General features: G+C 65.8%; 55 protein-coding genes, 1 tRNA gene and 1 pseudogene (1 of these 57 only partly in view). 24 read left to right on the plus strand and 33 right to left on the minus strand.

Translation table 11 applies throughout. The features are described from left to right. Positions 1–158: 158 nt before the first annotated feature. The 3 genes from Q4543_RS14205 to Q4543_RS14215 form a co-directional block, all read right to left on the minus strand. The gene (locus Q4543_RS14205) at positions 159–1166 is read right to left on the minus strand and encodes a hypothetical protein (protein ID WP_303439128.1); all 1008 of its coding nucleotides are present in this window, start codon (positions 1164–1166) and stop codon (positions 159–161) included. Positions 1167–1536: 370 nt separating this feature from the next. Beyond that, positions 1537–1611, minus strand: a tRNA-Asn gene (locus tag Q4543_RS14210). A 74-nt stretch (positions 1612–1685) separates the two neighbouring features. Beyond that, entirely contained in the window at positions 1686–2606 is a 921-nt protein-coding gene (locus Q4543_RS14215) for an MBL fold metallo-hydrolase (RefSeq protein ID WP_303439130.1), read from the minus strand. A 43-nt stretch (positions 2607–2649) separates the two neighbouring features. Between Q4543_RS14215 and Q4543_RS14220 the strand changes: the two genes are divergently transcribed. Further along, positions 2650–3921, plus strand: a complete 1272-nt coding sequence (locus tag Q4543_RS14220; protein WP_303439132.1) for an ATP-binding protein — start codon at positions 2650–2652, stop codon at positions 3919–3921. A gap of 203 nt (positions 3922–4124) precedes the next feature. Here Q4543_RS14220 and Q4543_RS14225 read toward each other — a convergent pair whose 3' ends face one another. Next, positions 4125–4439 carry a DUF1476 domain-containing protein gene (locus tag Q4543_RS14225; protein WP_216005543.1) on the minus strand — a complete coding sequence of 105 codons (315 nt, stop codon included), beginning with the start codon at positions 4437–4439 and terminating at the stop codon, positions 4125–4127. A 161-nt stretch (positions 4440–4600) separates the two neighbouring features. On the opposite strand from Q4543_RS14225, the gene purC reads away from it, so the two are divergent. From purC to Q4543_RS14250, 5 genes are all read left to right on the plus strand, one after another. After that, positions 4601–5362, plus strand: a complete 762-nt coding sequence (gene purC, locus Q4543_RS14230; protein WP_216005544.1) for a phosphoribosylaminoimidazolesuccinocarboxamide synthase — start codon at positions 4601–4603, stop codon at positions 5360–5362. Between the two features lie 86 nt (positions 5363–5448). Further along, on the plus strand, positions 5449–5679 hold the full coding sequence (purS, locus tag Q4543_RS14235; RefSeq protein WP_216005545.1) for a phosphoribosylformylglycinamidine synthase subunit PurS: 231 nt from the start codon (positions 5449–5451) through the stop codon (positions 5677–5679). 352 nt (positions 5680–6031) lie between these two features. Then, positions 6032–6700 carry a phosphoribosylformylglycinamidine synthase subunit PurQ gene (gene purQ, locus Q4543_RS14240; protein WP_303439137.1) on the plus strand — a complete coding sequence of 223 codons (669 nt, stop codon included), beginning with the start codon at positions 6032–6034 and terminating at the stop codon, positions 6698–6700. 37 nt (positions 6701–6737) lie between these two features. Then, positions 6738–8504, plus strand: a complete 1767-nt coding sequence (locus Q4543_RS14245; RefSeq protein ID WP_216005547.1) for an ATP-binding protein — start codon at positions 6738–6740, stop codon at positions 8502–8504. Positions 8505–8544: 40 nt separating this feature from the next. Further along, positions 8545–9879, plus strand: coding sequence for a sigma-54 dependent transcriptional regulator (locus Q4543_RS14250; protein WP_216005548.1), 1335 nt, complete (start codon positions 8545–8547; stop codon positions 9877–9879). 176 nt (positions 9880–10055) lie between these two features. On the opposite strand, the gene Q4543_RS14255 is transcribed toward Q4543_RS14250, so the two are convergent. Together Q4543_RS14255 and mazG are read right to left on the minus strand one after the other, a co-directional pair. Beyond that, complete coding sequence (locus Q4543_RS14255; RefSeq protein ID WP_216005549.1) at positions 10056–11057, minus strand: Fe(3+) ABC transporter substrate-binding protein; 1002 nt, start codon at positions 11055–11057, stop codon at positions 10056–10058. An 82-nt stretch (positions 11058–11139) separates the two neighbouring features. After that, entirely contained in the window at positions 11140–11952 is an 813-nt protein-coding gene (mazG, locus tag Q4543_RS14260) for a nucleoside triphosphate pyrophosphohydrolase (protein ID WP_303439143.1), read from the minus strand. Positions 11953–12015: 63 nt separating this feature from the next. On the opposite strand from mazG, the gene Q4543_RS14265 reads away from it, so the two are divergent. From Q4543_RS14265 to Q4543_RS14290, 6 genes are all read left to right on the plus strand, one after another. Beyond that, entirely contained in the window at positions 12016–13176 is a 1161-nt protein-coding gene (locus Q4543_RS14265; protein WP_216005551.1) for a M20 aminoacylase family protein, read from the plus strand. A gap of 39 nt (positions 13177–13215) precedes the next feature. After that, the gene (speB, locus tag Q4543_RS14270) at positions 13216–14184 is read left to right on the plus strand and encodes an agmatinase (protein ID WP_303439147.1); all 969 of its coding nucleotides are present in this window, start codon (positions 13216–13218) and stop codon (positions 14182–14184) included. 107 nt (positions 14185–14291) lie between these two features. Further along, positions 14292–14702, plus strand: a complete 411-nt coding sequence (locus tag Q4543_RS14275) for a DUF1499 domain-containing protein (RefSeq protein ID WP_303439149.1) — start codon at positions 14292–14294, stop codon at positions 14700–14702. 44 nt (positions 14703–14746) lie between these two features. Next, a complete protein-coding gene (gene prfA, locus Q4543_RS14280) occupies positions 14747–15796 on the plus strand; it encodes a peptide chain release factor 1 (RefSeq protein ID WP_303439151.1) in 1050 nt (349 codons plus the stop codon). Then, entirely contained in the window at positions 15793–16665 is an 873-nt protein-coding gene (gene prmC / locus Q4543_RS14285; RefSeq protein ID WP_303439154.1) for a peptide chain release factor N(5)-glutamine methyltransferase, read from the plus strand. The genes prfA and prmC overlap by 4 nt, the downstream gene beginning before the upstream one ends. Before the next feature lie 203 nt (positions 16666–16868). Further along, positions 16869–17546, plus strand: a complete 678-nt coding sequence (locus Q4543_RS14290) for a DUF4167 domain-containing protein (RefSeq protein ID WP_303439156.1) — start codon at positions 16869–16871, stop codon at positions 17544–17546. Between the two features lie 99 nt (positions 17547–17645). Here Q4543_RS14290 and rsmA read toward each other — a convergent pair whose 3' ends face one another. Genes rsmA through lptF form a run of 6 tightly spaced genes read right to left on the minus strand, consistent with a single transcriptional unit; the run spans position 17646 to position 25088 of the window. Continuing rightward, entirely contained in the window at positions 17646–18482 is an 837-nt protein-coding gene (rsmA, locus tag Q4543_RS14295) for a 16S rRNA (adenine(1518)-N(6)/adenine(1519)-N(6))-dimethyltransferase RsmA (protein ID WP_303439158.1), read from the minus strand. A 28-nt stretch (positions 18483–18510) separates the two neighbouring features. Further along, positions 18511–19485 carry a 4-hydroxythreonine-4-phosphate dehydrogenase PdxA gene (gene pdxA / locus Q4543_RS14300; RefSeq protein ID WP_303439160.1) on the minus strand — a complete coding sequence of 325 codons (975 nt, stop codon included), beginning with the start codon at positions 19483–19485 and terminating at the stop codon, positions 18511–18513. Next, entirely contained in the window at positions 19482–20726 is a 1245-nt protein-coding gene (locus Q4543_RS14305; protein WP_303439162.1) for a peptidylprolyl isomerase, read from the minus strand. The genes pdxA and Q4543_RS14305 overlap by 4 nt, the downstream gene beginning before the upstream one ends. Next, entirely contained in the window at positions 20717–22894 is a 2178-nt protein-coding gene (locus Q4543_RS14310; RefSeq protein ID WP_303439164.1) for an LPS-assembly protein LptD, read from the minus strand. Before Q4543_RS14310 ends, Q4543_RS14305 begins: the two co-directional genes overlap by 10 nt. After that, positions 22891–23985 carry an LPS export ABC transporter permease LptG gene (gene lptG, locus Q4543_RS14315; protein WP_303439166.1) on the minus strand — a complete coding sequence of 365 codons (1095 nt, stop codon included), beginning with the start codon at positions 23983–23985 and terminating at the stop codon, positions 22891–22893. Before lptG ends, Q4543_RS14310 begins: the two co-directional genes overlap by 4 nt. Beyond that, entirely contained in the window at positions 23982–25088 is a 1107-nt protein-coding gene (gene lptF / locus Q4543_RS14320) for an LPS export ABC transporter permease LptF (protein ID WP_303439168.1), read from the minus strand. Before lptF ends, lptG begins: the two co-directional genes overlap by 4 nt. 150 nt (positions 25089–25238) lie before the next feature. On the opposite strand from lptF, the gene Q4543_RS14325 reads away from it, so the two are divergent. From Q4543_RS14325 to Q4543_RS14335, 3 genes are all read left to right on the plus strand, one after another. Next, the gene (locus Q4543_RS14325) at positions 25239–26747 is read left to right on the plus strand and encodes a leucyl aminopeptidase (RefSeq protein WP_303439170.1); all 1509 of its coding nucleotides are present in this window, start codon (positions 25239–25241) and stop codon (positions 26745–26747) included. 37 nt (positions 26748–26784) lie between these two features. Next, positions 26785–27243: a DNA polymerase III subunit chi gene (locus Q4543_RS14330; RefSeq protein WP_216005564.1), complete on the plus strand. Its 459-nt coding sequence runs from the start codon at positions 26785–26787 to the stop codon at positions 27241–27243. Positions 27244–27385: 142 nt separating this feature from the next. After that, positions 27386–29611: a molybdopterin-dependent oxidoreductase gene (locus Q4543_RS14335; protein WP_303439172.1), complete on the plus strand. Its 2226-nt coding sequence runs from the start codon at positions 27386–27388 to the stop codon at positions 29609–29611. A gap of 5 nt (positions 29612–29616) precedes the next feature. On the opposite strand, the gene Q4543_RS14340 is transcribed toward Q4543_RS14335, so the two are convergent. The 7 genes and pseudogenes from Q4543_RS14340 to Q4543_RS14370 form a co-directional block, all read right to left on the minus strand. After that, positions 29617–30129, minus strand: a complete 513-nt coding sequence (locus tag Q4543_RS14340) for a hypothetical protein (RefSeq protein ID WP_303439174.1) — start codon at positions 30127–30129, stop codon at positions 29617–29619. Further along, a complete protein-coding gene (locus Q4543_RS14345) occupies positions 30126–30446 on the minus strand; it encodes a sugar phosphate isomerase/epimerase (RefSeq protein ID WP_303439177.1) in 321 nt (106 codons plus the stop codon). The genes Q4543_RS14340 and Q4543_RS14345 overlap by 4 nt, the downstream gene beginning before the upstream one ends. Continuing rightward, a complete protein-coding gene (locus Q4543_RS14350) occupies positions 30443–30712 on the minus strand; it encodes a hypothetical protein (protein ID WP_303439179.1) in 270 nt (89 codons plus the stop codon). Before Q4543_RS14350 ends, Q4543_RS14345 begins: the two co-directional genes overlap by 4 nt. 18 nt (positions 30713–30730) lie before the next feature. Beyond that, positions 30731–31099, minus strand: a pseudogene (locus Q4543_RS14355) (carbohydrate ABC transporter permease); the annotation flags it as partial. Positions 31100–31120: 21 nt separating this feature from the next. Beyond that, positions 31121–31405, minus strand: coding sequence for a hypothetical protein (locus Q4543_RS14360; protein WP_303439181.1), 285 nt, complete (start codon positions 31403–31405; stop codon positions 31121–31123). After that, a complete protein-coding gene (locus Q4543_RS14365; RefSeq protein WP_303439183.1) occupies positions 31405–31707 on the minus strand; it encodes a hypothetical protein in 303 nt (100 codons plus the stop codon). Before Q4543_RS14365 ends, Q4543_RS14360 begins: the two co-directional genes overlap by 1 nt. A gap of 127 nt (positions 31708–31834) precedes the next feature. After that, complete coding sequence (locus Q4543_RS14370) at positions 31835–32377, minus strand: extracellular solute-binding protein (RefSeq protein WP_303439185.1); 543 nt, start codon at positions 32375–32377, stop codon at positions 31835–31837. 206 nt (positions 32378–32583) lie between these two features. On the opposite strand from Q4543_RS14370, the gene Q4543_RS14375 reads away from it, so the two are divergent. From Q4543_RS14375 to Q4543_RS14390, 4 genes are all read left to right on the plus strand, one after another. Beyond that, complete coding sequence (locus tag Q4543_RS14375; RefSeq protein WP_303439227.1) at positions 32584–32736, plus strand: hypothetical protein; 153 nt, start codon at positions 32584–32586, stop codon at positions 32734–32736. A gap of 50 nt (positions 32737–32786) precedes the next feature. Further along, positions 32787–33215 (plus strand): hypothetical protein, encoded by a 429-nt coding sequence (locus Q4543_RS14380; RefSeq protein WP_303439229.1) that lies wholly within the window; start codon positions 32787–32789, stop codon positions 33213–33215. A gap of 66 nt (positions 33216–33281) precedes the next feature. Then, positions 33282–34469 carry a DNA repair exonuclease gene (locus Q4543_RS14385; RefSeq protein ID WP_303439186.1) on the plus strand — a complete coding sequence of 396 codons (1188 nt, stop codon included), beginning with the start codon at positions 33282–33284 and terminating at the stop codon, positions 34467–34469. After that, positions 34466–37834, plus strand: a complete 3369-nt coding sequence (locus Q4543_RS14390; RefSeq protein WP_303439188.1) for an AAA family ATPase — start codon at positions 34466–34468, stop codon at positions 37832–37834. Before Q4543_RS14385 ends, Q4543_RS14390 begins: the two co-directional genes overlap by 4 nt. Here Q4543_RS14390 and Q4543_RS14395 read toward each other — a convergent pair. Beyond that, positions 37831–38841, minus strand: a complete 1011-nt coding sequence (locus Q4543_RS14395; RefSeq protein ID WP_303439190.1) for a substrate-binding domain-containing protein — start codon at positions 38839–38841, stop codon at positions 37831–37833. The genes Q4543_RS14390 and Q4543_RS14395 overlap by 4 nt on opposite strands. Before the next feature lie 369 nt (positions 38842–39210). Here Q4543_RS14395 and Q4543_RS14400 point away from each other — a divergent pair, with 369 nt between their 5' ends. The 3 genes from Q4543_RS14400 to Q4543_RS14410 are packed head-to-tail and all read left to right on the plus strand — an operon-like array spanning position 39211 to position 41787. Next, positions 39211–40017, plus strand: coding sequence for an ABC transporter permease (locus tag Q4543_RS14400; protein WP_303439192.1), 807 nt, complete (start codon positions 39211–39213; stop codon positions 40015–40017). Next, the gene (locus Q4543_RS14405; RefSeq protein WP_303439193.1) at positions 40017–40802 is read left to right on the plus strand and encodes an ABC transporter ATP-binding protein; all 786 of its coding nucleotides are present in this window, start codon (positions 40017–40019) and stop codon (positions 40800–40802) included. Before Q4543_RS14400 ends, Q4543_RS14405 begins: the two co-directional genes overlap by 1 nt. Positions 40803–40812: 10 nt before the next feature. Continuing rightward, entirely contained in the window at positions 40813–41787 is a 975-nt protein-coding gene (locus Q4543_RS14410) for an ABC transporter substrate-binding protein (protein WP_303439195.1), read from the plus strand. On the opposite strand, the gene Q4543_RS14415 is transcribed toward Q4543_RS14410, so the two are convergent. From Q4543_RS14415 to Q4543_RS14465, 11 genes are all read right to left on the minus strand, one after another. Continuing rightward, positions 41788–42432, minus strand: a complete 645-nt coding sequence (locus tag Q4543_RS14415) for an aspartate/glutamate racemase family protein (protein ID WP_303439197.1) — start codon at positions 42430–42432, stop codon at positions 41788–41790. Then, the gene (locus Q4543_RS14420; RefSeq protein WP_303439199.1) at positions 42432–43268 is read right to left on the minus strand and encodes an ABC transporter permease; all 837 of its coding nucleotides are present in this window, start codon (positions 43266–43268) and stop codon (positions 42432–42434) included. Before Q4543_RS14420 ends, Q4543_RS14415 begins: the two co-directional genes overlap by 1 nt. A 3-nt stretch (positions 43269–43271) precedes the next feature. Beyond that, positions 43272–44126 carry an ABC transporter permease gene (locus Q4543_RS14425; protein ID WP_216005573.1) on the minus strand — a complete coding sequence of 285 codons (855 nt, stop codon included), beginning with the start codon at positions 44124–44126 and terminating at the stop codon, positions 43272–43274. A 152-nt stretch (positions 44127–44278) separates the two neighbouring features. Then, positions 44279–44773, minus strand: a complete 495-nt coding sequence (locus Q4543_RS14430) for a murein L,D-transpeptidase family protein (RefSeq protein WP_216003140.1) — start codon at positions 44771–44773, stop codon at positions 44279–44281. 79 nt (positions 44774–44852) lie between these two features. Then, positions 44853–46067, minus strand: coding sequence for a class I SAM-dependent RNA methyltransferase (locus Q4543_RS14435; protein WP_303439202.1), 1215 nt, complete (start codon positions 46065–46067; stop codon positions 44853–44855). A gap of 39 nt (positions 46068–46106) precedes the next feature. Next, on the minus strand, positions 46107–47942 hold the full coding sequence (locus tag Q4543_RS14440) for an ABC transporter ATP-binding protein (protein ID WP_303439204.1): 1836 nt from the start codon (positions 47940–47942) through the stop codon (positions 46107–46109). Then, positions 47939–49804: an ABC transporter ATP-binding protein gene (locus Q4543_RS14445; RefSeq protein WP_303439205.1), complete on the minus strand. Its 1866-nt coding sequence runs from the start codon at positions 49802–49804 to the stop codon at positions 47939–47941. The genes Q4543_RS14440 and Q4543_RS14445 overlap by 4 nt, the downstream gene beginning before the upstream one ends. A gap of 42 nt (positions 49805–49846) precedes the next feature. After that, positions 49847–50425, minus strand: coding sequence for a LysE family translocator (locus Q4543_RS14450; protein ID WP_303439207.1), 579 nt, complete (start codon positions 50423–50425; stop codon positions 49847–49849). Further along, on the minus strand, positions 50422–51549 hold the full coding sequence (locus Q4543_RS14455) for a CCA tRNA nucleotidyltransferase (RefSeq protein ID WP_303439208.1): 1128 nt from the start codon (positions 51547–51549) through the stop codon (positions 50422–50424). Before Q4543_RS14455 ends, Q4543_RS14450 begins: the two co-directional genes overlap by 4 nt. Further along, positions 51546–52148 carry a CoA pyrophosphatase gene (locus Q4543_RS14460; protein WP_303439210.1) on the minus strand — a complete coding sequence of 201 codons (603 nt, stop codon included), beginning with the start codon at positions 52146–52148 and terminating at the stop codon, positions 51546–51548. Before Q4543_RS14460 ends, Q4543_RS14455 begins: the two co-directional genes overlap by 4 nt. After that, a complete protein-coding gene (locus Q4543_RS14465) occupies positions 52145–53122 on the minus strand; it encodes an Hsp33 family molecular chaperone HslO (protein ID WP_216003146.1) in 978 nt (325 codons plus the stop codon). The genes Q4543_RS14460 and Q4543_RS14465 overlap by 4 nt, the downstream gene beginning before the upstream one ends. A gap of 76 nt (positions 53123–53198) precedes the next feature. On the opposite strand from Q4543_RS14465, the gene Q4543_RS14470 reads away from it, so the two are divergent. Further along, positions 53199–53636: an NUDIX hydrolase gene (locus tag Q4543_RS14470; RefSeq protein WP_303439212.1), complete on the plus strand. Its 438-nt coding sequence runs from the start codon at positions 53199–53201 to the stop codon at positions 53634–53636. On the opposite strand, the gene Q4543_RS14475 is transcribed toward Q4543_RS14470, so the two are convergent. Beyond that, positions 53624–54889: a PP2C family protein-serine/threonine phosphatase gene (locus Q4543_RS14475; RefSeq protein WP_303439214.1), complete on the minus strand. Its 1266-nt coding sequence runs from the start codon at positions 54887–54889 to the stop codon at positions 53624–53626. The genes Q4543_RS14470 and Q4543_RS14475 overlap by 13 nt on opposite strands. Before the next feature lie 144 nt (positions 54890–55033). Here Q4543_RS14475 and Q4543_RS14480 point away from each other — a divergent pair, with 144 nt between their 5' ends. Continuing rightward, a complete protein-coding gene (locus Q4543_RS14480) occupies positions 55034–55366 on the plus strand; it encodes an Hpt domain-containing protein (RefSeq protein WP_303439216.1) in 333 nt (110 codons plus the stop codon). Here Q4543_RS14480 and ilvA read toward each other — a convergent pair. Beyond that, positions 55363–55875, minus strand: partial view of a threonine ammonia-lyase IlvA gene (gene ilvA / locus Q4543_RS14485; protein ID WP_303439218.1) — the final stretch only. It continues 714 nt past the right edge of the window; the window shows 513 of its 1227 coding nt (coding positions 715–1227); the start codon falls outside the window, past its right edge; it ends in the stop codon at positions 55363–55365. The genes Q4543_RS14480 and ilvA overlap by 4 nt on opposite strands.

Here is a 55875-nt window from a genome sequence, read left to right on the forward strand (position 1 = left end):
TGAACTTGCCGCCCTGATCGAACGGCGTGGCAAGCCGGGCATGATTGTCAGCGACAACGGCACCGAACTGACCAGTCGTCCAGAGCGGCCTTCTCCCGGTCGGCTTCGGTTGCATTGCCCTGCAGGGCAAGCAGCCTCAGCGCCCGCTTTTCAAGGCGTTACTCTTCGGCTTCAAGGTCCTCGACCAGTGCTTTGAAGCCGAATTCCGCGACGAACTTCTTCCCCTTGGAATGCTGAAAGGGCTGCTGGGGCAGAATTTTCAGCGCGTCGCGGATGTCATCCCGATTTACGTCTTCGAACGGGACATCTTCGACGAACTCCACCCAGAACTTTTCTGCGACGTTCGCCTTGCTGCCGCTGCCGGACTTCCATTTCTTGCCGGCTTCCTCATCTCCGGTCTGCTCGACCGAGAAGTCGTCGCCGTATCCGGCGATCTTGAGTTCCTTCATGAGCCTGATCCCCTCGAGAAGCGTGATGCCTCGTGGCTTCGCTCTGAGGACCTCCCGCGTTTCGGGCGAGAGATCCCGGAGGTTGATGTTTTCCAGGAGCGGGGGACGCAGCTTGAACCGGAACGCGGTTTCTTCATCGTCGCCCGCAACAACCGACGTCGAGGTCCCGGATGTCGGCGCAGGTGCTTCCGCCGTTGCTGTAGGAGCGTCGGCTTGCGCCGACGGGGGGATGGTCGGCGCCTGAAGTGGGGCAGCTGTCTTGGTTTCGGCCGGCGCGGTGGCTGCCGGCTTAGTCGGCACTGCGATGGAACTCGCGGTCGATGCGACAGCTGCCGGGACGGTCCGGGCCTGAACTGTCATTAGTGCGGAAACCGTGGGCACAACGGCAGCATCCGAAACAGATCTCTCAGCCATCACAGAGCGGAAGGCGGGCGTCGGTTCATCATACAGGCCGGTCTCGCGGCACTCCCGCTCACGGGAGACGTCGAGCAGGACCTTCAGGGCTTCATGTGCGAGCGCGCGCCATTCGGTGGTGCTGTCGTCGAGCGCGAGCGCGCGCCGCAGCACCGCCTGGGTGGCCCGCTCGGCCGCGGCAGCTGCATTGGCGGCCTCTTCCGAGCGTGGGTCGGCCATTGCGCGGGATTCCTCGTGCAGGGCGATCTGGCAGCGCGCCAGTTCTGTCAGCAGGGTCAGGCTGTCTGCGCCGAGGTGGGCCATGCGTCTCTCCGCCATCATGGCGAAACCCCGGTCCGTGAGCGTCGTCAGGGCGCGAACGAGGGGTCTCGCTTCGGAGAGGACGTCGGTTCGCAGCGAGAGGCAGAGCGCAGAACTTTGATCAAGGTTCGATATCTCAACAGTTCTCGCCGGGATACGGCGGCGGAAAGCATAGCCCGAGGGGCGTTTTCGAGGTGGGGGGTATGTGCGAATCCGGCCACGCGGCTGCCTCCGAAAACTTCCAGGGCATCCTCGGAGTCGCGCCCGTGCACGGGTCTGTGCCCGACTTTGTGTACTGGTTTGTGTATCAGAAACGCAAAAACTACTCCCGAGGGAGTGGTTTTTTTGCCAAATCAGTCTCTTGCGAGATTTTTGGCTCCGGCGGTAGGGATCGAACCTACGACCAATTGATTAACAGTCAACTGCTCTACCGCTGAGCTACGCCGGAACTTGTGAGGGGGCGTATAGCAACCGCGACTGACGGGGTCCAGAGGCTTTCAGCAGTTTTTTCCATTTTTCTCGTCACGCCGCGGTGGCTCCATAAAAATAAGCGTTTTCAGACAGCTCTCCGGCAAACGTCACTTGCTGGCGAAGCGACAGATCGACGAGGTGGGCAAAAACGTTGCGCGTTGCTGCGGGCAGCAGGGCCGGGGACAGCCCTGTGTAGATTCGAGCCGTGATCGATGCTGCGCTGCCGCCGCAATGGGTGAGGGCGTCAAGGATCTGGCCTTCGCGCGCGCGTCGGTGGTTTGCCAGAAAGCCGATGCGCTCGGATGGCGCGGGCACCGGCGCTCCGTGCCCGGCGTGCAGCACCGACCAGTCGCGCGCGGTGAGCTTGTCCAGCGAGGACAGGAAGGCCGCGATGTCTCCATCCGGGGGGGATACCAGCGAGGTTGCCCATCCCATGACAAGATCGCCGGAAAACAGCGTGCCGTCCCAGGCAAAGCACAGGTGATTGCCAAAATGCCCCGGCGTGTGCAGCGCTTCGAGCGCCCAGCCGTCGCCCGACAGGGTGGCGCCGTCGGCAAGCACCTCATCCGGCGCGAAGGCGGCATCGACGCCTTCGCCGCCGCCAGCGAGGCCGCTCGCGGCAAGGCGCTGCATGATCGGCGATCGGCCCGCCAGCGCATCGCCAAAGGCGCAGACCGGGGCGCCGGTGGCCTGCGCCAGCGCGCGCGCCAGCGGCGAATGGTCAAGATGGGCATGGGTCACCAGCACTGCTGCAACCCGCGCGCCGCCGATCGCCGCCAGCAGGGCATCAAGATGTTCGGCGTTGTCCGGCCCCGGATCGATCACCGCGACCTCGTCTTCGCCGAGGATATAGCTGTTGGTGCCGCGAAAGGTCATGGGCGAGGGATTCGGCGCAAGGATTCGCCGCAGACCGGGCGCGAGCCAGTCGGCCTTTCCGGGAACGGGATTGAATTCGGCTTGCGGGTCCTGCATCGGTCGGGCTTTCTGTCATCGGTCCGGCGCAAAGGGTACACGGATGTTCGACTGGCTCAAATCCTATATGCCGCGCGGTCTTTACGGGCGGGCGGCGCTGATCCTGTTGCTGCCGGTGGTGACGCTGCAACTGGTGGTCTCGGTGGTGTTCGTGCAGCGCCACTTCGAGGGCGTCTCGTCACAGATGAGCCGCGAGCTAGCGCGCGAAATCCGCCTCGTGCTGGTGGAGCCCGAGCTTGCGGCGCGGCTTGAGCTCGAGGTCAGCGACGTCGCGGCGATGCCGGAGGGGGATGAGCGGCGCTGGTATGATTTCTCGGGGCTGGTGGTGGCCCGCACGCTGCGCGACGCGGTGCCGGGGGTCGACCGCATCCTGCTGCCCGATGATTTCACCGTGACGCTGTATTTGCGCGAGGGGGATCGCATCGTCAAGATCGGGTTTCCGCGCCGCAGGGCGTCCCCAACCAATGCGCACCAGCTGTTCGTGAACATGATGGTGTTCGGCGTTGTCATGACGCTGATCGCGTTCCTGTATCTGCGCAACCAGTTGCGGCCGATCACGCGTCTGGCGGCAGCAGCCGAGGCCTTTGGGCGCGGGCGCAGCGTGCCCTATTCGCCCGCCGGGGCGGTCGAGGTGCGGGCGGCGGGCAGCGCCTTTCTAGACATGCGCAACCGGATCGAGCGTCATATAGAGCAGCGCACCCTGATGCTGTCGGGGGTCAGTCACGACCTGCGCACGCCGCTGACGCGGCTGCGGCTTGGCATTTCAATGCTTGACGACGAGGATCGCGAGCCGCTGGAACGCGACGTCGAAGACATGCAGGGGCTGATCGACGCCTTTCTCGATTTTGCCCGTGGCGACAGCCAGTCCGGCGAGGCCGAGCCGGTCGATCCGGCGGAGTTCCTACGCCACATCGTCGAGGATGCGCAAAGGGCAGGGCGCGCCGTGGTGCTGCGCGAGGTCGAGGGGAGCGGAGAGGTCATGCTCAAACCCGGCGCCATGCGCCGCGCGCTTGAAAACCTCGTGGGCAACGCGGTGCGCCATGGCACGCGTTGCGAGGTGTCTGTGGCGCTTACCGAGCGCAGCCTGCGCTTTCGGGTTGAGGACAACGGCCCGGGCATCGCGCCCGAACAGCGCGGCGATGCGCTGCGCCCCTTCGTGCGGCTCGATCCGGCGCGCAATCAGGACAAGGGCTCTGGCGTGGGGCTGGGGCTGGCCATCGCGGCGGATGTGGCGCGCGCACATGGCGGTATCTTGCGGCTGGGGAAAAGCGATGCGCTTGGGGGGCTGCGGGCGGACATCGTCATCGCACGCTAGGGGCGCATGGTGAGGTTGCTCCGGCGGCAACCCGCGCGTCACCTGACACCCCGCCGAGGCTAGATCATGGCGCCTGCGATGCCCAAACCAATCGCCACGAGCGCAGGAGGCGGTTCGGAGCATTGGCGCCCGCCTGTCTCTGGCACTGACCTTGGCGGTCGTTCCAAGCGGTTCAAAGCCGCCGGAAGGACCGTGCGGGGCGATCAGCTCTCTAGCAGGATCTGACCGCGCGCCTCGACCAGCAGTTCGGCGCGGCGCTGGCGGATCTCTTCGGCGTTGGCCTTGCCACCAAGGTCGGCAACCAGCTTGCGCACCACGTCTTCATGGCCGGCTTCTTCGAAATCGGCCTTGACGACCTCGCGCGCGTAGGCATCGGCATCGGTGCCCTGCTTGCCGAGCAGCTCTGCGGCCCAGAGCCCGAGCAGCTTGTTGCAACGCGCCTCGGCGCGGAAGTTCAGGTCTGCATCGTGAACGAAACGGGCCTCGAATGCGGCTTCGCGATCGTCGAATGTGGTCATGTCGGTCTCTCTCCCCAATCGTTATCAAACGATATAAGGTTTATTGCACAGGGGTGTGTATGCGCAACTGAAACCGTTCGCTTGCGACCGGGCGAGGCATGATTTATAGGGCCTCGAGGACGCAACGTGTTTTCGCTGCCGGTCCCCCTGAAAGGAGTCCCATGGCACGCCGCAAGAAGATCTACGAAGGCAAGGCAAAGATCCTTTATGAAGGCCCCGAGCCGGGGACCATCGTTCAGTATTTCAAGGACGACGCAACCGCTTTCAACGCCCAGAAAAAGGACGTGATTGAAGGCAAGGGTGTGCTGAACAACCGCCTGTCTGAATTTTTCATGACCGGGCTGAACAACATCGGCGTGCCGACCCACTTCCTCAAGCGCCTGAATATGCGCGAACAGTTGGTGCGCGCCTGCGAGATCATTCCGCTCGAGATCATCGTGCGCAACTTTGCCGCTGGCTCGCTTGCCTCGCGGCTGGGTCTCGAAGAAGGCACGCCGCTGCCCCGTCCGATCGTGGAATACTGCTACAAGGACGACAAGCTGGGCGACCCGCTGGTCACCGAAGAGCACATCGCCGCCTTTGGCTGGGCCAGCCAGCAGGATATGGACGACATTCTCAGCCTGTCGCTGCGGGTGAACGATTACCTGTCCGGGCTGATGTATGGCGTCGGCATCAAGCTGGTGGATTTCAAGATCGAAATCGGCCGCGTCTATGATGGCGATTTCCAGCGGCTGATCGTGGCAGACGAGATCTCGCCCGATTCGATGCGCCTGTGGGACATCGAAACCGGCAAGAAGCTCGACAAGGATGTGTTCCGCCGCGATCTGGGCTCGCTGACCGATGCCTATACCGAAGTGGCGCAGCGCCTTGGCGTGATGCCGCGTCAGGCAACCCATGTCAGCAAGCCCACGCTGATCAACTGATCAAGGCGGCGCCCCTGGCGGGCGTCACCTGCAATTTCTGGAAAGATGAAAGGCATGTGCCTTTCGCAAGCGATGGAGAGAGTGCCATGAAGGCTCGGGTTCACGTGATGCTCAAGGATGGCGTTCTCGATCCGCAGGGCGAGGCAGTGCGTCATGCGCTGCTGGGTCTGGGGTTCGACAAGGTTGGCGGTGTGCGTCAGGGCAAGGTGATCGAACTCGATCTGGCCGAGGGCACGACCGAGGCCGATGTCACCGAAATGTGCGAAAAGCTGCTCGCCAACACGGTGATCGAAAGCTATGCCATCGAACTGGCCTGAGACGCTGACGTCTTCGGAAGAGACAGTGGAATGACCGGCTCTGAGCGCCCCGAATGGTTTCTTTCGGGGCGTTTTGGCATGGCATGAGCGACCTGGCCTTCTGGCGCCGCGCTGGCCCCGGGGCGTGGGCGCGTGTCTGGGCCATGCGCTGGCCGGGATTTCGCGCGCAGCGAAATGCCCGGCGCAAGACGGCGGCGAGCGGATTGATGTTCGTGGCAAAGACGGCTAAGGGATCGCAAGGCCGCACAGGACGCCGCGCCGCGTTCCCGGCCTGCGCAGGTTTCGCGGCGGTGGGTCGCGCGCCGCGTTCAGAACAGCAACCGGGCCGCCTGTCGGCCAGTGGAGACCGCCCATGAAAGCTGCCGTCATTGTCTTCCCCGGGTCCAACTGCGACCGCGATCTAGCGATCGGATTCCGCCAGGCGGGGCTCGATGTTCAGATGGTGTGGCACAAGGACACGGCGCTGCCGCAAGGCATCGACATCGTGGGCATTCCGGGCGGGTTCTCGTTCGGCGATTACCTGCGCTGCGGCGCCATCGCGGCAAACTCGCCGATCTGTCAGGAAGTCAAGGCGCATGCCGAGCGCGGCGGATATGTCTTTGGCGTGTGCAACGGCTTTCAGGTGCTGACCGAAACCCGCATTCTGCCGGGCGCCTTGCTGCGCAACGCCGGGCTGAAATACATCTGCCGCACCGTCGGGCTGTCGGTTGCGGAAAGCCAGTCGGTGTTTACCCGCGCCTACGAGGCCGGCGAACAGATTCAGGTTCCGATCGCCCATCACGATGGCAATTACACCGCCGATGCCAAGACGCTGGATCTGCTGGAAGGCGAGGGGCGCGTTGCCTTCCGCTACACCGACAATCCGAACGGGTCGGATCGCGACATCGCGGGCATCCTGTCGGAAAACCGCCGGGTGCTGGGGATGATGCCGCATCCCGAACGGGCCTGCGATCCGCTGCAGGGCAACACCGATGGTGCGCGCCTTTTCGCCCATCTGACCACCGAGCTTGCCAGCGCATGACTTGAGGCCGCCGCCCGCGCAGCGTAATCTGCGCGGCATGGCCAACAGGACACGGGATCAGATCTTGCGACCACGACGACAGGGCCCGCTTGGCTGGCGGGTACGGATTGCGCTTGTCGTTCTGGTGGTTTTCGCTGTGGCGACGATCTGGGTCACCAACCTGACGCTGACCGACCGGTTCACCGAATCCACCCGCAACCGGTCCGAATTGCGGCTGGCGCTGTATTCCGGCAACCTGTTGTCGGAACTGCGCCGCAACGCCATCGTGCCGCAGCTTCTGGCGCGGGATCCGGCGCTGATCGGGGCGCTCAATTCCTCTGATTTCAGCCAGTCCACCCAGAGGCTGATCTCGTATATCGACGAGATCGGCGCGGCATCGCTGATGCTGCTTGACCGCGACGGGCGCACGGTGGCCGCGACCGATCGCAACCGGCTGGGCGAACAGCACCGCAATCTGCCGCATTTTGTCGATGCGCTGCGCTCGAACACCACGGTGTTCACCACGCAGGCGCGCGAGGCGGGGGGCTACAGCTTTACCTACAGCCGCCGCGTCGAAAGCATGAACAGCACCGTCGGGGTGATCGTCGTCGAGGTGGATCTTGCCAAGTTCGAACGCGCCTGGGCGGGGATTTCCGACGCGGTGGCGGTGCTCGACAGCTCTGGCACCATCGTGCTGGCGACCGAACCGCGCTGGCGCGGCCGCACCATGGACGAGGCGCTGGAACGTCAATCCCCCGAAAGCGCCATCGAGCGCGCCATAAAGGCCACCGCCGACTGGACGGCGCTGCCGCCCGACGCCTATCTGCGCGGCGAAGCGGTGATGCGCGTCGACGGGCGCATCCCGTTCCGTGGCTGGACCATGTCGACCTTCACCACCTATTCGTCGGTGCGCGAGCGGGTCAACGCGGTGCTTGCGCTGGAAATCATGGGCTTTGCGCTGCTGGCGGCGTTGGCGTTTTACGCGCTCAGCCGCCGCACGGCGCTGCGCATGGCGCTGTTCCAGCGTGAATCGCTTGAACTGCGTCGCCTGAACGCGCGGCTTCAACGGGAAATCGCCGAGCGCGAGAAGGTGCAGCAAAGCCTCGCCTCGGCAGAGCAGACGCTGGAACAAAGCTCCAAGCTGGCCGCGCTTGGCGAGATGTCGGCGGCTGTCAGCCATGAGCTGAACCAGCCGCTGGCGGCGATGAAGACCTATCTGGCGGGGGCGCGGCTGCTGCTGCGTCGCAACCGCCCTGACGAGGCGATGACCGCCTTTCACCGCATCGACGATCTGATCGAACGCATGGGGGCGATCACCCGGCAGCTGAAATCCTATGCCCGCAAGGGGCAGGATGGGCTGACCCCGGTCGATATGGCCGGGGCGCTGGCCTCGGCGATGTCGATGATGGAACCGCAGCTCAAGGCGCGCCGGATGCGGATCTCGAAGATCCTGCCGGTGGAATCCGTGCGGGTCATGGGCGATCAGATGCGCATCGAACAGGTTCTGGTCAACCTCTTGCGCAATGCCATCGACGCCACCAAATCCGAAGCACAGCCCGAGATCGAGATCATTCTTGCGGGCGGCGAAACGGCGGTGCTCTCGGTGCGCGACAATGGACACGGGATCGAGGATTTCGACAAGCTCTTCGAACCCTTCTACACCACGAAACAACCCGGCGACGGCACCGGCCTTGGCCTTGCGATCAGCTCGGGGATCGTCGCGGATCTGGGCGGCCGGCTCACGGCGCGGAACGGATCCGAAGGCGGTGCGGTTTTCGAAATGCAACTTCCCATCCTGAACGACGGGGCCCAGGCGGCGGAATGACCCGCCCCCCGCAACAGGCAGAGAAAGGCGACGACGCAGAATGACCAAGGCCATGAAGATTGCCATCGTCGATGACGAAAAGGACATGCGACAGTCGATCAGCCAGTGGCTGGCGCTGTCGGGCTATGACACCGAAACCTTTGCCAGCGCCGAGGAAGCGCTTGGCGCGCTGGGGTCGGATTATCCGGGAATCGTGATTTCCGATATCAAGATGCCCGGAATGGACGGAATCCAGTTCCTGCGCAAGCTGATGGGCAGTGACAGCGCGCTGCCGGTGATCATGATCACCGGCCACGGCGATGTGCCGATGGCGGTCGAGGCGATGCGCATCGGCGCTTTCGATTTCCTTGAAAAGCCGTTCAACCCGGACCGTATGTCGGAACTGGCGAAAAAGGCGACCAATGCGCGGCGGCTGACGCTCGACAACCGTGCCCTGCGGCGCGAATTGTCCGATGGCAGCCAGATGATGAGCAAACTGATCGGGCAAAGCGGCGCGATGGAGCGGTTGCGCGAGGATGTGCTCGACCTTGGGCAGGCGGATGGCCACGTGCTGATCGAGGGCGAGACTGGCACCGGCAAGACCCTGATCGCCCATGCGCTGCACGCGGTGGGCAGCCGGGCGGGCAAGAAATTCGTGCTGATCTCCTGCGCGGCGATGGACGAGGATGCGCTGACGCGCCGCCTCTTCGGGCCGATGCAGGACGATGACAGCCGTCTTCCGGCGATGGAAGAAGCGCGCAATGGCACGCTGGTGCTCGAGGATATCGAATCGCTGTCCGACAGCGCGCAGGCGCGGCTGCTCTCGGCGATCAACGATCAGGGCACGCCGCCCGAAACCCGCATCGTGGCGATCTGCAATCTTCAGGACGAGGGGCGCACCTGCGAAAACGCCCTGCGCCCGGATCTGTATTTCCGCCTTGCGGCGCTGAAGATCACAGTGCCGCCGCTGCGGGCACGCGGCGAGGATATCCTGACGTTGTTCACCCGGTTCACCGAAGGCTATTCCGACGAATACGGATGCGACGCGCCGCAGGTCAGCGCGCAGGAGGCGGCGCAGCTGCTTCAGGCGCCTTGGCCGGGCAACGTGCGCCAGCTGATCAATCTGGCAGAGCGCGCGGTACTGCAATCGCGGCGCGGGCAGGGCACCATTGCATCGCTGCTGATGAACGATCACGACGACATGCAGCCGGTGATGACCATCGAGGGCAAGCCGCTCAAGGAATATGTCGAGGCCTTCGAACGGATGCTGATCGACAACACCATGCGGCGGCACAAGGGCTCGATCTCGGCGGTGATGGATGAATTGTGCCTGCCGCGCCGGACGCTCAACGAGAAGATGGCGAAATACGCGCTGCAGCGGGCCGATTACCTGTGATCTGGGGCCGGGCGCGCGGCGCCCGGCTTTCAGACGGCGGCAAGATGGGGCGAGCCCGCCCGGTTCGGCCCGGATAAGCTGTCGTCAGCGCACCCCATCATCAAAACAGCGGCGGCGGCGCATGTCGCACCGCCGCCGAAAATCGGTCCTATCGCTCTCGCCTTGGGGCGGGATCGTCAGCCGTCGTAATCGACCTCTTCGATGAGGCGCAGCGCGTCGGCCCGACGATCGGCCAGCGCCATCAGGTTGACCGGGTCGGCCTCATAGCTGCCCCAGCTTTTCACCAGATCATCCGCTTCGGACCCCGGCGCAACAGGGTATTCAAAGTTGGCGTGAGCATAGATCTCCTGCGCCTCGGGCGAGGTCAGGAATTCCATCATCTTCAGGGCGTTGTCGCGATTGGGCGCGGATTTGGTCATCGCAACGCCCGAGATGTTCTCGTGGGTGCCGCCATCCTCGAAGACGGGGAACAGCACGTTGACCGCCTCGGCCCATTCCTTCTGCTCGTCATCGGACAGCATCTGGCCCATGTAATAGGTGTTGCCAAGCGCGATGTCGCATTCGCCCGACCAGATCGCCTTGACCTGTGCCCGGTCATTGCCCTGCGGCTTGCGGGCAAGGTTCGCCTTCAGCCCTTCGAGCCATGCCTTGGTGGTCTCTTCGTCATGATGGTAGAGATGCGCGGCCGCCAGCGCGACGTTATACGGGTGGGTGCCGGACCGGGTGCACAGCCGTCCGCGCCACTTCGGATCTGCGAGATCCTCATAGCTCGTCACCTCGGAGGGATCGACGCGATCCTTGCTGGCATAGACGATGCGGGCGCGGGTGGTCAGGCCCCACCAGCTGCCATCGGGGGCGTGATACTGCGCCGGAACATTGGCTTCGAGCACCGGGCTGGTCACCGGCTGGGTGACACCGGCGTGGACGATCGCCGCCAGCCGCGACACGTCGACCGTGAACACCAGATCCGCCGGCGAGCGATCGCCCTCGGCCTGAAGCCGTTCGACCATGCCGTCGCTCAGATAGGCGACGTTGACCTCGATGCCGGTCGCCTTGGTGAAGGCCTCGGTCAGCGGTGCAAGCAGTTCGGGCTGGCGGTAGGAATACAAGTTCACCTCGGCGGCCAGCGCGGGCTGGGCCGCCGCAAGCAGGGCGATGACGGGGAGGGCTTTTTGCATCGAGTCGACTCCGGGTCTGCGTAAAAACATGGCGCAGTTAAAGCCTGACAAAAAAGATCAGGTCAAGGCGTGTCGTGAAAAATTAGAGCTTCGCGCTTTTCTCAAGCCGCTTGGCGGCGTCCCACAACCCATCCATTTCCGCCAGCGTGCTGTCTTCGGGGCGCCGCCCCTCGGCGGCCAATGCCGTTTCGATATGGCCAAAGCGGCGGGTGAACTTGGCGTTGGCGGCGCGCAGGGCTGCCTCGGGGTCGATGTCGAGATGGCGCGCAAGGTTGGCCATCACGAACAGCAGATCGCCGAATTCCTCGGCGCGGTGGTCGGGGTCGGTGGCCTCGCGCAGCTCTTGCGCCTCTTCAATCACCTTGTCGATGACCTCGTCGGTGGACGGCCAGTCGAACCCGACCCGCGCCGCGCGCTTTTGCAGCTTCACCGCGCGCAGCAGGGCCGGAAGCCCCATCGCCACCCCGTCAAGCACGCCGCGTTCCGCCTTGGCGGCGCGCTCGGCGGCTTTGATGGTTTCCCAGTCGGCGGTCTGCTGCTCGGGGGTCTTGTCGTTGGATTCCTCGCCAAAGACATGCGGATGGCGCGCCACCATCTTGTCGGACATGGTGTTGGCCACATCGTCGATATCAAACAATCCGCGCTCTGTTGCCATCTGGGCGTGGAACACCGACTGGAACAGCAGATCGCCCAATTCGCCCTTCAGCTCGTCCCAAGCCTCGCGCTCGATGGCATCGGCGACCTCATAGGCCTCTTCGATGGTGTAGGGCGCGATGCTGGCGAAATCCTGCTCAAGATCCCACGGGCAACCAGTCTGCGGATCGCGCAGCCGCCGCATGATTTCAACCAGCCGCGGCATGCCGCCCTTTGGATCGTGAACCAGATCGTCGCTCATGGACTTCCCTCGTGTTTCGGTATTGTGTTCAGTCCTGCGTCACGACAGCCACGGAGTCCACCCATGCCCATCATCAACCGCATCGCCGAATATGCCGCCGAGATGACGGGCTGGCGGCAGCACCTGCACCGCAACCCCGAGCTTAGCCTCGATTGCCATGAAACCGCGCGCTTTGTGGTGAGCAAGCTGCGCGAATTCGGCATTTCGCACATTCACGAAGGCATCGCGCAAAGCGGTGTCGTGGCGATCATCGACGGGCAGGGCGCGGGGCCGGTGACCGGCCTGCGCGCCGATATGGATGCGCTGCCCATGGAGGAGGAAACCGGCGCGGATTATCGCTCGCAGGTGCCGGGCAAGATGCATGCCTGCGGCCATGACGGCCACACCGCCATGCTGCTGGGCGCAGCAAAATATCTTGCCGAAACGCGCCGCTTCAGCGGCAAGGTGGCGCTGATCTTTCAGCCCGCCGAGGAAACCATCGGCGGCGGGCGCATCATGGTCGAAGAGGGCATCATGGAGCGTTTCGGCATCGAAGAGGTCTATGCGCTGCACACCGATCCGGCGCGCCCGCTGGGCTGTTTCTCGACCCGGCCCGGCCCGTTGATGGCGGCGGTCGACGATTTCGAACTGGTGTTGACCGGGCGCGGCGGCCATGCGGCGCATCCGGATGCCTGCATCGACCCGGTGCCCTGCGCGCTGGCCATCGGGCAGGCGCTGCAGACAGTGGTTTCGCGCAACACCGACCCACTGCAATCGCTGGTGGTGTCGCTGACGGTGATCCAGACCGGCTCTGCCAGCAATGTCATTCCTGAAACCGCGCGGCTGGCCGGCACCGTGCGAAGCTTTGATCCGGCCATTCGCGACATGGCCGAACGCCGCATCCGCGAGATCGTCGACGGGCAGGCGCAGGCCTATGGTGTGAGCGCACAGCTCGATTATCTGCGCAGCTATCCGCCAACCATCAACCACGCGGCGCAGACCCGCTTTGCCGCCGATGTTGCGCGGGAAATCTCGCCCGATGTGACCGAAGAGGCGGTGCCCTCGATGGGGGCCGAGGATTTCTCGTATATGCTCGAGGCGCGCCCCGGTGCGTTCCTGTATCTCGGTCAGGGCGTCGGCCCGTTCTGTCATCACCCGAAGTTCGATTTCAACGACGAGGCCGCGCCGATGGGCGCCAGCTTCTTTGCGCGACTGATCGAAACGCGCCAGCCGTTGAATGTTTGAAAATCCAGCAAGACCAGAGACCTGAAAGGACAAGTTGATATGGCACTCGAAGACGCCAAGACCCAGATCGACCATGCTTTCACCCGCGATGACCTCAAGGGGCCAAGCTTCGAGAACGTGTTTGGTGGCGCCATGTCCTTTTTGCGGCGCAAATATACCAAGGATCTGCACGGCGTCGATGTGGCGCTGACCGGCGTGCCCTTCGATCAGGCGGTGACCAACCGCACCGGCACGCGGCTGGGCCCGCGGGCGATCCGCGAGGCATCATTGCTGCAACCTTGCGATGCGCCATATGGCTGGGGCTATGACGTTCTGTCGGAATTCGCGATTGCCGATTACGGTGATCTTGCCTTTGATTACGCCAATGTACCGGCTTTTCCTGAAACGCTGTATAAACATGTGGCCGGCATTCTCGACGCCGGGGCAGCCTGCATCACGCTGGGCGGCGATCATTCGATCACCCTGCCGATCCTCAAGGCACATGCCGAGAAATACGGCCCGTTGAGCGTGATTCAGGTCGATGCCCATAGCGACACATGGGCCGATGACGATTTCTCGCGGATCGACCATGGCACCTTCATGTATAAGGCGGTGAAGCTGGGCTACGTCGATCCGACGCGTTCGGTGCAGATCGGCATTCGCACCGACAATCCCGACACGCTGGGCTTTCACATTCTGGATGCCCGCGAGGTGCACCGCGAGGGCCCCGAGACCATCGCCGCCCGCGTGCGTGACATTGTCGAGCGCCACCCGGTCTACCTGACCTTCGATATCGACGGGCTGGACCCGGCCTTTGCGCCCGGCACCGGCACACCGGTTTGGGGCGGGCTGAGCAGCCATCAGGCGGCGGTGATGCTGCGCGAGCTGGCGGGGATCAACCTCAAGGGCGGCGACGTGGTCGAGGTCTCTCCGCCCTTTGACACCACCGGCGCCACGGCGATCGCGGCGGCGCATGTGGCGACAGAGCTGCTCTGCCTCTGGGGCTGGACACGTCGCAGCGCGGGCTGACACTTTTAGGCGATTTGTCGCGGATCAGAGTGGATCGGCCTTTTCCTGCCACCGGGAATCGTGAAAACAGGGGGCAGCCCGCGTCGACCTGTTGAAAGGAATGCCCTTTGCGGATCATCTTCTGGCTCGTGTTGCTTGCCATCATCGGCGGACTGGCGTGGATCAGGCTTGCCCCGTCGGACCCGGCGGTCTGGCATGTCGATCCGCAGGTTACCGCCGATCAGGATCTGGCCTCTGGGGTGCGTCGCCGCCTGCCGGGCTCCGAGACGACCTTGCGCGCGCTGCACGGCATCATTCTGCAAACCCCGCGCACCGAAGTGGTGGCGGGCGATCCGGCCGAGGGGCGGGTGACCTATGTCACCCGCTCGCTGTGGATGGGCTTTCCCGATTACACCACGATCCAGCTCGAAGACGGCTCGGTCGAGATCTACGCCCGGCTGCGCTTTGGCCAGTCCGATCAGGGGGTGAACCGGGCGCGGGTGCTGGGCTGGATGAACGCGCTGAATGCGCAGGACTGATCGCGCCCCTTGACCGCCCCTCGGGGATCGGGAAAAGAGGGCGCATGATCCCCTCAGACCGCCTTCGGCAAATCCAGGACCGTTTCGAATATCTCGAGGCCCGCATGGCACAGGGCGGCGGCGATATTGCCGCGCTTGGCCGCGAATACGCCGAGCTGCGCCCGGTGGTCGCGCAGATCGCCGAATGGGACCGGCTTCAGGCCGACCTGACCGAAGCGCAGGCCATGCTGTCCGATCCCGAAATGAAGGCGCTGGCCGAAGAAGAGCTGCCCAGCCTGCGCGCCCGTCTGCCCGAAGCGGAAAAGGCGCTGCAACTGGCGCTGCTGCCGCGCGATGCCGCCGATGGACGCCCGGCGATCCTTGAAATTCGCCCCGGCAGCGGCGGCGAAGAGGCGGCGCTGTTCGCGGGCGATCTGGCGCGGATGTACCAGCGCTATTGCGACACGCGCGGCTGGCGCTGGGAGGTGATCGAGGAAGCCCCGACCGAGCTTGGCGGCCTGCGGGAACTGGTGGTGCGCATCGAGGGCGAGGGCGTGTTCGCGCGGCTCAAGTACGAATCCGGCGTGCATCGGGTGCAGCGCGTGCCCGAAACCGAATCCGGCGGGCGCATTCATACCTCGGCGGCGACGGTGGCGGTGCTGCCCGAGGCCGAGGCCGTTGATATCGACATCGCGCCCGGCGACATCCGCATCGACACCATGCGCAGCTCTGGCGCAGGCGGGCAGCACGTCAACACCACCGATTCCGCCGTGCGCATCACTCATATCCCGACGGGCATCGTGGTCACGAGCTCGGAGAAATCCCAGCACCGCAACCGCGAGATCGCGATGAACGTGCTGCGCGCCCGGCTGTTCGACGCCGAGCGGCAAAAGGCGGCCGACTCGCGCGCCTCGGATCGCAAATCGCAGGTTGGCAGTGGCGATCGCTCGGAGCGCATCCGCACCTACAATTTTCCGCAGGGCCGGATGACCGATCACCGCATCGGGCTGACGCTGTATCGACTCGAGGCGATTCTGGGCGGCGATCTCGACGAGATCGTCGATGCGCTGACCGCTGATGCGCAGGCGGCGCTGCTGGCCGAGATGGGCGCGTGACCGGATCGCAGCTGCTGGCCGCCGGGGCGCGTATCCTGACAGAGGCCGGCATCCCCGACGCGGGCCGCGATGCGCGCCGCCTGCTGGCCCATGCGCTTGGCGTGTCTGCGGGGCGGCTGACGCTGTTCCTGCCCGATCCGGTCGAGGAAGCGCGCGCCAGCGCCTTTGATGCGCTGATCCACCGGCGCGCCGCGCGCGAGCCGGTGTCGCATCTGATGGGGGTGCGCAATTTCTATGGCCGCGAGTTCCGTGTCACCAAGGATGTGCTCGACCCGCGCCCCGAAACCGAGATCCTGATCGAAGCGGCGCTGTCTGCCCCATTCGCTACGGTGCTCGACCTTGGCACCGGCTCTGGCTGCATTCTTCTGACGCTGCTGGCCGAGCGCCCCGCCGCCACCGGGCTTGGCACCGATCTGTCGCAGGCGGCGCTGGATGTGGCGGCGAGCAATCGCAGCGCGCTGGCGCTTGAGCCGCGCGCGGCGCTGGCGCAGGGCAGCTGGTACGAGGCGCTGGGGCATGCGCCGCGCTTTGATCTCATCGTGTCGAACCCGCCTTACATCGCGCTGGACGAGATGCCGTTGCTGACACCCGAACTCACCCACGAGCCGCGCCTTGCGCTGACCGACGAGGCCGATGGGCTGACCGCCTATCGCGCCATTGCCGCCGGCGTGCTGCGGCATCTTGCCCCACAGGGGCGATTGATGGTCGAGATCGGCCCCACGCAGGGCGCCGCCGTGTCGGCGCTGTTGCGGGCGCAGGGGATGGTCGATATCACGGTGATCGCCGATCTTGACGGGCGCGACCGGGTGGTTTCGGGGCGTTTGCAGAGGCCGCAGGCGGTGCAATCTGCGGATTTTCGGACGAATTGATTGGAATTGCTTGGGCCTCGCACGATTTTCGCTTGTTTGTGGTCCCCACAATGAGTAGCTAAGAGGGGTCGGAGCGGTGGATGCCAAGCAGGCGGTCCCGCTCGACATCAACCCCAAATTGGTTGTGACCAGACATCCACAGGCGCCCGAGGGCGCTGTCAGGTCACAGGGACGATCAGACACAAGGCTGATAGCACAGTACAATGCGATCCTCTAAATCCCGATCGCGGTCGAAGAACAACCGCAACCGCAATTCGTCGGTAGGCAACGTCGTCAACCGTGTGTTCGACAGCAGTGGCCCCGATGGCAAGGTGCGCGGCACGCCGCAGCAGATCATCGACAAGTACAACCAGCTTGCGCGCGATGCGTCGCTTGGCAATGATCGCGTGGCCGCCGAAAACTTTCAGCAGCACGCCGAGCATTACATGCGCATGCTCTCGGAGGCGCAGCGCGAAACCGAACAGCGCCGCGAGCAGCAGGAGCGCGAGAACCGCGAGCGTCAGGCGCAGCAAGAGCGTGAAAATCGCGAGCGCCAGTCGCAGCGCGACAAGGAACGCGACACGCGCGAGCAGCAGCGCGGCGAAGCCGAGGCTGATCAGCCCGCCGCAGAACAGCCGGTGGCCGACGCGCCTGCTGCCAAGCCGGTGGCCGACAGCGCCCCGATGGCAGAAAACGCGCCGCAGCCCGATGTGATCGACATGGGTGAGAGCGCTGAAAGCGGTCTGGTCGAGACGCCGGAAAACCGCGAGGCACCGGCGCCCGCGCCTGCCGCCGAGGAAAAGCCCAAGAGGCCGCGCCGCCCGCGCAAAAAGCCCGAGCCGCGCAAAAAGCCCGAGGATGCCGCGCCCAGCGATACTCCGGCCTCTGGCGCAGCGGAATAACACCGCGCCAGTCTCACGCTACACAACACCACGCCCTTCGGGGCGTGGTGTTTTCGTTTCAGGATGTGGGGTGGTCCGGGACGCAGGCCGGGGGCCAGATCAGGCCAGTTCGCGCGCCAGGGCGCAGAACTGCTCCAGCGACAGCTGTTCGGCACGCTCGGTCGGCTCGATTCCCGCCGCGCGCAGCCGGTCCTCGATATCGGGCGCAAGCCCCTTGAGCGCGGCGCGCAGCATCTTGCGGCGCTGGTTGAACGCTGCCGCAACGACACGTTCGAGCACCTTGCGATCCGCCGGAAAGCGCGGCTCGGGCAGGGCCTTCAGATGCACCACCGCCGAGGCGACCTTGGGCGGCGGCGTGAACGCTCCCGGCGGCAGCGACAGGACGATGCGCGCCTCGGCCCGCCATTGCGCCAGCACCGCCAATCGCCCGTAGGCCTTCGATCCCGGCACGGCGACGATGCGTTCAGCCACCTCGCGCTGGAACATCAGCGTCAGGCTCTGCCAGAACGGCGGCCAGATGTCGGGCGTCAGCCAGCGCACCAGAAGCTCGGTGCCGACGTTATAGGGCAGGTTGGCGCAGATCGCGATCGGCGGGGTGAGATGCGCCAGCGGGTCGATGTCCAGTGCATCACCCGAGATCACCTCGAGCCGCCCGGGCCATGCCGCGCCGATCTCGGCAAGGGCCGGCAGGCAGCGTTCGTCTTTCTCGATGGCCAGCACCCGGCGCGCGCCCTCGGCCAGCAGCCCGCGTGTCAACCCGCCCGGTCCGGGCCCGATTTCCAGAACATCCATTCCCGACAGATCGCCCGCTTGCCGGGCGATCTTGGCGGTCAGGTTCAGGTCGAGCAGAAAGTTCTGCCCCAGCGATTTCTTCGCAGACAACCCGTGCGAGGCGATCACCTCGCGCAGAGGGGGCAGCCCGTCTATGGCGCTCATGTCTTCATCTTTCCAATAGCGGCGCGGCTCACGCCTTGCCCCCGGCCATGCGCCACGCCATCTTCAGCGCCTCGATGGTCGAAGACGGATCGGCAAGGCCTTGCCCGGAGATGCCAAAGGCGGTGCCGTGGTCGGGCGAGGTGCGCACAAAGGGCAGCCCCAGCGTGACGTTGACGCCGCTGTCAAAGGCCAGCGTCTTGATCGGAATAAGCGCCTGATCGTGGTACATGCAGACTGCGGCGTCATAACCGGCGCGGGCCTTGGCATGAAACATCGTGTCAGCAGGCAGCGGGCCGATCAGATCGAAGCCCTCGGCGCGCAGCTTGTCCAGCACCGGAACGATCAGGGTGATCTCTTCGCGGCCCATGCGCCCGCCTTCGCCCGCGTGCGGGTTCAGCCCGGCGATGGCGATGCGCGGCGCGGGAATGCCGAATTGCGTGATCAGCGCGTCGCGGGTGATGCGCAGGCGCTTTTCCAGCAGCTGAGGCGTCAGCGCCGCCGGCACGTCGGCCAGCGCGATGTGAATGGTCACCGGCACCACCCGCAGCGCGTCCGAGGCAAGCATCATCACCACCTCGTCGGCCCCGGCCAGCGCCGCCAGATATTCGGTGTGGCCGGGGTAGGCAAAGCCCGCGCCCTCGGCCAGCGCCTGTTTCGAGATTGGCAGTGTGCACAGCGCGCTGCAGGCGCCCTCCTGCACCAACGAAACGCCGCGCGCGATGCTGTCGATCACCCCGGCGGCCTGCGCGGGCTGGGGCACGCCAGGCACGCGCGGGCCGGGAATGTCCAGCGGCAGCACCGGAAGGCCGTCATGCACCGCATCGGCGGCCTCGTCGATCGAGGACAGCACCACATGGGGCACCGTGCCCGGCAGATGCGCGGGCGCGCCGATGTAGACAAAGGGCAGCGACGCCCCAAGGGCGTGCCACGCGGATTCGGCCAGCTCGGGCGCGATGCCTGACGGCTCGCCGCAGCTCAGCGCGATGGGCGCGGGCGTGCTCATTCCCCGACGATGCGGGCGTTGGCGCGCAGCTGCGCAAGATAGCTGTCCGACAACGCCCCAAGGCGCTGGTTGCGAAGACCCATCTCGACAGTGTTGCGATCGGCGTCCTCGGCAACCTTGGCGGTGCGCCCGCAAAGCATCAGGAACATCAGCGTCTGCCCGTTCGAGCGGGTCAGCGCGGTCGACACCTCGCCGGGATCGAGCTTGGACAGCTCGAAGGCCACATCGGTCGGCAGCTGCGACGGCGGCAGCGTCTCGCGGGTGAGCACCGAGGCAGGCTGCCCCTTGGCGATGCCATAGAGATCGTCGCAGCGATCGACGCGTTGCGCCAGCACGCGGGCCTTGGCCAGCGTTTCGGTGCTGCGCCCACCGGCCATGTAATAGGCGGCGTAATCGACCGAGGCGATCTCGGGCGGCGTGTATCCTGCCTCTTCGATGTTGCGCAGCTGGAACAGCGCAACCGCGCCTTGCAGCGGGATCGGCGCGGTGACCTCGCCGGGCGACAGCGCCATCAGGATCGAGCGCAGCTGCGGCGGCAGCTCGTCAAGCGCCTTCCACGGCAGACGGCCGCCATTGTCACGGGTCGCGGTGGCGGAATATTGCCGTGCCGCAGCCGAGAATTCGGCAGTCGAGGTGGTTTGCGCCAGACGCTCGGCGCGGGCCTGAACCGCGGCGGCCTCTTGCGGCTGTGCCGGCATGATGATCTCGGACAGCAGCAGGCGCACGTTGGATTGCCCGCCGGCTCCGCTTAGCGCGCGGTCGATCTCGGTCTGCGAAATGGCGCTTTGCCCGCCGAATCTCGCCTGAACCAGCTGGCGCCACGACAGGCCGGCCTGCACGAAATCGCGGAAAGTCTGCTCGGCCACGCCCTCGCTTGCCAGCGCGGCGGTGAAGGCCTCGCGCGACAGATTGGCGCGTCCGGCGAATTCTTCCATGCCGTCAAGCACGTCCTGCTCGCTGGGGGTGATCCCGGCGGCGCGCGACGCCTGAAGCCGCAGCCGGTCTTCGATCAGCTGTTCGCGGGCCATCTTGGACGGATCGCCCGGCGCGTTGAGCACGGTAAGCATGCGGGCGCGTTGCTCGATCTCGTAATTGGTGATCACGGCGTCATCGACGGTGATCGCCGGGGCGAACAGGTTCTGAGCATGGGCAGGGGTCGGGGCGGCAATCGGGGCGGCGCAAAGCGCCAGCGCCGCGCAGAGCGCCACGGGCCGGATCAGCCGGGCAAAGGTCATTTGCATGTGCGTCGATACTCCTTGTCGCTGCCCGCAGTGCCGAACCCTGTCAGCGCGACCGAAAGGCCAAAGTCCGTCGACGGCTCGACGTTTGTCGAGGACGCGAACTCGCGCAGCACGGTAAAGTCCACCTGGACGCATTCATTGCGGTATTGCAGGCCAATCCCGCTGCGGTCAACCCGCTGGTCTGCAAGGTCGTAGCTCCATTCGCCAGAGGTCGTCCAGTGGCGGCTGACGCGGTAGGAGCCCTCAATGGTCCATTCGGCCTGTCCTTCGTCGCGGTCCTCGCCCTCATCCTCGACAAGCATCACGTAAGTGGCGGAAAATTCGGTAAGATCGTTGGACCACGACGCGCGCCCCTCGGCCTTGTCGAAGGTTCCGTGGTCGTCCATCAGCCCGCGTGCCGAGATCGACAGGCCAAGCGGGTTGATGAACCCGCCCGAGATCAGCCAATCGGATTCGGTGCCCTGCAAGCCTGACGAAAGAGTGAACTCGCTGTCGGCATCCTCGCGCCACAGTCGCCCGAGGGTCAGGTTGGATGACCAGCCCGACGGCGCCTCGTGGACCCAGCGCAGACCGGCGGCAAGCATCCGGCCGCGTTCACGCCGATCGGCAGCGGGATAGCGTGACAGGCTCAGCAGGTTGGCTTCGTCGAATTCGACGCGGGTGCTTTCGTCATTGGGGATGTTGGGCCGCTCGTTGCCCACCCAGCCGTACATCATCACCGGTTCCAGCAGCGTTTTCGCGCCAGAGCTGGAGCGGCGCACAAGGGGCCAGCGCAGTTCCACCGATGCTGCAGGGGTGAGGACCGAGGCGTTTTCATCGGCATTGGCATCGTCGTAAACCTTGAACCGGTCAGCCCACAGATAGGCATTCGTCCCGAGCCGGATGCCGCCCGCAACGGTCCAGCGGCGCTGCCAGCTGGCCTCGGCGCTGAGCCGGGCCATGTCGCGCCCGTCCACGGCGCTGTCGTCGTCGGGGCCGTCGACGTCTACATTGCTGCGCCGGTAATGGGCGTGCCCTTCGACACCAAGGCGCAGCTCGCCGCCGATCCACCCGCCGGGAAAGAACCTCTGTTCCCAGGCCGTGTCGTAGATCGCCGACGGCTGTTTGTCGTCTTCTTCGGAGGCCAGCAGATATTCGTAATAGGTCAGGCTGGTTTCGACGTAGGTGTCGGGCTTGTAGCGCCCGAGCGTGATTTCCGAGATCAGCAGCTCGTCGTCGTCGCCGTAATCGTAATCGTTGAAGTAGCTGTCGTCCGAGACCGACTGCGTTTCGAAATCGAGCTTGAAATCGTTGCGCAGCCCGAATTCCCCTTCGAGGAAAAGATAGCCGCGCGTCTTGTCCGGCTCGAGCGTGTCGCTGCTGACCGCGCCGTTCGCTTCGATACTGCCATTGGCAAAGGCCTGCCGGTAGCGCAGTTCCATGGTGCGGGTTTCGGACGACAGGTAGGGCGTGACGGTCAGGTCCTTACTGTCGCCGATGGGGATGAAATAGGGCAGGCGCACACCCGTTCCCAGCAATGTGGTCGATTCGAAGGTCGGGGTCAGGAACCCGCGCGCCCGCGTCAGGCTTGGGTCGGGCAGGCGCAGCTGTGGCCACCAGAACACCGGCACGTCGAGCACGCGCAGCTGCGCGCCTTCGAACCACATCTGACGGGCGTCCTCGTCATGGATCACCCGGTCAGCGCGGATCTGCCACAGCGGCACGTCGTTGGCGCCGCAGACCTGACAGGAGGTCACGGACACACGGTTGAGCTGGGTGTAGCTGCCATCGATCCGCTGCGCCTCGACGGCGGCCAGCTGAAGCTGGTCGTCCATCACCATGCGCGCGCCCTTGAGCAGCCCGTTGCGGAAATCCTCGTCCAGCTCGGCAGTATCGGCCAGCAGCAGATTTCCGCTCGCGTCGGTGATGCGGATCGGGCCTTCGATGGATAGCGTGCCGCTGCCCTGATCAAAGACGATGCGGCTCGCCATCAGCCGCATACCCCCTTGCAGCGCCTCGACATTGCCGGTGGCAACAAGGCGCTTGTCGCTTTCGACAAAGACGCTGTCGGCGATCAGCAGCGCCGGTTCCGACGCGGCGTCAGCATCAGCGCCAAGGGTGGTGGTCTGGGCATGGGCGGCGTTTGCGAGAAACGCCGCCAGCACAAGGGAGAGGAACCTGCGTGTCATCCGTCCTCCATTTGCAGAACGAGGCCCAATGCCAGCAACAGCGAGGCAACGGGCGGAATCCAGGCGGCGAGAACCGGGGGCAGTTGCCCGTTCTCACCCATGATCTGCGCAAAATTGCGCACGTAATACAGGCCAAAGCCCATCAGCACCGCGCCGAGCACATACAGCCCGGTGCGGCCCAGCCGGGCGGGGCGCATGGTGAACCCCGCCGCCACCAGCACCATGGCGACCAGAAACACCGGACGGGCCAGTTCCATCTGCAACCAGACCTCGTAGCGCCGGGCGGAAAAGCCAGCCTCTTCGAGCCCGTTGATGAAGGCGGGAAGATCCCAGATTGCAACCGCCGAGGGCTGGCCGAAGCGGTCGCGGATGTCATCCTGCGTCAGGGTCGAGGGCAGGCGCATTTCGGTATGGCTCTGGGCGCTGACCTCGGGGTTTTCGCCCGGGAGCAGCTGCCATTCCTTGGCATCGCTCAGCACCCATGCGCCGGTGTCCAGCCACGCCTCAGCCGCAACGATGCGCCGCTCCGGCCCGCCATCGGGCGCGTAGGCAAGAAAGCTGGTGTCATAAAGAACGGTCGCATCGGGGTTGGCGCGTTCGGCGTGGATGACCACCTGCCCATCCTCGCCGCCCTGCCGCAGCCACAGCCCCTCGCGCCCGATCGACACCACCGACGCCCCGTGGCTTTCATAGCTTTCGGTCAGATCGCTGGCCCGTTTCGACGTGGCCGCCACCAGCGGGTTGAGGATTGCCACCGTCAGCCCCGAGATCACCAGCGCCACCGCCACCGGCCCAGCCAGCGCCACCAGCCCCGAACGGCCCGCCGCGCGCACCACCACCAGCTCGGACGAGCGCGCGAGCAACAGGAACAGCGCCGCCGTGGCAAGGATCATCACCAGCGGCAGGATTTCGTAGATGCCGCCGGGCAGCTTCAGCACCGTCACCCATGTCACCTGCCCGAAGCTGGCGCTGTCGCCAAACTGGCGCAGCTGTTCGACCAGATCGAGCAGGCTGAGGAACAGCGCGAACACCCCGAGGATCGACAGGAACATCATCGCGAAGCGGCGGGCGAAATAGAAGTGCAGCGTCATGTCGTGGCCTCGCGCCGGGCGCAGCCGGGACGGAAATTGCGCGAGGCCCGCGCCAGCAGCGCCCCGGCGATGACGATGCCGGTCAGGCTGGGCAGATAGACCAGCGGCCACAGCGCTGCATTGGCCCGCACCGGCGTGTTGACCGCCGATTCCACCAGCTTGACCAGCACCAGAAGGAAGATTGCACCGACGATCTGCCTCGTGACTCCGAAGCGCGAGAAATTGGCAGACATCAGCGACGCATAGCCGATCAGCGCGGCGACGATGCAAAGCAGCGGCTGCTCGAAGCGGCCATGCGCCTCTTGCAGCACCTCGCCGGGGCTGTCATCGACCTCTGTGGCGACGGCATCGGTCTGGGTCAGCAGCTCCCATGTCGGGATTTGCCGGGCGCGGCGGCGCGGCGTGCTGCCAATGCTCACCAGATCCGAGATGTCATAGGTCAGGTCGGTGAAATTGGTCATCGACAGCGTTGCGTCATCCTCGCGGTATTCCTGCGCCAGCCCGGTGCGCATAGTCAGGCGGGTGCCCTCGTCATCGCGCAGCACATAGGCGCGCTCGGCGGTATAGGTCATCACCCGCCCCGCAGAGCGGCGATCCGACAGGTAGACATCGCGCAGCTCGCCCGCGGGGGTGATCTGCCGGATGTAAAAGGTGACGCCGCGCGTGGGGTGCAGAAAGGTGCCCTCGTGCAGCAGCCGGGCCGATACCGAGGCCGAGATTTCCGACTCGCGCTGGCGCAGCGTACCGCTGGCGCTTGGCACCAGCACATGCGCCAGCACCGAGGCCATCAGCGCCACGATCACCCCGAACACCAGCACCGGCCGCGCCAGTCGCCACGGCGACAGCCCGGCGGCCTTGAGCACCGTCAGTTCGGACTCGTTCGACATGCGGTTGGTCACATAGACAGCGGCGCCAAAGGCCGCCATCGGCATCACCATGGCAATCACCGCCGGAAGGCTCAGCAAGGTGAATTCAAGGAAGATCCCCGCCGAATGCCCGTCGGTGATCAGATCGTCGAACAGGCTGACTGACGCGTTCACCCAATAGACCATGACAAGGACCAGCGCAAAGAAGCTGAACACAACCATGAGTTGCGACAGCATGTATCTGTCGAATCTCTGCACCGCCTGCCGCCCCTTCGCTTCTTTTTCTTCGTCTGCATCCTAGCGCCTCGTCTCGTGATCGAAAAGCTGCCTCTGGTCAATGGTGGCGGGCCGCTCTACCACTTGTGGCAACAATGACAGGAGATCCTGATGACCCAATTGCGCGAGATCAGCTTTGCAGAACCCGACCTTGATGCGCTGGCCGGATGCGAGGGGCGCGTTGCCGTGTTCGTCAACGCGGCCGGCCAGCTTGGCAAGGGGGCGCGGCGCATCAACCGGCTGACCCGCGGGGCGCTGGCGCGACTGATCGAGGATGACAGCTGGGGCAAGGCCGCTGCGGGCAGCGTGACCAGCCTGCGTTTTCCGTCGGGCATGGCGGCGCTGGCAATCGACGTGGTCAAGATCGAGCGCCGCCCGGAGGTGATCGAGGCGCGCAAGGCGGGCGCGGCGCTGGCGATTGCGGTGGGGGCATCGGGTGTGACGCTGGTGGGTGACACGCAGGGGCAGCTGCCGCAGGTGGCGCTTGGGCTGGCGCTGCGCGGTTATGCCTTCACCGATCACAAGAGCGACAAGGGCAGGGCGCCGGCACCGGCCTTGGTGCTGTGTTCCAAGCCCGGCGACATGCAGGCGGCCACCGCGCCGCTGTTGGCGGTTGCCTCGGGCGTGCTGTTCACCCGCGATCTGGTGAACGAGCCGTCCAACGTGCTGACCACCACCGAATTCGCCGCCCGCCTCGAGGCGCTGCGCGAGATCGGTGTCGAGGTCGAGGTGCTGGACGAGCCGCGATTGGCCGAGCTGGGCATGGGCGCGCTGCTCGCCGTGGGGCAGGGGTCGGCCTCGCCGACCAAGGTGGTGGTGATGCGCTGGCGCGGATCGGACGATGCGCCGCTGGCGCTGATCGGCAAGGGCGTGGTGTTCGACACCGGGGGTATCTCGCTCAAGCCGGCGTCGGGCATGGAAGACATGACCATGGACATGGGCGGCGCGGGCACCGTGGCCGGCGTGATGAAGGCGCTGGCGCTGCGCAAGGCGCGCGCCCATGTGGTCGGCGTGGTTGGCATCGTCGAGAACATGCCCTCGGGCACCGCGACCCGTCCGGGCGATGTGGTGCGCTCGATGAAGGGCGACACCATCGAGGTCATCAACACCGACGCCGAGGGCCGCCTCGTGCTGGCCGATGTGCTGTGGTACGCGCAGGAACATCTGGCCCCTGCCGCGATGGTCGATCTGGCAACCCTGACCGGGGCCTGCATCGTCGCGCTGGGGCATGAGAACGCAGCGGTCTTCGCCAATCAGGATGGCTTTGCCAATGGTTTCCTGCGCGCCGCCGAGGCCGAGGGCGAGGGGGCATGGCGGATGCCGATGGGCAAGGCCTATGACGCGCTGATGGATTCGGCGATTGCCGACATGAAGAATTCCTTCGGGCGTCCGGCGGGCTCGATCACCGCGGCGCAGTTCCTGCGGCGCTTTGTGCGCGAAGACATGCCGTGGGTGCATCTGGATATCGCCGGGGTGGCGTCGCGCAAGACGCCGTCGGATCTGGCGCCCAAGGGCGCGACGGGCTGGGGCGTTCTGGCGCTTGACCGGCTGGTGCGCGACCGGTTCGAGGCCCCTGCGCCGACGGCCGAAGCGCCTGATGACGGGCAAGATCCGGCATGATCCATCCGAAGACGCGGCGGGATGGGGGCCGGGCCTGATGGGCGCTGCGATGTTCTATCATCTGACCCAGCGCCCGCTAGAGGCAACGCTGCCGGTGCTGCTTGAACGCTCGCTGGCGGCGGGCTGGCGGGTGGCGGTGCGCGGCGTCGATCCGGGCCGGATCGACTGGCTGGATCAGAAGCTGTGGCTGGGCGCTGAGGACGGGTTCTTGCCGCATGGGGTTGCGGGCGGGCCGCATGATGCGTTGCAGCCGGTGTTGCTGACGGTGCAGAGCGCACTGCCCAACGATCCCGCCTGCCTGATGTCGGTGGACGGCGCCGAGGTGTCGGCGGAAGAGGTCGCGGCGATGGAGCGGGTCTGCGTGCTGTTCGACGGGTTCGATGAGCGGGCGCTGGACCGGGCACGGGCTCAGTGGCGGGCGCTGAAATCGGCCGGGTGCAAGGCGCAGTACTGGTCCGAGGAATCGGGGCGCTGGGAGAAGAAGGCCGAGACCTGAGCCTGTGGCGGGCGCCGAGGGGGGCCAGCCCCCCGCCTGCGGCTCCCCCCGGAGTTTACCGGGCAAGATGAAGGGCGGGCGCGGCGCCCCTTTGTGAGATGAAGACGGGGTTTGCGGCCCCTTGAGACGACGGAGCGCGGGTATGACGGAGTGGCAGGTGACAACGAGCCATTGGGGCGCCTTTGAAGCGCGGGTCGAGGACGGGCGGATGGTGGCGACGCGGCCCTTTGCCGCCGATCCCTCGCCCACACGCATCCCCGAGGCAGTGCCGGCGGCGGTGCATCACCGGTTGCGGGTGGCGCGCCCTTCGGTGCGGCGCGGCTGGCTGACGTCGCGCGAGCGGGCCGGGCGAGGCAGCGACGAATTCGTCGAATTGCCATGGGACGAGGCGCTGGACATTGCGGCAGCCGAGATCGGGCGCATCCGCGCAGAGCATGGCAACGAGGCGATCTATGGCGGCTCTTACGGCTGGAGTTCTGCCGGGCGGTTTCACCATGCGCAAAGTCAGGTGCACCGGTTTCTCAACAGCATCGGCGGCTATGTGGCATCGTTCGGCAGCTATTCCACCGGCTGCGCCCAATCGATCATGCCGCATGTCTTTGGCATCGATTTTCTGTCGTTTCTGTACAGCCATCAGGATGGCTGGAAGACCATTTGCGATCACACCGAGACGCTGGTGATGTTTGGCGGCGTCAATCAGAAGAACGCGCAGGTCAGCATGGGCGGCGTGACCGAGCATGAGACCGAAGGCTGGTTCGGGCGCTTTGCCGACAAGGGGATGGTGCGGGTGAACGTCGGGCCTCAGCGCGGGGATGCGCCCGAGGGCTGTGACTGGCTGCCGGTGCGGCCCGGCTCGGACACGGCGCTGATGCTGGGGCTGGCCTATGTGCTGGAAACCGAAGATCTGGCTGATCGCGATTTTCTGGCGCGCTGCTGCGAGGGTTACGAGCGGTTCCGCCCCTATCTGCTGGGCAAGAGTGATGGGGTGGCAAAATCGCCGGACTGGGCGTCAGAGCTTTGCGGGGTTGCGCCGGGGGCCATCGTTGCGCTGGCCCGGCGCATGGCATCGACCCGGTGTTTCATCACCGTGGCATGGTCTTTGCAGCGCGGCGAGCGCGGCGAGCAGCCTTACTGGATGTCCGCCGTTCTGGCGGCGATGCTGGGACAGATGGGGCTTCCGGGCGGTGGCGTCGGCTATGGCTACGGTGCGATTGGCGGTGTTGGCAAAACCATGCGCCCGGTTGGCGGCATGACCTTGCCGCAGGGCATCAACCCTGTGCGCCGGGCGATTCCGGTGGCGCGGGTTGCCGACATGCTACGCCAGCCCGGCGGCCTTTATCAGTTCAACGGTCGGAACGAGACCTATCCCGATATCCGGCTGATCTGCTGGGCGGGGGGCAACCCGTATCATCACCATCAGGATCTCAACGCCCTGCACGAGGCGTGGAAGACCCCGGAGACGATCATCGTCAACGAGCCGTGGTGGACCGCCACCGCCAAACGGGCCGACATCGTCTTTCCCGCCACCACGCCTTTTGAGCGCGACGATATCGGTCGTTCGAGCATGGATGACTACCTGTTCCACATGCCCGCGCTGGTGCCGCCGCAAGGCGAGGCGCGCGACGATTACGACATCTACGCCGGGTTGGCCGAGCGGCTGGGAGCGGGCGCGGATTTCACCGAGGGGCGCAGCGCGGCCGAGTGGATCGCGCATCTGTATGAGGGGTTTCGCGCCGGGGCGGGCGATCTCGATCTGCCGGATCTGGACAGTTTGCGCGCGCGCAACTGGATGCGTCTGCCGATCCGCGAGGATGGCGCGCCGCGCAGCCTGTTCCGCGAGTTCCGCGAAGACCCCGAGGCGCATCCGCTTGGCACGCCCTCGGGGCGGATCGAGATCTTTTCGCAGACCATCGACAGTTTTGGCTATGACGATTGTCCGGGCCATCCGACATGGCTGCCGCCCGCCGAATGGCTGGGCGCCGCGACGGCGGAGGCGCCCTTGCATATGGTCTCGCCCCAGCCCGGCGACAAGTTGCACAGCCAGCTTGAGGCGGCGCTGGCCGATCTCCCCGGGGCGCGCCCCGAAACGCTGCTGATCCATCCCGAGGATGCCGCCGCGCGCGGCATTGCCACAGGCGATCTGCTGCGGGTGCACAACGCGCGCGGCAGCGTCCGGGCCCGCGCCCGGGTCACCGACGATATCCTGAGTGGAGTCGTGGCGCTGCCCACCGGTGCGTGGTACGGCGATCCGGGCGGGCAGATCGACCCGAATGGCAACCCCAACGTGCTGACGCGCGATGTGGGCACCTCTCGGCTTGCGCAGGGGTGCAGCGCCCACAGCGCGCTGGTCGAGGTGTCGCGGCTCTGACTCGGTCAGAGCGGGATCTGCGCGATCATCCGTTCCATGGCGCGCACCCTGTCGCCGATGTCGGGCACATCGCGCGGCTCGCCCCGCAGCAGCGCGGCGTAGCCCTTATGATCCTCGTTGGCGGCGGCGGTGAAATTGGGCCGCCAGCAAAGCGTGTCACAGGCCGGGTCCAGCACCGCGCCGGGATCGTCGGCCTTGAACGGCGGGTCGCGATACAGCGCCACGTCGATGATATTGTCGACATGCAGGCGGGTGTGATCGCCCATGATGCGGATTTCCTCCATCGGGGTGCCGCGCGATTGCACCGTGCCCATGACGAAATTGCCGATCTTGCCCTGCGGCGTGGTGAAATTCAGGTGCAACAATAGCTTGCCCGGCGCCGGGGGGACCGAGCGCACCGTCATGTCGCCGAAATCCTCGCCCGCGAACCATGGGATCAGATCCATGTAATGCAGGCAGTGATGCAGGACGAATCCGGTGTAATCGGGCTGTCCCTCGAAATAGCCCGGCGCGGTCATCCGCTCGCCGGAACGGTTCCAAGCGAGATCGGCTCGCCGTAGCCCACCTGCGCCAGCGCGCGCATCACCGCGGGCCAGTCGATATGGCCGGTGCCGGAATGGCTGCGGTGGTTTACGTTGGCCTGAAAATGCGCGATGCGATCCTCGGCAAGGCGGATGGCATCGGGGATCGAACGATCCTCCATGGTCATGTGGAACGTATCGAGCATCAGCTTGAAGGCGGGGTTGTTCACCGCATCCGCCACCTCGCAGGCCTGCCGCGTGGTGTGGAGGATATCGGGCTCAAAGCGGTTCAGCGCCTCGACCGCCAGCGTCACGCCGGCATCTTGGGCATGGGGGCGACGGCGTGAAAGGCCTCGATGGTGCGGCCCGCCCGCGCCGCGATCTCGTCATCGCTTCGCGGCACCGGGGGAGGGACAGCAAACACCATCGGCTCGCCGTAAAGCGGCCCGCCGACGAATTTGGCGCCCAGCTCTGCGGCGATGTCGACGCAATGGTGCAGGTAATCCTGACCGCCTTGCTGCGCTGCCGCGCCGTCGTCCGAGGCCATCGAGCGCTGCGCGTTCACCCGTACAGCCAACACGGTGAAGATGCCCGCAAGCTAGGTCGCACAATGCCCGCCAAGGGTTAGCGCATAGAGATACTCGTTCCACGAGGTGATGAAGATATAGACGCCGGTGGCGATGATCCCCGGCTGGCACAGCGGCAGCACCACCCGGCGCAGCGCCTGCATCCGGGTGCAGCCATTGGTCATCGCCGCCTCGTCCAGCGAGCGGGGAATGCCGTGCATGTAGCTGACCATCATCCAGATCGAAAACGGGATCGCCACGGTGGAATTGGCGATGATCGGCGCCAGATGGGGGTCGAGCGGCCCCAGCACCCGCATCAGCACGAACAAGGGCAGGATCAGCAGCACCAGCGGGAACATGTTGATCCGCAGGAATTGCAGCATCAGGATACGCTTGCCGCGAAAGTTGAAGCGCGAAAAGCTTTAGGCGGCGGTGCCGCTCGGCGACAGGCCGACCACGAGGGTGCCGCCCGCCACGATGAAGCTGTCCAGAAGGTTGTCGCCAAACCCCACGGTGCGAAACAGGCGGGTGTAAATCTCAAACGTGGCGTTGAGCAGCGACGGGCCTTCAGTGAACAGTGTTTCCTGCGGGCTGAGCGAGGTCAGCGCCATCCACAGATACGGGCCAAGGGTAAAGCACAGGATCGCCAGCATCGGCAGGTCGGCGCTCAGGATGCGGCGGGCGGTGGTGACACGGTGCCGGGCCATCAGCTCACCGCCTTTCCGGTGCGCCGCAGATAGACCACCACGACCCCCATCAGCAGCAGGGCGGTGATCAGCCCCAGCGCCAGCTGCGCCGGGATCGTGGTGCACATCCAGATGATGGTGTGCTTGAGCGAGATCCAGCACACCTCGTCGGCCAGCGCCGCCTTTAAATTGTCGAGCCTGACCCAGGTGAGATCATTGGGCCGGAACAGCACGTAGTCGTGCAGGCTCATCCATGCGGTCTGCAGCATCGGCAAAAAGGCGATGGCCAGAGTCACCAGCGCGGCGGGGGGAGAGCAACGCATAGGGCAGGATCTGGCGGCCCAGAGGGTGGGCGTTTGAGGCATATATCATGGTCGCGTCCGTCATGGGTGCGCGTCGCTTTCGGCATCGGGAAAATGGGGGGCCGGGCTGGGGCGCCCGGCCAAAGGGTCAGTCGTTGAACAGCGCGTCGATCTTTTCGTTCATCTGCACCGGTTCGATGTCGCCGGTCAGCACGCGCTGCATTTCGGTCGGCCAGACGGTGTTGACGAAATCTGCCGTGGCCGAGCTGCTGGGCAGGATGTGGGCAAAGGGCAGGCTGTCGACCGTCGCTTTGACGAAGCGCTGAGGGTGCAGTGTCCAGTTTTTGCTGTCGGCCTTGACCACCGGCAGCTGGCCGGTCGCCTCGTGTAAGATGGTGTTGTTGCCTTCGCTCGACAGGAAGCGGATCCACTTCCATGCTGCCTCGGGGTCTTCGGCATCGGCCATCACTGCAGTGCTTTTATCGCCATAGCTGGTCCACTGGCCGCCGCCGAAGGCAGGCACCGGCGCGGCAGACACCTTGTCGCCAAGCGCGTCGAACTTGGCGACAAGCGCGCCCGTCGGGTTGTCGGCATTGTCGAAATGGTACCAGAAGCGCACCGTGCTGTCGGCCTGCGCCAGCCCGGCGCACAGGCTCAGCGTGGTGGCCAGCGCCGTTGTCAGTCGTCTCATGGGTCTCTCCTCCGTGTTGTCCGCCTCTCCCGTGGCGGTGAATTCAGCCTGTGATCGCGGCAAAGGCCGCGCCGGCGGCGTTGAGGTAGAGCGGCGGCAGCGCCCGCAGCGCTTCGTCCAAGGCGGCGAGGGGTGCGGGTCTCCTCACGCGTGTGCCAATCCCAATAGCGCATCATCTTGCCACGGGTCAGGCCGGGGCCGTCGGCGTGCTGGTGAGAACTTGGCGTTCCGAAATCCGCGCCATAGACGCCGTAGAACAGCGGCCCGCAGGCGGGGCTGGCGCCGCGCAGCATCAGCGCCAGCGCAAGATCAAGGCGCGGGTGCAACAGGCGGCGGATGTGCTGCAGATCGGCGCTTAGCTCGATCGCAAGCCGGGCAGCTGTCGGGTGGGCAGCGCCAGCGGCTCGCCATGGGTCGGGCCATCGTGCGCGAGCCCTCGGTGTTCCTGTTCGACGAACCGCTGAGCACCCTCGATGCCAAGCCGCGGGGTAAGATGCGCACCCAGATCAAACGCCTGCACGCCATGCTGGGCACGACCACCGTCTATTTCACCCATGATCAGACCGAGGCGATGACGCTGGCCGACAAGGTCGTCGTGCTGCAAGCGGGGCGCATCGTGCAGGAAGGCCCGCCGATGGCGCTGTATTCCCGCCCCAACTGCCGCTTTGTCGCGGAATTCATCGGCTCGCCGCAGATGAACATCTTCTCGGGGGTGCTGGATCGCTCGGGCGCGGTGCCGACGCTGCGCATGCAGGGCGCGGCCATCGGGCTGGGCTACGATCCGGCGCGGCTGCATTACTTTGATGCGGGCAGTGGGCGACGGCTCGCGGCGGCCTGACCCGATAAGCCCTTGCAGCGGCAGGTCAAAGCGGCATGATGGGGCGATTCTTTCCCCGGAGATTTGATGAAATTCCTGCATCTTGCCGACCTGCATCTCGACAGCCCGCTGCGGGCACAGGCCGCCCGCAACCCCGAAATGGGTGAGGCCCTGCGCGATGCTTCGCGCCGGGTGCTCTCGGCCATTGTCGAGCGCGCCATCGAGCACCGCGTCGATGCGGTGCTGCTGGCGGGCGACACGTTCGATTCGGGCGTGGCCGATGTGGCAGCGCGGGCGGCGCTGGCCGCGGCAGTGTCGCGGCTTGCAGGGGCGGGGATTCCGGCGGTGCTCATTCAGGGCAACCATGATGCCATGCTCGATCTGGGGCGTTTTGGCCCCATGGCCGGGCTGACCCAGCTGACCCCCGAGGCGCCGTCTGTCGAGATTGGCGAGGCGGTGGTGCATGGCATGGGCTTCACCACGCCGCATATGCGCGAGAGCCTGCTGCCGCGCTATCCCGCGCCGGTGGCGGGCAAATTCAACATCGGGTTGATGCACAGCTCGCTCGACGGCTCGCCGGGGCATGATCCTTATGCGCCCTGCGCGCTGGGCGACCTGCTGGCCCATGGCTATGATTACTGGGCGCTGGGCCACATCCACAAGCGCAGCGAACATCGCGGCGAGCGCAGCCTTGCAGTGATGCCGGGCATTCCGCAGGGCCGCAGCGTGCGCGAGACCGAGGGCGGCTCGGTCACGCTGGTGGAACTCGACCTCGACGGGGTGCGCGCCACGCCGCTGCCGGTGGAGCTGCTGCGCTTTGCCCGGCTGCCGGTGGCGCTGGACGGGTGCGAGGATGCCTCGGCGCGGCTGCATGCGATCCGCACGGCGCTGGGCGCGGCGATGGTGCCGGGGGTGTTGCTGGCGGCGCGGCTCGACCTTGTCGGCAGCGCGTCGGAAATTGGCGATCTGGGCTTTGCCACCGAACAGGCGCGGCAAGAGGCCGCCGAACTGGACGGTGTGTTCATCGAAAAGGTCCGCGCGCAGTTGCGCCAAGGGGCGCAGCCGGACGGCGCGGCGGGCGACATCGCGCAGGCGATGCGCGCCGATGCCGCGACCCCGGGCTTTCGCGACGAGGCCCGCGCGTTGCTGGCCGACTGGCGCAGCGCCCTGCCGCGCGACATTGCCGACCTGCTGGACGAAGACCAGCTCGATGCCCTCATCGATGAGGGCATCGAAACCATGGCATTGCGCCTCGGCGCGGGGAACGAGACATGAGGCTGAATCGGCTTGATCTGATCCGCTACGGGCGGTTCGAAAACCACACGCTTGATTTCGGCGAGGCCGCAGATGGCCCCGACGTGACGCTGGTGTTCGGTCAGAACGAGGCGGGCAAGAGCACCGCCTTTTCCGCATGGCTCGATCTGCTCTACGGCCTGCCGTTGCAACATTCCAACGATTTCCGCTTTTCCCGAAGCGATCTGATGGTGGGCGCGGTGCTGGAAGGGCCCGAAGGGCCGCTGACCCTGCGGCGCACCGGCAAGCGCAAGGGGTCATTGACCGACGATGACGGGCGAGAGGTCGATGAGGGCCGCCTTGCCGCGCTGCTGCACGGGCTGGGGCGCGATGCGTTCCGCACCCGGTTTTCGCTCGATGACGCCACCTTGCGGCGCGGCGGCAAGGAGATCGCCGAGGCGCAGGGCGATCTTGGGCAATTGCTGCATGCCGGGTCTTCGGGCTTGTCGGGGGTTTCCGACATCCTGTCGCAGACCGAAAAAGAGATCGACGATTTCCACAAGAAGGGCCGCAGCAAGAGCACGCTGGCGCTTGGCAAGGCCGAGCTGAAACGCATCGATGCGGCGATGGCCGACGCCCAGCTTGACCCGCGCGAACATGACCGGATGCGGCTGGCGCTGGACGAGGCGCAAACCCGGCTGAGCGCCGCCACCACGGCGCAGGACGAAGCGACCCGGGCGCTGGCCCTGCGCGAGGCTGCCGATGCGCGGCGCGCGCTGGCCCGCCGCATCGCCGAGATCGACACCGCCCTGCAGGCCTATGCCGATGGGCCGGACCTGCGGCCCGACGCCGTTTCTGGCGTGCGCGTTGCGGCGGCGGCGATCCGCTCTGCCCGCGCCGCTCAGGCAGAGGCCACGCAGGAGGGCACCCGCGCAGCCGAGGAGCTGGAAACCCTTCAGCCCGATCCGCAGGGGCTTGAGGTGGCGGCGCTGATTGCGCAGCTCGAGGCGGCGGAATTCGAAGATGGCAAGCCGCTGCTGGGTCGGGTCTACGGCGCGGAAGCCGACGCTGAAAAGCTGGGCGCACGGCTCGAGGAGATCCGCGCCGAGGCGCAGACGCTGGCCGAGCAGATCGCCGGGCCGGGCGCTGAGCCGGCGCAGATTGCGCTGCCACGCACCACACTCGCCAGCTTGCGCGAAACGGCGGATGCCGCCCGCGAGGCGGCGCGCGATCGGGAACGCGCGGTGAAGGCTTTGGCCGAGGCCGAGGCAACGCTGGGCGCAACCGAAGAGATGCCCGATGGCTGGCAACAGCTGGGCGATGCGCTGGATGCGCTGGCCCCGGACCCGGCCGATCTTGCCAACAGCGCCCGGCAGGCGGGCGAGGCGGCGCGCCGGGCCGCGAGCGGTCTGCCGCAAGGCTGGGCCGCGCTGGCGCAAGCGGGCCTGCCCGAACTGGCAGAGCTGCGCGCGGTGGAAAGCGCGGTGCAAGCCAGCGAAGGGGCGCTCGCCGATGCCACGCTGCGGCTTGAGGATACGCGCGAACAGTTGGCCGAGGCCAAGGCCAGCTATGATGCGCAAACGGGTCCGGGCGCGGTGGTCAGCGACGCCGCCATCGCCCAGACCCGCGCCCTGCGCGACACGCTCTGGGCCGATCACCGCGCCGCGCTCAGCCCTGCAACGGCGGACAGCTTCGAAGCGGCGATGCATGAGGACGATGCGGCGCGCCAGCGCCATGGGGAAACGCGCGAGGCGCGGGTGCGGCTCGAAGGCATCGCGGCCACGATCGCCCGTCTGACGGCGCAGCTTGCGCGGCGCGAGGCCGAAGCGCGCAGCGCCGCCGAAGCAGCCCGCAGCGTGGCACAGCAAGCGGATGCAATGGCGGCGCGGCTGGGGCTTGCCGCTGGCACCACGCCCGGCGCCTTTGCCAGCCGCTGCGAAGCCATGCGCGCCGCATCGCTTGCAGCGCTGGAGGCAGAGGCCGCAAGCAAGGCCCATGACGCCGCCAGTGCCGCGCGCGCCGCGGGGCTGGAACAGGTGACATCCGCATGCATAGCCCTTGCCGGACAGCCGCTGAGCCTTGCCGAGGCAGAGCGCCTGCGCGCCGATCTTGAGGCCCGCGCCGCGCGCATCGCGCAGCAGCAAAAGGCGCGTACGCTGGTTGTCGATCAGGCCCGCGCGGCAGAGCAGTTGCAAGCCGCCGAGGCGACGGCGCAGGGCACGTATGACGCGGCGGTCGCGGGGCTGTGGTGCGCCGGGCTGTCGCCGCAAGAGCTGCTCGCGCAACTGGATCGCGCGGCAGAGCTGCGCGAATTGCTCGACGATGAAAAGGACAAGGCGCGCCGCGTCGGGCTGATGCGCCGCGCGCTTCAGGCATTCGAGGCGCGGGCCGGGGATTTGCGGGCGCTGCTGACGCTGCCGCAGGCCAGTCCGGCCGCGCTGATCCGTGCCGGGATCGCGCGCAGGGATGCGGCCGAGCATACCGCGCGCGCCATCGCCGCCGCCGAGGCGGCGCAGCGCACGGCGCAGGTTACGGCGGAGAAAAAGGCCCAGATCATCACGCACTCGCAGGCCGAGATCGCCCGCCTGCTGGCAGGCCAGTCGCTGCCCGAGGGCGGCGATGCCGAAGCGCAGGTCGCGGCGCTAGCCAGCCGCGACGCCCTGCGCACCGAGCGGCGCGAGGCCGCAAGCGCCTATGCCGCACAGGCCGCCGGTCATGATCAGGATCGGCTGGCGCTGGAAGAGGCCGACCCCGACCCGGCCCGCAGCGTGCATCTGGCCGATGCGCTCGAGGCGGCAAAATCCGACCGCGACGCGGCGCTGGTGGCGCAGACCGAAGCGCGCCAGACGCTCAGCGATGCGCTGCGCCGCACCGGGGCGGCCGGGCTGGCGCAGGAGCGCGCCTCGCTGCTGGAAACCCTGCGCGAAGAGGCCCGCCATGCGGTGCTGGCCCGCGTCGGGCTGATGGCGGCGCGCGGGGCGCTGAGCCGTCTGCGCGAGGATCGGCGCGGCCCGATGCTCACCGCCACGCAGGCGGCCTTTGCCACCATGACAGGGGGCGACTGGCCACGGCTGGAAACCCGGCCTGGTGCCAACGGTGAACAGCTTGTCGGTGTGCGCGAGGATCGCAAGGTTGCCGCCGAGGCCATGTCGACCGGCACCCGCGCGCAGCTCTACCTTGCGCTGCGCATCGCCGGGCACGCGGATTTCACCCGCCGCTTTGGCCCGCTGCCGTTTGTCACCGACGATATTCTGGAAACCTTCGACGACGGCCGCGCCGGCGCGGCGCTCGAGTTGACCGCGAGCATGGGGCAGCTTGGTCAGGCGATCATGTTCACCCACCACGCGCATCTGGTGACGCTGGCACAAGAGCGCATTCCGGGGCTGCGGGTGATCTCGCTGGATTAACCCACCGTCGAGCTGCGCACCACAAGGCGCGGCTCGGGGCCGGTCAGGATCGGAGCGCCGCCGGTTTCGATGGCGCCGATCAGCCCGGCGGTGGCGATCTGCGCCACTTCGTCGAGCCGCAGGTTCAGCGCGGTCAGCGGCGGCGTCTCGCTGCGGGCGCGGAAACCGTCATAGCGGGTGGCGACCTTGACGTCGCCGGGCACCGACAATCCGGCCTGTCGCAGCGCCGCCATGGTGCCTGCGGCCATGGCGTCGATCGGGGCCAGCACGCCGTCGATCGGCAGCCCCGCCGTGATGTCTTGCAGGATCGCCGCCGATGCGCCGCGTTCCGCGTCGGCCTCCGGCACCACATGGACCCGTGCCGCCAGCCCGGCTTGCGCCATCATCCGCTCGTAGGTCTGGCGGAAGAACAGGTTCGACTGCCGGGTGCTCTGGCCAAGGATCAGCGGCATGTGGCGGACCCCGGTCTCGAGCAGATGCGAGATCAGCAGCTCTGCCATCCGCCGGAAATCCATCATCACGCCCGGGCCGGGCGCGCCGTCGCGCAGACCGATCACCATGGTCGGGGTGCCGCGTTGGCGCAGACAGGCAAGATTGGCGTCGTCCTCTTCGGGTTCGATCATCAACATGCCGTCGAAGGGCACGCTGGACAGCGCCTTGCTGGCCTCGCGGATCGGCGGAACCAGAACCAGCGCCATGTTGTGTTCCAGCGCGGTCACCGCCGCCGAGGCGGCGATCTCCATCAAAAAGCCCAGCCGGGCGGAGCCCGCAGCCACCGCCGTCGGCATCGAGGAAAACACCGCAATCGTGTTGGTGCGCCCGGTACGCATGCCGCGCGCGGCAAGGTTGGGCACGTAGCCAAGATCGAGAATCGCTCTGTTGATGCGGGCGCGGGTATCCTGATCAACCTTGCGCTTGCCGCTGATCGCGTTCGACACCGTGCCCGGAGAAACCCCGGCCGCACTGGCGACATCTACCACGGTGACCCTGCGCCGGGGCCGTCTCACCTGATCTTCCATATCAAGTCTGCCCGATCGTTGTGCGTGTAGAACCAGTTTACGCATGGATTGCCGCTATGGGCGAACGGAATTGACGTAACGACCTTATAAAACGATTTTCATCGTAAACGGCGCCATCGTCAGGCAATGCAATCGTTTTGCCCGGCCCGCAGAGAACGATCCGGCCCTGCGCTTGGCACTGTTCGATTGCGGTGGTTTCGAGTTGGCAACGCCGGTCTCGAACAGGTGCAATCGGCCCGGCGGCGGTCTTCTCCGGGCAACACGGCGCATCACGCTGGCGCGATGTCCATCGATGGAGGGGTTCCACAACCCCGGTTTCCATGCGCATCGTGCCACGGCAGAAAAGGTGTTACGGCCGTGAGCGAACCGCCCGATCATATTCCCTCGCAAAGGGACAAGCGCCGCAGATCGCCAGCCAGAGCGCGCGCGCTGCTGCCATTGCTGTCCTTCGTCTTTGTGCTTGGGCTGTGGTGCGCCGTCGCCACCTCTGGCGTGGTGCGCGAGATCATCTTTCCGGCGCCGTGGTCGGTCTGGTCCGCCACGGTCGAGATGTGGCGCAACGGCACCTTGCAAAAGGATCTGGCGGCTTCGCTGAGCCGGGCTGCGGTGGGCTATGGTCTCGGCGCGGCGCTTGGGGTGGCGATGGGCGTGCTGAGCGGGCGCATCGCGCCGGTGCGGGTGCTGCTGGGCCCGTTCCTGAGCCTGCTGCGCCCGATCCCGGCGATCGCACTGGTGCCGGTTGCCATCGTCTGGTTCGGCATCGGCGAGGGGGCGAAGTATTTCGTCGTCAGCTACACGGTGTTCCTGACGGTCTGGTTCAACACCCATCAGGGCATGGCCTATGTGCCGCAGGTCTGGCTGCGCGCGGCGCGCAGCCTTGGTGCATCGCGCCTGCGCGAGCTGTGCACCGTGGTGTTGCCGGCCGCTGCGCCGCATATTCTTGCGGGGCTGCGGCTGGGGGTGGCGCTGGCCTTTCTCAGCCTTGTCGCGGCAGAGCTGTCGGGGGCGTCATCCGGGCTTGGCTTTCGCTTGCAGGAGGCGCGGCAATACGTGCGCACCGACCGGATGTTCGCGCTGCTGATCATTCTGGGGCTGCTCGGGGCGCTGGCCGATCAGGCGGTGGCGTGGCTTGGGCGCAAGCTCGTGCATTGGGAGCGGGCGTGATGCCGACAGGCCGGGTCAGGATCGACAATCTGACGCTGCGCCATGACGGCGACGCGGGGCGCAGCGACGCGCTGACCGGCTGTTCGCTAACACTGGCGCCGGGCAGTTTCACCGCGCTTGTCGGCCCGTCGGGCTGTGGCAAATCCTCGTTGGTAAGCGCGATCGCCGGGTTTCTCGCCCCCGTCGACGGGCGCATCACGCTTGACGGGCGGCGCATCACGGGGCCGTCCCCCGAGGTGGGCGTGATCTTTCAGCAATACGCGCTGTTCCCGTGGTTCACCGCGCTGAACAACGTGCGCTACGGGCTGCGGCAATTCGCGCTGCCCCGGCGCGAAGAGCGCGAGCGCGCGCAGGCGGCGCTGGCCGAGGTCGGGCTGGAAGCCGATGCCGACAAGTACCCCGAACAATTGTCCGGCGGCATGCAGCAGCGCGTGGCCATTGCGCGCACCTTTGCCACCGACCCGCGTGTGCTGCTGATGGACGAACCCTTTGGCGCGCTCGACGCGCAGACCCGGGCGCAGATGCAGGATCTGCTGCTGGATGTCTGGCACAAGCACCGCGCCACGGTGCTGCTGGTGACCCACGATGTTGACGAGGCGCTGCGGCTCGCCGACGATGTCCATGTCATGAGCCGGGGGCCGGGGCGGCTGATCCGCCATTATGCGCTGAGCCAGCCGCGGCCGCGGACGCTGTCGCACTCCGGTGATGCGCTGTTGCAGGTGCGTGACGAAATCTTCGCGCTGCTGCGCCAGCAAACCGACCGTCCCGCAGACCTTTCCACGTAAAGGATCGCCGATGACCCGCCTTGCCCTGACCGCCCTTGCCGCGCTGCTTCCAGCGCTCGCCCATGGCGAGCCGCTGGTTCTGGCATGGAGCCCCAATCCACATACCCCGCAGATCGATGTCGCCCTGCAAAAGGGCTATTTTGACGCCGCCGGGCTCGAGATCGAGCTGGTCTCTTTTCCTACCGGCCGCGCCGGGTTCGAGGCGCTGACCGGCGGGCAGGTCGATGTGACCTTCATGGCAGAATTTCCCGCCGCCATCGGGGCGCTGGTCGGGCAGGAGTTTTCGGTGATCGGCGATCTGGCACGGTTTACCGGCAGCCGGGTGATCCTGAATGGCGCCACGGTTCTGCGCGGGGGCGGGGGCAGGGCCGCCCTCCCGGAGGATCTCGCCGGTAGGCGCATCGGCACCACCATCGGCACCAATGTGGATTACGCGCTGGACCGTCTGCTGCATCAGGCCGGGGTCGAGGCCGAGGTGGTCAGCGCCGCGCCCTCGGATCTGGTTCCGGCGCTGGCGCGGGGCGATCTTGATGCCATCATGGCGTTTCCGTCCTTCTACAGCGCTGCGCGCGACAGGCTTGGCGCGGATTACGCCGAACTGCGCCTGCGCGGCTATGCGGCCCATTTCATCCTTGCCGCCGGGCCGGGGATGACCGGCGCGCGGGCGGACGAGCTTGATGCCTTTATGGCGGCGCTGGTCCGGGCCGATGCCGATGTGCGCGCCGACCCTGACGCGGCGATGGCCGCGGTCAGCGCGTCGATGCAGGGGGCAATCACCCCCGAAGCGCTGGCGACGATCTGGCAGGACGTCGATGTCGGGCTGAGGCTGGGCAGCGATCTGGTCGAGCTGCTGGTGTCCGAGGCGGACTGGATCACGGTGCAAGGCGTCATCAAGGCCGAGCCGCTGAGCTTTGACGAGATGCTCGGGGTGATCGATGCCGGGCCGCTGCGCCGGGCCGCGCCCGAGGCGGTCGATCTGCCCTGATCAGCCGGTGCGAAAGCCGATGGCCGCCGCCGCCAGATGCGCCGAAGCGCTGACCCCGTCGATCAGCGGCACGGCGCAGCGCGCCGACAGGGCGCCCGTCAGCGGTGCCATCCCGGCGCAGCCCAGCACCACAGCCCCGGCGCCATCGGCTTGCGCAAGGGCGATCTCGTCGGCCAGTCGCGTCAGCACCGGCGCGCCGCCCGCCTCGATCTGCAACACCGGCAGCCCCGACGCCCGCACCGAGGCGCAATTGCCCGCATAGCCGCCGTGTGCGATATTCTCTTCGATCACCGGGATTGATACTGCCAGCGACGTGACCACCGAGAATTTCCGCCCCAGAAGCCCCGCCATCACATAGGCAGACTGCCCGATGCCCAGCACCGGAAACGGCACCATCGCCTGCGCCTGCGCCAGCCCGGTGTCGTCGAAACAGGCGATCACCGCCGCATCGGCGCGGCACTCTGCCAGCAGCGCCAGCATCCCCGGCACGGCGGCATCGCCATCCTCTGGCCCCTCGATGGCGGGCGGCCCGGCGAGGTTGGTCAGCCCGTCGATCTGCGCCCCCGGCAGCGCGGCGCGGGCGGCGGCGACAATGCCATCGGTCATCGCCTGCGTGGCGTTGGGATTGATGTAGACGATGCGCATCACACACCCTTGCCAGCGTCAGACCCCATCCGCGCCCGGCGCTTGCCAAGGGCCCAGACGGTGGCAAGGAACACCCCGATGATGGCCAGCGAAAACAGCGTCGTCAGCGTGCCAAGCGCATAGATCACCGGGGTGGTGACATTGGTGGTCATCCCGAAAATTTCGAGCGGCAGGGTGTTGTAGCTGCCCGAGGTCAGCAGGGTGCGGGCAAATTCGTCATAGCTGAGGGTAAAGCCAAACAGCGCAACCCCGATCAGCGACGGCGCGATGATCGGCAGCACCACGTATTGAATGGTCTGCCAGGCGCTCGCGCCCTGATCGCGGGCGGCTTCTTCGTAGCTGCGGTCAAAGCGGTTGAACACGGCGAACATGATCAGCAGGCCAAAGGGCAGGGTCCATGTCAGCTGCGAGCCGAAACCCGAGGTTGCCCAATGCACCTTCAGCCCCAGTTGCTGAAAGATCAGCCCGACGCCCAGCGAGATCAGGATCGACGGGATCACCAGCGACGTGATCGCCAGATAGAACAGCACCGCCGAGCCAGCAAAGCGCTTGCGAAACGCCAGCCCCGCCATCACCGACACCACCACCGTGGTGACCATGACCATCAGCCCCAGCGCGAGGCTGCGCCGGAAGGCGCCCCAGATATCGCCCACGGCCTGCTGCTCGAACAGATCGGCGAACCAGTGCAGCGACACCCCGTTCATCGGAAAGGTCAGCCCACCTTGCGGCCCCTGAAAGCTCAGGATGCCGATGGTCACCGTCGGGCCATAAAGAAACAGCACGAACAGCACGAAGATGGCCGCCAGCACATAGAAACTGCGGGGACGTTGCTCCATCGCTCAAAGCTCCTTGCGGATGTTCACGAAGCGCAGCAGCACCGCGATGATGATCAGAACGGTGGCCAGCAAGACCACCGCGGTGGCGGCCGCCGACGGGTATTGCAGCAAGGCGATGTCGTTGGAAATCAACCGCCCGACATTGGCGCTCTGACTGCCGGACATGAAGCGCACGGTGACGAAATCCCCCATCACCAGCGTGACCACGAAAATCGTGCCGATCATGATGCCGGGCTTGGTCAGGGGGATGATGACGTGGCGCAGGATCTGCGCGCCGCTGGCGCCATTGTCGCGCGCCGCTTCCAGCAAGGAGCGATCAATGCGCATCATGGTGTTGAAGATCGGCACCACCATGAACAGCGTATAGAGATGCACAAAGGCCAGAATGACCGAGAAATCCGAATAGAGCAGCCACTCCAGCGGCTCATCGATCAGCCCCCAGTTCTGCAGGGCGGTGTTGGCGATGCCATTGCGCCCAAGGAACGGGATCCAGCTGATCATCCGGATGATGTTCGATGTCCAGAACGGAATGGTGCACAGCAGGAACAGCGCGATCTGCATGGTCTGCGAGCGCACGTGGAAGGCAAGGAAATAGGCCACGGTAAAGCCGATGAGCAAGGTCAGCGCCCATGTCACCGCTGCGTATTTGAAAGTGGCAAGGAACACCTTGTAGGTGACCGGCGAGCCGAACAGGAATTGGTAATTGTCGAACTGGAAGGCCGGGTAGATGGAAAATTCCGTCGCCCCCCAGAAACTGACGATGACGATCATCACGATGGGCGCGACCAGAAATGCGATCATGACCAGCGCCAGCGGCGTCGCCTGAAGCCAGCCAAATAGCGTGCGATGCGCGTTCATTTCGCCAGAGCCTTCGACATGTCCCGCCTCTTCATCTTGCCAGGTAAACTCTCAGGGGGTCCGGGGGGCGACACGCCCCCCCGCGGGGGGGGGGGGGGGGGGGGCGCCCCCCCCCCCCCCCCCCCCCCCCTGCCGGGCGATCGCAGCCTCGATCAGGGGTGAATGGTGATCGGTGTGCCGTCGCGAACCATGGCGTAGATGTCTTCCATCTCGCGATCGCTCACGGCAATGCAGCCCCAGGTCCAGTCGCGCCCGGCGCTGCGGTACGGCGGCGGGGTGCCGTGAATGAAGATGTCACCGCCGGGGCTCTTGCCCATCGCTTCAGCCTCGGCCCGGTCATCGGGGCTGGGGTAGGACAGGCCGATGCTCAGGTGATACCGGGAGTTGGGGTTGCGCCGGTCGATGAAATACAGCCCCTCGGGGGTCTTGCCGTCACCCTCGATCTTCTTGTCCCCGGACGGGGCAAAGCCCAGCCCGATGTCGTAGCTTTCCAGCACCTTGTCGTTGTGCAACAGATACATGCGCCGGGCGCTTTTCTGCACCACCACATGAGTGATCTCGGGGCCATTGTAGGTTCTGAACTTGCTGTTGCTGCACGCCGCGAGGGCACCCGCCACCAGTAGCAGGGCAATCCTGAAAAACCGCATCTGTCCGCTCGTATTGTTATGGGTTGTTTTGCGGCCAACCATAGCGCGAATTCACCCACCGCGATAGCTCAAGGCGCGCTCACCTGTGCGTGAACGACGCCACCAACTCGACATGGGTCGACCAGCGGAACTGGTCCACCACCTGCACCCAATCCAGCGTATAGCCCGCCAGATCCAGCGCCGCCGCGTCGCGGGCGAAGGTCACCGGGTTGCAGGACACATGCGCGATCTTCGGCAGCTTCGCCAGCGCCAGCTGGGCGATCTGGGCTTCGGCCCCGGCGCGCGGCGGGTCGATCACCGCCGCGTCGAACCGCGACAGTTCGCTATCGATCAGCGGATCGCGGAACAGATCGCGCGCCTCGGTGGTGACGTGGCGCAGGCCTTGCGCCATACGCCAGCCCTTGTCGAGCGCCGCGATCATCGCCTTGTCGCCTTCCACCGCATGAACCCGCGCGCGCTCTGCCAGCGGCAGCGCAAAGGTGCCCGACCCGGCGAACAGATCCACCACATGCCCGGCATCGCCCACAGCCTCGCGCACGGCGGCGAGCAGCGCGGCTTCGCCCTGCGGCGTCGCCTGTAGAAACGCGCCGGGCGGCGGCACCACCCGCGCCGCCCCCATCTGCTGCTCTGCCGGACGCAGGGTCAGCACCGTATTGTCCCATGCGATGCGGGCACAGCCGTGACGGCGGGCGAGCTCTGCCAGCTGCATTTCCTCGGTCGGGTCCAGCGGCTTGCCACCGCTCACCCGCACATCGAGCCCGTGCAGCGAGGTCGTCACCATCACCGACAGCTCACCCTTGCGGGCGGCGCCAAGCACGGCCAGCACCTCGACCAGTGGTAGCGCGCCGGTCAGCTCTGGCTGCACCAACAGGCAATCGGGCACCGAAACGATGATGTCCGAGCCTTTCATGTGGAACCCGGCCTGCGCCCCCTTCTTGGTGCGCTTCGCCGAAAAAGACGCGCGGCGGCGGCTTTGCGGCGGCGAGATCGCAATGGGGCGAAACGCGGTATCAAGCGCATGCGCGGCAAGCGCCTGACGCACCACGCCAACCTTCCACTCGGCGGCGAAATCGTCACGGGCGTGCTGCAACTGGCAGCCGCCGCAGCTTTTGGCATGGCGGCAGGGCGCCTTGACCCGCTGTTCCACCGGCGTGACGATGCGCGGCTCCGCCATGCGGTCGCCACGGATGACACCTTCCACCACCTCGCCCGGCAGCGCGCCGGGCACAAAAACCGGCCCCGGGGCGATACCGTCGCCCTGGTGGCCAAGCCGCTCTATCGTAACCTGTTCCATGCGCTGCTCATGCCCCGGAGACGGGCCATTTGGCAAGCCTCACTCGGCGGCGTCGGCCTCGGGCACCATGAAACCGCCCGACTGGCGATGCCAGTAACGCGCATACAGGCCGTTTTGCGCCAGCAGCGCGTCGTGGCTGCCCGCCTCGACGATGCGCCCGGCGTCGAGCACGATGATCCGGTCCATTTCCGACAGCGTCGACAGGCGGTGCGCGATCGCCAGCACGGTCTTGCCCTGCATCACCCGGTCAAGCGCCGACTGGATCGCCGCCTCGACCTCGGAATCGAGCGCGCTTGTCGCCTCGTCCAGCACGAGGATCGGCGCGTTCTTGAGGATCGCGCGGGCCAGAGCGATCCGCTGGCGCTGGCCGCCGGACAGCTTCACGCCGCGCTCGCCCAGATGCGCCTCGTAGCCCTCGCGCCCATTGTGATCGCGCAATTTCAAAATGAACTCATGCGCCTCGGCCTTTTCGGCGGCGGCGATGACCTCCTCCATGGTGGCATCGGGCTTGCCATAGCGGATGTTGTCCAGCGCCGAACGATTGAACATCGCGGTTTCCTGCGTGACCATGCCGATCTGGCGGCGCAGACTTTCCTGCGTGACCTCGGCGATGTTCTGGCCGTCGATGAAGATGCCACCCTTTTCGGCGTCGTACAGCCGCAGCAGCAGCGCCACCATCGTCGATTTCCCCGCGCCCGAAGCCCCGACCACGCCGATCTTTTCCCCCGGCGCGATGTTCAGCGCGACATGGTCTATGCCGCCTTCCTTGCGGCCATAGGAAAACGCGACATCGCGAAACTCGACCCGCGCGTCGCTGACATCCAGCGCCTGCGCGCCGGGCGCATCCAGCAAGGTGTGGGCCGGGGTGATGGTGCGGATGCCGTCTTCGATCTCGCCGATGTTGGCGTACATGCCCATCAGGGTAAAGCTGACCCAGCCGGTCATCTGCGCAAGGCGCAACGCCACCGCACCGGTCGCCGCGATATCGCCGGCGCTGACCATGCCAACCGACCAGTAGAACAGCGCGCCGCCGATCAGCAGCACCGGCAGCGTGCCCGCCAGCGCCATCAGCCAGAATCGGAACTGCGCCGAGACATGGCCAAAAGCGATGAACCGGTCGCGATAGGTGCTCATGGCCCCCAGCGCGGCCTGATCCTCGAATTCGTCATGGGCGAACAGCTTGACAGTCTTGATGTTGGTCACCGTGTCGACAAGCTGGCCGGTGACCATCGCCCGCGCCGCCGCCCGCGCCTTGGAGGTCGAACGGATGCGCGGCATGAAATGGCGGATCAGAAAGCCATAGGCGACGATCCATGCCACCAGCCCCAGCGCGATGCGCCAATCGACCGCGCCCAGCAACCAGACCGAGCCGACCACCGAGGCCACCGCGAACAGCACCGAATGCACGGTTTCCGTGATCACATCGTTCATCGCGCGGGCCGTCTGCATTTCTTTCTGCGAGATGCGCCCGGCGAAATCATTGTCGAAAAACGTCACCGCGTGGCCCAGCGTATAGCGGTGCACCCGGCTCAGGATCAGGTTGAACACGTTCGGCTGCATCATCACCGATTGCGTATAGGCCGACATCCCAAGGATCGCCGGCCGCAGCAGCACGAAAAAGCCAAGGCACATCAACAGGAACCAGCCCTGCGCGCTGAACACCTCGCTTGGCGCGCCTCCCAGGGCCCGGTCGATGACATCGCCAAGCAGCTTGGCCGACAGAACCTCGGTCACGCCGCCAAGAATGGAAAAGATCGCCGCCGGAACCAGCACCGGCCAAGCGCCGCGGATCGCCCAGGCCATGAAACGCCAGAGCGTCGTGGGGGGCGGCGTCTTGGCGCGCGCAAATGGGTCAATGATTTCGGAAAGAGTCATTCCGCAGCCTTCTCGGAGGTGTTGGTGGCGGGCTGGTCGGGGTCGAGGAAACCTCCGGACTGGCGGGCCCAGAACCCGGCATATAGCCCCTTTTGTGCCAAAAGCACGTCATGCGTACCCTCTTCGGCGATCTTTCCCCCGTCAAGGACAAGGATGCGGTCCATATGCGCAATGGTGCTGAGCCGGTGTGCGATGGCGATGACGGTCTTGCCCTGCATCATGCCGTACAGTGTATCCTGAATCGCCGCTTCGACTTCGGAATCCAGCGCGCTGGTTGCCTCGTCCAGCAGCAGGATCGGCGCATCCTTGAGGATGACCCGGGCCAGCGCGATCCGCTGGCGCTGCCCACCCGACAGCTTGACGCCGCGCTCGCCGACCTGCGCGTCATAGCCGGTGCGGCCCTGCCCGTCCTGTAGCGTCAGGATGAACTCATGCGCCTGCGCCTGTTTTGCGGCGGCGATCATCTCGTCTTCGCTTGCATCGGGGCGGCCATACAGCAGGTTGTCGCGCACCGAGCGATGCATCAGCGCGCTGTCCTGCTGCACCATGCCGATGGCGCGGCGCAGGCTGTCTTGTTGCACCTGCGTCACGTCCTGACCATCGATGAGAATTTTTCCCGATTCCGGGTCATAAAAGCGTAGCAGCAATTTCACCAGCGTCGATTTGCCAGCGCCAGAGCGCCCGACAAGGCCGATCTTTTCCCCCGGCTTCAGGGTCAGGGAAATTTTCTCTAGCCCGCCCTGCCCGCGCCCATAATGATGCGTCAGCGCTTGCAGCTCGATCCGCCCGTCGCTCAGCGCCAGCGGTTTTGCCCCCGGCACATCGACAAGCGCGATGGGCTGGGCGATGGTCTCCATCCCCTCGGCGACAACCCCAAGCTGGCGGAAAAACGTGGTCAGCGCCCACATGATCCAGCCGGTCATAGCGTTCAGCCGCAGCGTCAGCGCCGTCGCCGCAGCGACGATCCCGACCGAGGCGGTGCCCTGCATCCACAGCACCAGCCCCCAGCCCACCACGCCGACGATCAGCAGCCCGTTCAGCACCACCAGCGCCAGATCCATCTGCGTATAGATCCGCATTTCGGCGCGAAACGTGTCGCGGGCGAGGTCGATCGCCTCTTTCGCGTAATTGAGTTCCTGACGATCCTGCGCGAACATCTTCACGGAGTGGATGTTGGTATAGGCGTCGACCACCCGCCCGTTCACAAGGCTGCGCGCATCCGACGCCGCCTTCGACGCCGGTCCGACCTTGCGGATCAGCCAGCGCATCAACACGCCGTAGCCTACGAACCACAGGATCAGCGGCAGCATCAGCCGCGGATCGGCATCCGCCAGCAACACTGCCGCGCCAACGATATAGGCCAGCGCAAAGGTCAGCGCGTCAAAGACCTGAAACACCGCCTCGCCCGCCGCCGGGGGCGTCTGCATGATGCGGTTGGCGATGCGTCCGGCGAAATCATTCTCGAACCAGCCGATGGATTGCCGCAGCACCTGCGCATGCGCCCGCCAGCGGATCAGCACCCCAAAGCTCGGCATGATCGCGTTGTTCAGAACCAGCACATCCAGCGCCTGAATCAGCGGTCGGATCAACAGGATGAACAGCCCCATCAGCACCAGCGCCGTGCCATGATCGGCCCAGACCTGCGCCGGATCGCCGGCGAGTATGTCGACCACCCAGCCCATCGCCCAGATCAGCCCGATCTCGACGCTGGCAACCGCAACAGACAGCAGCCCCGCCCAGATGAACAGCTTGCGGAACGGCCTGGCGTATTGCGCGATGAACGGCAGCATCTTGCGCGGCGGGGTGTCTGTCTGCTCGTAATCGCAATAGGGATCAACGAGGTTTTCAAAGTAGCGGAACATGTCGGGGGGTCCTTCGCCTGCGCGCGGAGTGTCCCTGATTCCCTACAGGAACACCATGACGGAAAAGCCTCCCAGCGCCAACGCCATGATCCGGGCAAAGATCCGCCACGCGCGCGGGGTGGTCAGCAGCCATGTCAGCAAGCTGCCCGCGCTGGCCCAGAACAGGCAGCACAGCAGGTTCAGCCCGCTGAAGGCGCTGCCCAGCCGCATCGCCTCGGCCACGGCGCCAAGCCCGCCGGGATAGGCCGAGCTTGCCGCCAGCGCCACCGCCCAGACCTTGGGGTTGATCCATTGAAACAGCACCGCCTCGACAAAGCTCATCGGGCACTCGCGGCCATCGCCCTGTTTGCGGTGGGAATTCCACAGCCCCCAGGCCATCCGCAGCATCCAGGCGCTTGCGGCGAGTTTCAGTATCAGCGCCAGTGTCGGCACCTGCGCCAGCAGCGCCGCGATGCCAAGCCCGGTCAGCCCCGCCGTGATGCCCACGCCGAGCACCACCCCGAACAGATGCGGCAAGGTGCGTTTCAGCCCGAACCGCGCGCCAGACGCGGTCAGCAGCACCACGTTCGGCCCCGGCGAGAACAGGCCTAGGAACACGAAACCGTAAAGCGGGTCGATCATCGTATCAGCTCGTCTTTCGTCAGCGCGAAGCCCGAGGCGATCCAGCGCGTTTCCATGTCTTTGAGCGCCGCGCCAAGCGCCGCGCCTTGCAGGCCGGGCATCAGGTCGCGCGGTTTCACGGGAAACACCGCCGCAGCCCCTTTTGCAATCGCGACCTCGGTCTCGGGGTCCAGTGTCTGGCCAAGGCTGGCCGCGCGGATCAGCGCAATATCGCGGGCGATGGTTTCGCCATGACGCCAGGCGATCTCCGCAAGGCTACCGCTGGCCTCACGGTATAGCATCAGGCGTTTTTTCTGATGCTTCGACAGCCGCAGCCCCTCGCCGTTCGAGCCAAGCACCGCAAGACGGCGCAGCGAGTCCGGTGTCAGCCCGGCCTCCAGATGTACTAGCGGGGCCAACGCATCCGGCATTGCCCCCGGCAGCACCCGCGCCAACACGCCAAGCTGCGCCATTGTCGCAACGGCGGGCGCAGGATCGGGCGCGGCCAGCAGCTTGAGCAGCTCTTGCCCCACTCGTTCAGCGGAGAGGCTTTCCAGACCGTCAAGCCCATCGGCAATCCCTGCCAGCGCAACAGGGTCCATGCCCTGCGCCGGATCGGCATACCAAGCGCAAAACCGGAAGAACCGCAGGATGCGCAGGTAATCTTCGGCGATACGCGCGCTGGCGTCCCCAATGAACCGCACACGCCGCGCCTGCAGGTCCGGCAGCCCACCAACCGGATCGAACACCTGCCCGCGCGCATCGGCATAAAGCGCGTTCATGGTGAAATCGCGCCGCTGCGCGTCTTCGGCCATGCAACTGGAAAAGCGCACGACAGCATGCCGCCCATTGGTTTCCACGTCGGTGCGAAAGGTGGTGACCTCGTGCCCGATGCCATCCACGACGACGGTGACGGTGCCATGGTCGATGCCGGTCGGCACTGGCTTCAGCCCTGCCGCCTGCGCCAGCGCGACAACCCGCTGGGGCGACGCATCGGTCGCGATATCCACATCGGCGACGGCAACTCCCATCAGCGCATTACGCACGCAGCCGCCTACAGCGTAGGCCACGTGGCCGCCCGACTCGAGCATCCCCAACACCGCCTGAGTCGGCGCGGCGGTCAGCCACTCGCCATCGACCTTCACGGATGAATGCGCCCGGCCAGCGCCCTCAGCATCCGCGCCGTCGCGCCCCAGATGTAATAGGGACCATAGGGCGCGGTGTAATAGAGCCGACGCTGACCGCGCCAGCGCCGGCCTTCGATATGGTATCGCGCCGGGTTGGTGACATGGGCAAAGGGCACGCGAAACACCTCGGCCACCTCGCCCGGCTCTGCCACCGGATCAAAGCAGGGCGCCAGCGCCACCACAGGCGTCACCACGAAGCCGGTCACCGTTTCATGCGTCGGCAGAGTCCCGAGAATTTCGACCGTTTCCGGGAAAAGCCCCACCTCTTCGCGCGCTTCACGCAGCGCGGCCGCCACCGGGCCATCATCGACAGGATCGACCTTGCCACCGGGAAAGGCAATCTGGCCGGGATGATGTTTCAGCCGCGACGACCGCTTGGTCAGCAACAGTTCCAGACCATCTGGGCCGGGCATGAACACCGCAAGCACGCCAGCCGGGCGCAGTTTACGGCCCTCGGGCAGAACGGTGCCGGGGTTCAGATCAAAATCAGACGACGGCTGCCCGTCTTCCAGAAGTGCGCGACGCAGCGCGCGTTCCTGATCCCCGGCAAGGCTCACTTGTTGGCCTCGAACCCCACGCTTGTGGGGTCCATATCGTAATGCGCGCCGCAGAACTGGCAGTCGGCAGTGACGCGACCATCGTCCGTGGTCATCTTCTCGATGTCCTTGGCCGAATAGATCGACAGCGACTGGCGCACCTTGTCTTCGGAACAGGTGCAGCCAAACCTTACCGGCTGGGCATCGTAGACGCGGGGCTGTTCCTCGTGGAACAGGCGCACCAGAAGATCGGTCGGCGGCAGGTCGGGGCCGATCAGTTCAAGCTCGTCCACCGTATCGACGTGGAAATTGACGCGGCGCCAGTTTTCCTGCTCGTCGCCCTGCACGAGGTCTTCGGGCTTGAGCAACCCGCCATCGCCCGATCCGCCGCCCTGCGCGAAGGGCGACGCCTTGGGCATGGTCTGGATCATGATGCCGCCCGCCCGCCATTCGCCAGAGCCGTCGGCGTTCATCACCTTGCCGAAATTGAGCGCAAAGCGCGTCGGCAATTGTTCGGATTGCGCAAAATAGCTTTCGGCACAGGCGGCCAGCGAGCCGCCCGCCAGCGGGGTAATGCCCTGATAGGGCGTCGTGCCTTCGCCCTGATCCATCAGGATCGCGAAATACCCCTCTTCGAGCTGATCGAAGGCCGTGGCGTCGCTGACCTGATCGCGGTCGAAACTTGCATAGGCGCGGATGCGCGCCGGCTCGCCTTCGGCGCTCGGGGCAAAATAGTCCGTCGCGATCATCCGCAGCGCGCCGCGGGTCTGCACCTGAAGCGACAGCTTCCAGCGCAGCTTGACCGTCTGGCCGATCAGCGCTGTCAGCAGCGTCATTTCGGCGACAAGCGCCTCGATCGGTTCGGGGTAATCGTGCTGGGACAGAACGCCGTTCAGCACGCCATCAAGCCGCGCCACCCGGCCACGGATGTCGGGAAGATCGAGCTGAAAGGGGAGGACTGTGTCATCCCAGGCAAGTTTGGTGCCGATGGTCATGGGGTTTCCTTATCTGCCGCGCGTTGGCATACCGGCACCATATAGGCAGAGCAAGCTCGATACCAAGGGGCCCCTGATGATCCGACGCTACGGAGACGCGCCCGAGCCCGCGCGCCGCTATACCCTGCGCCCCGGCGCCTATGCGATCCTGCCGCGCGATGGCGCGCTGCTGGTGACCCACCAATCAGAGCCATGGCCCGAATTTCAGCTGCCCGGCGGCGGCATCGACGCAGGCGAATCGCCGGTGCAGGCGTTGCACCGTGAAGTCTACGAAGAAACCGGCTGGCACATCACGCGCGCCCAGCGGCTTGGGGCGTTCCGGCGTTTCACCTACATGCCGGAATACGATCTGTGGGCCGAGAAGCTGTGCATCATCTATGCCGCACTGCCGGTGCGCCCGCACGGCGCGCCGCTGGAGCCGGGGCATTCGGTGCGATGGATGGCGCCAATGGTCGCCGCAGCGCTGCTGGGCAACCCCGGAGACCGTGATTTCGTGCGCCGTCACGCGGTCTGACCAGCGGGCAAACCGTCGAATTCAAGCAGCGCGGCGGATACGTCGTCTTCAAGGATGATACCGCCGCGCGTGAGCTGGCTGAGCCGCCAATACAGATCGTCAAGGAATTCCGTGCCAAGGGCGCCGGAGCATTGCCTCACAAGATCAACCAGACCGCTCTGATCAAGCATCTCGCCGTTCTTCAGCGTGGCTTCGGTAATGCCATCGGAATAGATCAGCAGACGGTCGCCCGGCTGCATCTCGATCTCGATCCGGTCGTAGGACACATCGGGCACAAGGCCGATGGGCAAGCCGCCGTTGCCGATGTATTCCATGCTGCCGTTGGCATGGATCAGCAGCGGCGGAGGATGCCCCGCCTGCACCAGCCGGACCCGCCCGGTACCCATGTCGATGATCGCATAGCCCATCGTCAGATATTCAAGCACCCCCGGATCGGCAGACAGACGATCGTTCAGGCGACGCGCGACCTCTTCGGGCGGGCTGAAGGCGACAAGCTTTTCGAAACGGCGTTCGAGCGCGATGTTCTGATCGGGAAAATCGCCCCCGAGATAGCCCGCCACCCGCGCCGTCATTAGCGCTGAGGTAATGCCGTGACCGGACACGTCGATGCTGTAGACCCCGACCCCGAACTTGTTCGGACTGAAAAAACCGACGAGATCGCCGCCGACATGCCCACAGGGTTTCAGCAACAGGCTGACCCGCGCGCCGCCGTAATCATGGTGGCGGCGCGGTACCAGCGCCTGCTGGATGGTCCGGGCCTGCCGCAGGTCGCGATCGATGGCATCATAAGCGCCCTGCAACTTGCCCAGCGTGTCGGTCAGCTTGCGCTCCATCTCGAGAATGCGGGCACCGGCGTTAATACGGGCGCGCAGCTCGTTGGAATTGACCGGTTTGGTCAGGAAATCGTCGGCACCGGCATCCAGCCCGGCGGCGACCTCTCCCTTTTCGCTCTTTGAGGTCAGGAGAATGAAATAGCCGTAATTGTCGCGCCGCAGAGCACGAAACCGACGGCAGAATTCAAGCCCATCCATGCCGGGCATCATCCAGTCCGACAGCACGGCATCGGGCACGACCTGTTCGCAAAGCTCAAGCGCCTCTTCGGCACTTTCCGCCTGCCAGACCTCGAACCCCCAACGTTTCAGCATCGCGCTGAGGATCTTGAGCTGCACAACGCTGTCATCGACCACCAGAATCCGCCGCAGATGCGGTGACGACGGGCTGGGCGTAATGATATCTGCTGTGTTCGGTTGCAAGCGGCGTTCCGGGCATGAAAAGGCAGTTTGGTCAGTCTTAGCGCAGGTGTGTTAAGACCCCCTTCAATCGCGCCCAAAAATTTGATCGGCTTCGCTCAGACTATCTTTACCTTCTGCGGCTAGCCTGCCCGCAGGAGGTGCGCCATGATCGACTGGACCCGCGTTGCCGAGCTTCGCGATGAAATCGGGGCCGAGGATTTCGACGAGATCGTCGAGGCCTTCCTCATGGAGGTAGAGGCAACGCTCGAAGAGCTGCCAGAGACAGCCGGAAACCCCTCGAAAATCGAAGAAAAACTGCACTACCTCAAGGGCAGCGCGCTGAATCTGGGGTTTTCCGCTTTGTCAGACCTGTGCCAGACAGGGGAAAGCGCCGCCAACGCGGGCGACGCCAATGTCGATCTGCCCGCTGTCGCGGCGCTATACCAATCGTCCCGCGACCATTTCCTGCGCGAACTGCCAAAGCGCTGCGCCGCTTAGATTAGGAACTGCGCCAGCGTCTCGTCTTCGGTGATGTCGCGCAGCGCATAGCCATGCGCGTCCAGCTGCGCCTGAAGCTTGGCGAAATTCTCGGGCGCGGTGGTCTCGATGCCGATCAGAACCGAGCCGAAGTTGCGGGCGGATTTCTTGAGATACTCGAACCGGGCAATATCGTCATCCGGCCCCAGAAACCCAAGGAAATCTTTCAAGGCGCCGGGTCGCTGCGGCAGCCGCAGGATGAAATACTTTTTCACACCGGAATAGCGCTGCGCCCGTTCCTTGACCTCGGGCAGACGCTCGAAATCGAAATTTCCGCCAGAGGTCACGCAAACCACTGTCTTGCCGCGGATCGACTGCCCAAGATCCTTGAGCGCGTCCACCGACAGCGCCCCCGCCGGTTCCAGCACGATTCCCTCGACGTTCAACATCTCGAGCATGGTGGTGCAAAGGCGATCCTCGGAAATCGCCAGCGTATTCGCCAGCCCGACATCCTTGAGACATTCGAAGGT

The organism is Salipiger sp. 1_MG-2023 (assembly GCF_030547555.1).
GTDB lineage: Bacteria > Pseudomonadota > Alphaproteobacteria > Rhodobacterales > Rhodobacteraceae > Salipiger.

What these genes read in the sequence shown, in the direction of transcription:
- lptF (WP_303439168.1), bottom strand. Translation starts at nt 25,088, where the DNA reads ATGCTGTCGCAACTCATGGTTGTGTTCAGCTTCTTTGCGCTGGTCCTT.
- Q4543_RS14335 (WP_303439172.1), top strand. Translation starts at nt 27,386, where the DNA reads ATGACGGAGTGGCAGGTGACAACGAGCCATTGGGGCGCCTTTGAAGCG.
- mazG (WP_303439143.1), bottom strand. Translation starts at nt 11,952, where the DNA reads ATGAGCGACGATCTGGTTCACGATCCAAAGGGCGGCATGCCGCGGCTG.
- pdxA (WP_303439160.1), bottom strand. Translation starts at nt 19,485, where the DNA reads ATGAGCACGCCCGCGCCCATCGCGCTGAGCTGCGGCGAGCCGTCAGGC.
- Q4543_RS14405 (WP_303439193.1), top strand. Translation starts at nt 40,017, where the DNA reads ATGCCGACAGGCCGGGTCAGGATCGACAATCTGACGCTGCGCCATGAC.
- Q4543_RS14445 (WP_303439205.1), bottom strand. Translation starts at nt 49,804, where the DNA reads ATGTTCCGCTACTTTGAAAACCTCGTTGATCCCTATTGCGATTACGAG.
- Q4543_RS14360 (WP_303439181.1), bottom strand. Translation starts at nt 31,405, where the DNA reads ATGGCCCGGCACCGTGTCACCACCGCCCGCCGCATCCTGAGCGCCGAC.
- Q4543_RS14430 (WP_216003140.1), bottom strand. Translation starts at nt 44,773, where the DNA reads ATGCGGTTTTTCAGGATTGCCCTGCTACTGGTGGCGGGTGCCCTCGCG.
- lptG (WP_303439166.1), bottom strand. Translation starts at nt 23,985, where the DNA reads ATGACGCTGCACTTCTATTTCGCCCGCCGCTTCGCGATGATGTTCCTG.
- Q4543_RS14370 (WP_303439185.1), bottom strand. Translation starts at nt 32,377, where the DNA reads ATGAGACGACTGACAACGGCGCTGGCCACCACGCTGAGCCTGTGCGCC.
- purC (WP_216005544.1), top strand. Translation starts at nt 4,601, where the DNA reads ATGGCACGCCGCAAGAAGATCTACGAAGGCAAGGCAAAGATCCTTTAT.
- purS (WP_216005545.1), top strand. Translation starts at nt 5,449, where the DNA reads ATGAAGGCTCGGGTTCACGTGATGCTCAAGGATGGCGTTCTCGATCCG.
- Q4543_RS14380 (WP_303439229.1), top strand. Translation starts at nt 32,787, where the DNA reads ATGGGTCGGGCCATCGTGCGCGAGCCCTCGGTGTTCCTGTTCGACGAA.
- prfA (WP_303439151.1), top strand. Translation starts at nt 14,747, where the DNA reads ATGATCCCCTCAGACCGCCTTCGGCAAATCCAGGACCGTTTCGAATAT.
- Q4543_RS14340 (WP_303439174.1), bottom strand. Translation starts at nt 30,129, where the DNA reads ATGACCGCGCCGGGCTATTTCGAGGGACAGCCCGATTACACCGGATTC.
- Q4543_RS14330 (WP_216005564.1), top strand. Translation starts at nt 26,785, where the DNA reads ATGGGCGCTGCGATGTTCTATCATCTGACCCAGCGCCCGCTAGAGGCA.
- Q4543_RS14385 (WP_303439186.1), top strand. Translation starts at nt 33,282, where the DNA reads ATGAAATTCCTGCATCTTGCCGACCTGCATCTCGACAGCCCGCTGCGG.
- Q4543_RS14420 (WP_303439199.1), bottom strand. Translation starts at nt 43,268, where the DNA reads ATGGAGCAACGTCCCCGCAGTTTCTATGTGCTGGCGGCCATCTTCGTG.
- Q4543_RS14435 (WP_303439202.1), bottom strand. Translation starts at nt 46,067, where the DNA reads ATGGAACAGGTTACGATAGAGCGGCTTGGCCACCAGGGCGACGGTATC.
- Q4543_RS14470 (WP_303439212.1), top strand. Translation starts at nt 53,199, where the DNA reads ATGATCCGACGCTACGGAGACGCGCCCGAGCCCGCGCGCCGCTATACC.
- Q4543_RS14325 (WP_303439170.1), top strand. Translation starts at nt 25,239, where the DNA reads ATGACCCAATTGCGCGAGATCAGCTTTGCAGAACCCGACCTTGATGCG.
- Q4543_RS14290 (WP_303439156.1), top strand. Translation starts at nt 16,869, where the DNA reads ATGCGATCCTCTAAATCCCGATCGCGGTCGAAGAACAACCGCAACCGC.
- Q4543_RS14255 (WP_216005549.1), bottom strand. Translation starts at nt 11,057, where the DNA reads ATGCAAAAAGCCCTCCCCGTCATCGCCCTGCTTGCGGCGGCCCAGCCC.
- Q4543_RS14215 (WP_303439130.1), bottom strand. Translation starts at nt 2,606, where the DNA reads ATGCAGGACCCGCAAGCCGAATTCAATCCCGTTCCCGGAAAGGCCGAC.
- Q4543_RS14425 (WP_216005573.1), bottom strand. Translation starts at nt 44,126, where the DNA reads ATGAACGCGCATCGCACGCTATTTGGCTGGCTTCAGGCGACGCCGCTG.
- Q4543_RS14225 (WP_216005543.1), bottom strand. Translation starts at nt 4,439, where the DNA reads ATGACCACATTCGACGATCGCGAAGCCGCATTCGAGGCCCGTTTCGTT.
- Q4543_RS14305 (WP_303439162.1), bottom strand. Translation starts at nt 20,726, where the DNA reads ATGCAAATGACCTTTGCCCGGCTGATCCGGCCCGTGGCGCTCTGCGCG.
- speB (WP_303439147.1), top strand. Translation starts at nt 13,216, where the DNA reads ATGGCACTCGAAGACGCCAAGACCCAGATCGACCATGCTTTCACCCGC.
- purQ (WP_303439137.1), top strand. Translation starts at nt 6,032, where the DNA reads ATGAAAGCTGCCGTCATTGTCTTCCCCGGGTCCAACTGCGACCGCGAT.
- Q4543_RS14205 (WP_303439128.1), bottom strand. Translation starts at nt 1,166, where the DNA reads ATGGCCCACCTCGGCGCAGACAGCCTGACCCTGCTGACAGAACTGGCG.
- Q4543_RS14390 (WP_303439188.1), top strand. Translation starts at nt 34,466, where the DNA reads ATGAGGCTGAATCGGCTTGATCTGATCCGCTACGGGCGGTTCGAAAAC.
- Q4543_RS14440 (WP_303439204.1), bottom strand. Translation starts at nt 47,942, where the DNA reads ATGACTCTTTCCGAAATCATTGACCCATTTGCGCGCGCCAAGACGCCG.
- Q4543_RS14450 (WP_303439207.1), bottom strand. Translation starts at nt 50,425, where the DNA reads ATGATCGACCCGCTTTACGGTTTCGTGTTCCTAGGCCTGTTCTCGCCG.
- Q4543_RS14250 (WP_216005548.1), top strand. Translation starts at nt 8,545, where the DNA reads ATGACCAAGGCCATGAAGATTGCCATCGTCGATGACGAAAAGGACATG.
- Q4543_RS14365 (WP_303439183.1), bottom strand. Translation starts at nt 31,707, where the DNA reads ATGCGTTGCTCTCCCCCCGCCGCGCTGGTGACTCTGGCCATCGCCTTT.
- Q4543_RS14415 (WP_303439197.1), bottom strand. Translation starts at nt 42,432, where the DNA reads ATGCGCATCGTCTACATCAATCCCAACGCCACGCAGGCGATGACCGAT.
- Q4543_RS14410 (WP_303439195.1), top strand. Translation starts at nt 40,813, where the DNA reads ATGACCCGCCTTGCCCTGACCGCCCTTGCCGCGCTGCTTCCAGCGCTC.
- rsmA (WP_303439158.1), bottom strand. Translation starts at nt 18,482, where the DNA reads ATGAGCGCCATAGACGGGCTGCCCCCTCTGCGCGAGGTGATCGCCTCG.
- Q4543_RS14220 (WP_303439132.1), top strand. Translation starts at nt 2,650, where the DNA reads ATGTTCGACTGGCTCAAATCCTATATGCCGCGCGGTCTTTACGGGCGG.
- Q4543_RS14265 (WP_216005551.1), top strand. Translation starts at nt 12,016, where the DNA reads ATGCCCATCATCAACCGCATCGCCGAATATGCCGCCGAGATGACGGGC.
- Q4543_RS14465 (WP_216003146.1), bottom strand. Translation starts at nt 53,122, where the DNA reads ATGACCATCGGCACCAAACTTGCCTGGGATGACACAGTCCTCCCCTTT.
- Q4543_RS14245 (WP_216005547.1), top strand. Translation starts at nt 6,738, where the DNA reads ATGGCCAACAGGACACGGGATCAGATCTTGCGACCACGACGACAGGGC.
- Q4543_RS14310 (WP_303439164.1), bottom strand. Translation starts at nt 22,894, where the DNA reads ATGACACGCAGGTTCCTCTCCCTTGTGCTGGCGGCGTTTCTCGCAAAC.
- Q4543_RS14480 (WP_303439216.1), top strand. Translation starts at nt 55,034, where the DNA reads ATGATCGACTGGACCCGCGTTGCCGAGCTTCGCGATGAAATCGGGGCC.